The sequence below is a fragment of the Micromonospora sp. LOL_021 genome (assembly GCF_048060215.1).
GTDB lineage: Bacteria > Actinomycetota > Actinomycetes > Mycobacteriales > Micromonosporaceae > Micromonospora_E.
The window spans coordinates 56952-98688 of sequence record NZ_JBHMIN010000022.1 but is presented as its reverse complement, the minus strand read 5'-3'; the positions used below and the strand labels follow the sequence as shown (position 1 = coordinate 98688).

Below are 41737 nucleotides of genomic sequence, written 5' to 3'. Positions count from 1 at the left end.
CGACATCAGCGCCACTCCCCAGAATCAAGACAACAGACTGCCAGCAACGTGGTGGACACACCATCACCGACCGACATGGAGTGGTCGGCTGGCGTGTGCGATCAGTTATGGATGGGTGTAGCGGTCGGTGATCAGCCAGGCCGGGACCGGGCCGGAGTCGGCCTCGATGCGGCTCACCCGGCCCGGGAAGAAGCCGGTCAGCCCGGCAGGTCCTGCCCCGGCCCCGACGGTCAGCGACCCGGGCGCGGTCCAACTCGGCGGCGCGGGCACCGCCACCGGGTCACCGGCCACGCCGTCGATGTAGAGGGTGAGTGTCGCCGAGCCCGCGTCGTACACCCCGGCGAGATGCGTCCACTGGCCGGGTACCGCCGCTGCCGGGCTCGCCGCTACGGCCAGGTCGGGCAGGTCGGCGTCGTCCGCCCCACGCAGCCGGAACACCCACCGCCCGTCGCTGGCCCGGTATCCGAGCTGGAACGCGTCCGTCTCGTCGCCGCCCTGGGCGAGCACCACCGCATCACTGCCGGGCAGTGGATCTGCCGGGTCACCGTCGAGACGGGCCCAGAGCAACACCCCAAAGGAATGATCGGTACGCAGCACCGGGCGCGGGACCGGATCGTACGGGCTGGTGGTCGAGGCGTACCCGCTCGTCCCGTCGAACCAGGCCGCGTGGCCGGTCGGGGCACCGGAGTCGTGGACGAACCCCGAGGTCGCCGGCACGGTGTCCCAGCCGGCGAGGTACAGGTTGCGGCCCCAGGAGCCGAGGTCGAACTCGTCACCGCACCAGCAGTCAGCCGAGTAGTTGAATCCCCACAGCCCGACTTGTCTCGGCGTCAGCACACCGAACAGCTCAGGAAGCGTGTCACCGGGATCGGCAAAGCGACCATGCAGGTCCTCCAGGTCCGCCACCCGGCTCCACAGCAAGACGTCCGTCACGCCGCCGGCCCACCACTGCGCCGGTGCGCCGTCGCTGAAGCCTCGGCCCACCGTGAACGGGCCAGCCGCCTGCCACGGGGTAGCCGCGAACGCGGCCTCAGCGGCCAGAGCTCCGTTGACGTACAACTGAAGCAGTTCCTCGTCGACGTCGAACACGCCGGTCAGGTGCGTCCAGTGGTCGACGTCGGAAGCGGCGATCGGCGCGGGACGGTACGCGGAGATCAGCGGACTTGACGCTGCCGTACCTGTCGGCACGGTGAACGCCCAGTGCGGAGCCGGCGGGTCGCCGAGTTGGCGGATGCCCAGCTGGAAGCCACCGGCACCGGTCCCGTCGGCACCGACGGCGGTGCGATCGCCAGACAGGTCAGCTGGCCGGACCCAGGCGGCGGCGCTGAACGAACCCGAGGTGTCGAGCGCGGACACGGCTGCGGTGGCCGCGCCTGGGACGCCGACCGGGTCTTCGGCGACTGCGTCGAAAGCCGGCGTGCTCGCCTCGATCAGGTAGGTGTCCGGTGCCCAGGTGACGTCGCCGCTCGGGACCAGGTCGGGACCGCCTGAGCGGGCACGGAAGCGCTCGTTGTTGGTGTCGATCAGCGGCCAGTGCCCGATCGGCGACGATCGCGAGGTGACCAGGAACTGGTACGTCGTCGTCGGGCTGGGCCGGCCATACTCGTTGCGGGCGTAGACGTGCAGGGCGTTGGGTCCCTCGCCCGGTGGGGTGAGGGTCAACGTCACGCTCGCCCCGGGGGCGACGGTCACCGTGGTGCCTGCCGGGCTGCTCCAGCCGTACACGTAGGCGACCACGTCGGGCGATGACGTGCTGAAGGTGAACTCACCCGCGACGTCCCGGCCGCCGTGCGACACGCCGTCGTCGGGGTAGTCGACCGAGGTCACGGTCGGCGCCGGCACCGGATCTCCGGGTGGATCGGCGACCGCCGGCCCGGGTGTGCTCAGCGTCAGTGCGGCGGCTGTGGCGGTGGCGGCCAGGATCTGTGGCCAGCGATGTCGTGGGCGGCTCGGACGGATCGGCGACGTCTGGGCAGCATCCACTAGGGACCCCCGTGGCTATGCGTCATGTACGTCCGACCGTAGAGATCCATGGCCGTATCTGTAAAGGGGGCATCACGATCCGCTACCACAAACCTCCCTCACCGGACATCGAGCAACACAGGGTTATCAGTCGGGTACGACTGGCCAGGCGTACAACTCTGATGAAAACCCGTCGACGTTGAGCCGAGCCACCCGTCCACCGATCGACGGAGTTCATAAGTCCACTAGTGACGGCAGGATGGGTCGGGTCGAGCATCCCAGGAGGTGGTAGCCATGTCCCCGTCCGTGTTGAACTCGTCCGTACCGCGCCGACGACTTGGCCGGGAGCTGCGTCAACTGCGCGAGCGGCTGACCCAGCTGCCGCAGACGTCGGTCGCCAGCGAGCTGGAGTGGTCGGCGACGAAGCTGTGGCGGATGGAGCGCGGCGAGGTCCCGGTCCGCTCCGGCGACGTCGTGCTGCTCTGCGAGTTGTACGGCGTCGACGAGGAGACCACCGAGATCCTTGCCGCGTTGGCGACCAAGACCCGGGAGAAGGGCTGGTGGCACGACTACGCCAGCCTGCCGTCCTGGTTCGAGCTGTACGTGGGCCTGGAAGAGGCCGCCAGCCGGATCCGCGAGTACCAGAGTCAGCTGGTGCCGGGCTTCTTACAGACCCGGGAGTACGCCACCGCGATCTTCACCAAGGACGTCGATGGCGTGCCCCGTCACCAGATCGCCGACCGGGTCACGGTGCGGCTGGGCCGTGCCCGGCTGCTGACCCGGCTGGAGCCGCAGGCTCCGGAGTTCGACATCGTCGTCGACGAGGCGGTGCTGCGCCGCGTGGTCGGGTCGCGCCAGATCATGGCGGCACAGCTGCGCAGGCTCGCCGACGCCGGCCGGCTGCCGAACGTCTCCGTCCGGGTCCTGCCGTTTGCGTCCGACCTGCACGCCGGGGTACTGACCGGCGGCTCGTTCACCATCCTGGACTTTCCCGAGCAGTACGAACCCACCACCGTCTACCAGGAGTCGATCACCGGCGCGCTCTTCCTCGACAAGCAGGCCGAGAGCGACCGGTACGCTTGGGTCTACCACGACATCCGGTCGGCCGCGCTGAGCGAGGCCGAGTCGCGGGCGCTGCTGCTGGACACGGCGAAGGAGTACGAGCCATGACCGACCTGACCGGCGTCACCTGGCGCAAGAGCAGCCGATCCAACAGCCAGGGTGCCTGCGTCGAGGTCGCCGACGGGCTGGCCGGCGTGATCGGCGTACGCGATTCCAAGGACCCCACCGGCCCGGTCCTGACCATCTCCCCCGCCAACTGGTCAGCCTTTGTCGCCGCTACCAAGACCGGCACCATCACCGCCTGACCGCACACCGCCAGCGCGCCGGCGGGGTCCAAACCGCACCTCGGTGAACCTCGGTGGACTCATCGCTGACCAGAATCGTCCCGCCGGGTAGCGACCAGTTGCCGGAGTCGGCGCGTCGGTGCAGGAGCACCCGACCGCGACCGTCGGTGACGATCGCGCACCACCCGGAACGATCCTGTTCGCCCTCGGCGCGACCGGGTCACGGTAATAGTCACGGCGGCAGGTCACGACACCTCCCGATACGGGTACGGAGTGCAGGTCTGAGCCAAGTCGGGCGACTGCTCCCCACGGAAGTCGGCCAACACCTGCGCCAGATCGGTCACCAACCTGACCACCTTTCCCACGATGCTTCAGCGGCGCCACCCCATCCGCCACAGGTCGGATATCAGATGGCGCAAAAATGGCAGCTGCCCATCGATCTGCATTCCACCATTTTCCCGTATCAATGCAGAGAATCTTGTCATCGAGATAAACGTCATTGCGATCGAAATTGCACCCCCGAAGACACAACCCGCCACCAAGAGGCCAATGACCTCAGACGCGACTACCAGCTCCAATATTACAATCAGGAATAGACCAGCCAGGAAGCACATCAAAAAGCCCCTGATCGACCAAATCATCATCCTATACATAGTCGTGCTACGATATTCGATACCATGGAAATCTGACATCGAATTGTCACCACAATTTCCAGCACTTGATGATCCAGGTTCTAGCCACACCACCCTCACCGAAGGACACGCCGTCCGACACCTATCGCAAACACTCACTCAAGGCCTGGGCCGCCACCTGTTAAAGGCAAAGAGGTCGCGCACGACCATGCCGAACAGTTTTGGCCCACGTTCAAATATGTCCATGTCCGCAAAGTACGATGTTTCTTCAACTCGACGGTACACCGGACGGATAGAAAACATCCCCAGAAAGATTCCGAGACCGACCGTCAAGATCAGTGCGAAGAAAACTGACATCAGCACCTCCACCGGCCCTCCCAGTAACAACGCCAGAATCACGGCAAAGATGACCAAGAATGCAAGCAGAAAGAGCCGCATGATGATCAACGCACGCCAGTAGGCCCAAGCTCCGCGCACACGCCAAGCAGGATCATCCGAGGAACTCACCGCTCAACCCACCTCCCAACTCGAGTGGACGGCTCGGACGGGACGGCAGCACACATGGACAGCATCCACTTGGGACCCGCGTGGCTATTGGGCATGTCCGTCCGACACTAGAGATCCACCCCATACCTGTAAAGGCGGTATCACCAGCCGCTACCACAATCCGGTCACCAGCCGGCAAGCTGGACCAGCCCGCTGACTCAGCGTCGCCTGCCCTCACCCCCTTCTATCCGAGGTACGGACAATCGCGCTGCTCAGCGTGGTGGCACAGCCGCAGCCGTACCGTGTCGTGGATGGGAATGTCGGCGAACTCGGCAGGATCGACGAACCGCACCTCGGTGGACTCGTCGCTGACCAGAATCGTCCCACCAACGATCCGACCGAGGTAGGTGACGGTTAACTCCTGACGCACCTCGCCGTCCGCGTACGCGATCACGTGAGCCGGGTCGGTGTAGACGCCGAGCAGCGCGGTGACCTCGATGTCGAGGCCGGTCTCCTCCTTCACTTCTCGGACGACGCACTGTTGCAGTGTCTCGCCGACCTCCATCGTGCCGCCGGGCAGCGACCAGTTGCCGGAGTCGGCGCGTCGGTGCATCAGCACCCGACCGCGGTCGTCGGTGACGATCGCCGAACCGCCCGGGACGATCCTGTTCGCCCTCGGCGCGGCCGGGTCGCGGTAGTAGTCACGCCGGCGAGTCACGACGCCTTCAGGGGTCGCCGCTCCATCCGCCGCGGGAGTACGGGAATCTTCTCGCCGGCCCCTGCCCCAGGCCAGCCATGAGCAGTAAATCGCCAACGTGCCGCCGCAGATGACTACCCCAAGCCCAGCGAGGAAGAAGAGGAGCGCCACAGTGCCGTCTGCGAACCTCGCGGCTTGCAGCAGGACAATTCCTATCCCCGTAAGGAGGTACATCAATCCGAGATCTCGGCGCTGAAAGCCAGCCGGCGCTGACAAGCGTCCGATAAGGAGGATGACGAAGCCCGCCCCGATGAAGCTGGTCCCCAGGAGCAGTGTGGCTACCACTAACAGGCTCGACATGACCGCGCCTCTATCCCAGATTTCACCAGTACCGTACGTCCAACGCGTCCTTGAGCATCGACGCATCGAGGTCGAGCATCGGCATCCTCCAGTCAAAATGCGCCAGGTAGCGCAGCGGCAACGTCACGATCAGCCCGAACACGATGACGATTGGCAACACGAACCAGACCTGCGGCCAGATGAAGAAGCAGGGCAACGCTACGGCCGCCAGGCGCAGAAACCAGACGCTCAGCCGGTAGACCGCCAGTCGCCGGTAGCCGGACGGCGGACCGCCACGCGGCTCCTGCTCCATCACCCGGATCCCGCTTCCCGCGCGCTGGCTCCCACGGGACCGAGTCTGTCAGGTGGCGTCCAGGGTGGCGGTGATGTCGCGCACCAGGTCCACAGTGTCCTCGATGCCGCAGGAGAGCCGGACGAAGCCCGGTGACGTGTCGTCACCCCACTGGGCCCGCCGGTCGGCGGCCGTGTGCAGACCACCGAACGACGTCGCCGCCGACACCAGCTTCGACGCGGTCAGGAACCGGCCGACCCGGTCGGCGTCGCCCAGGTCGAACGACACGATCCCCGGGATACGGCGCATCTGGGCCGTAGCGACCGCGTACGACGGATCGGTCGGCAGGCCGGGCCAGCGTACGCCGGTGACGTCACGGCGCCCGACCAGCGCGGCGGCGACCGCTTCCGCGTTGGCTGACTGGCGGGCCAGCCGCAGGTCCAGTGTGGCCAGTGACCGGTGGGCGAGCCAGCAGTCGAACGGCCCCGGCACCGACCCGGTCAGCTTGCGCCACCGCTTCGCATCGGCCAGCGCCGCCGCCGAACGGGTGGCCAGGTAGCCGAGCAGCAGATCCGAGTGACCGGTCAGCGCCTTGGTGCCGGAGGCGACCACGATGTCCGCGCCCAGGTCCAACGGCCGCTGCCCGAGCGGGGTCGGCGCGGTGTTGTCGACCGCGACCAGCGCGCCGGCGTCGTGCGCCGCCGCCGCGAGCGCGGCGACGTCGCAGACGTCCAGCCCCGGGTTGGCCGGGGTCTCCAGCAGCACCAGCCGCACCCCGGCGAAGTCCGGGTACGGCCCGGCGGTCGGCATCAGCCGCACGGTGACACCGATCGGCTCCAGCACCGTGGCGGCCAGCGCCCGCACCGTGAAGTAGCCGTCGGCGGGCAGCAGCACCGTGTCGCCGGGCCGCAGCGTGGTCAGCAGCAGCGCGGTGATCGCCGCCTGACCGCTGGCGAAGACGAGGGTGTCGCCGCCTTCCAGGTCGCCGATGGCCGATTCGAGCGCCCGCCGGGTCGGGTTGTCCTCCCGGGCGTAGCCGTCGCGGTCCGGCGCTGGCCCGGAAACCGGGTCCAGGTGGTACGGGGCGGCGAACACCGGGCCGGGCAGGAACGGCTGGCCGGGGGTCGGCTCGGGCAGCCCGGCGGCGACACACCGGGTGCCGTCGCCGTACCCCGGGTCGCGGGAAGTGGCGGTCATGCCGTTCATCCTGGCCAAGGTCGCCGGCCGGCGGCAGAGCCTATTCCGGTTTCGTGGCCCGCGTCATCAGCAGCGTCAACGCGGTACGCGGATCCAGGCCCTCGTGGCAGATCCGTTCCACCTGCTCGGTGATCGGCATCTCCACCCCGTGCGCGCGGGCCAGGTCCCGGATCGACAGGCAGCTCTTCACCCCTTCTGCGGTCTGCCGGGTGGCGGTCTGCGCCTGCTCCAGGGTCTCCCCCCGACCCAGGTGCTCACCGAACGTCCGGTTGCGCGACAGCGGCGACGAGCAGGTGGCGACCAGGTCACCGAGGCCGGCCAGGCCGGCGAAGGTCAGCGGGTCGGCACCGAGCGCCACGCCCAGCCGGGCCGTCTCGGCCAGCCCCCGGGTGATCAGGGTGGCTTTGGTGTTGTCGCCGAGGCGCATCGCGGTGGCGATGCCGTACGCGAGGGCGATGACGTTCTTCACGGCCCCGCCCAGCTCGCAGCCGATCACGTCGTCGTTGGTGTACGGCCGCAGGTAGCCGGTGAGCATCGCCTGCTGCACGGCGGCGGTGCGCGCGGTGTCGGTGCCGGCGACGACGCTGGCGGCCGGCTGCTCGGCGGCGATCTCGGCGGCCAGATTGGGGCCGGAGACGACCACCACCCGGTCCGGGCCGACCCCGGTGGTCTCGACGATCACCTCGCTCATCCGTTTGGTGGTGCCGAGTTCGATCCCTTTCATCAGGCTGACCAGGGTCGCGTCGGGGCCGATGTGCGCGGCCCAGTCACCCAGGTTGCCGCGCAGCGTCTGCGACGGTACGGCGAGCACGACCAACCCCGCGCCCTTGATCGCCTCGGCGGCGTCGCTGGTGGCGGTGACCCGGTCGGGCAGCCGCACCGCCGGCAGGTAGTCGGGGTTGGTGCCGTACTCGCGGATCGCGGCGGCGACCTGCTCGCGCCGGGCCCAGAGGACCACGTCGGCCCCGGCGTCGGCGAGCACCTTGGCGTACGCGGTGCCCCACGAGCCGGCACCCAGGACGACGGCCCGGCCGGTCCCGGTCACTGTCCCGGCTCCGGGGTGCCGGTGGTCCGGTTGTTGCGGCGGGCGCTCGGGGTGTACAGCGGCGGCGCTTCGCCGCCCCGAATCTCGGCGACCATGTCCCGCAGCCGCAGCATCATGGTCTCGGTGATCTCCTCCAGCACCGCCCGGGTCGGCTCGACCCCGGCCCATCTGCTCAGGTCGAAAGGTTCACCGGCGGTGACGGTCACCTTCCGGCCGGGCAGCAGGTTCAGTTTCCCGGTCCGCGGGTCGTACATCTGCTGCGGACCCCACATCGCCACCGGCACGACCGGGGCGCCGGTGGTCAACGCCAGCCGGGCCGCGCCGGTCTTGCCGCGCATCGGCCACAGGTCCGGCTCGCGGGTGGTGGTCCCCTCCGGGTAGATCACCAACGCGCCGCCTTCGTCGACGCCGACGATCGCCGCCTCCAGCGACTTGATCGCGTCGACGCTGCCCCGGTGCACCGGGATCTGCTTCACCTTGAGCAGCCAGCGCCCGATGACCGGGATGGTGAACAGGCTGGCCTTGCCGAGGAACCGGGGCCAGCGGCCGGCCTCGTAGAGGAAATGGCCGATGACCATCGGGTCGGCGTGCGACATGTGGTTGGCGACGACGATCACCCCACCGGTGCCGGGAATGTGCTGCATCCCGGACCAGCTTCGCTTCGTCCATACGAGCAGGGTCGGTTTGACCACCATCACGATGAAGCGTCGCCAGAAGCCCAGTTTCCGCCGCGCCACCCGATCCTCCTCGTCACCGCACCCTGGCCACCACCGGGCACCACACCCCGACCGCCGTCTTGCCGACCGCCGCTGCGAATCATGCCCTGTCCGACCCGGCCAGAGCCAATGCGAGCCCAGCCGGCAGGATGGAGCGGTGCGGAACGCGACCTGGTCGGTGGTGCTGCCGGTCAAGCGCCTCTCGGTGGCGAAGAGCCGGCTGCGGGGTGCGCTCGACGGCGTACCGCATGAGGAGCTGGCCCTGGCCCTGGCCCGGGACACCGTCGCCGCCGCACTGGCCTGCCCGCTGGTCGCCGAGGTGGTGGTGGTCACCTCGGATCCGTCGGCCGACGCCGCGTTGGGCGCGCTCGGGGCCCGTACCGTCGCCGACCCGGAGGGCGGCGCACCGGACCTCGGCGGCCCGGAGGTCGACGCGCCAGAGCTGAGCGGGCTGAACGCGGCGGTGGCGCACGGGGCCGCGACGGTCGGCGGTGGCCGGCCGGTCGCCGTGCTGACCGCGGACCTGCCGGCGTTGCGGCCGGCTGAGCTGGCCGCCGCCCTCGACGCCGGCACCGCCAGCGCCTTCGACACCGCAGGCACCAAAGCCCGCCGCTGGTTCGTGCCGGACGCCGCCGGCACCGGCACGGTGCTGCTGGCGGCCGCCGTCGGCACCGCGCTGCGGCCGGGTTTCGGCGCCGGATCGGCGGTACGGCATCAACGGTCGGGTGCCGCCCGGTGCGGCGGGGACTGGCCGACGCTGCGCCGCGACGTGGACACCGCCGCAGATCTCGCCGACGCGGCCCGGCTCGGCCTGGGTCGGTACACCGCCGCGCTGTACCCCAGCGGGTACCGTGCTGACATGCGGCAGAGGTCGGTGAGCTGAGATGCAGGGCACGGTGGCGACCTTCGATCCGGCGACCCGCAGCGGCACGGTGCTGCTCGACGACGGGGCGGAGCTGGCGTTCCCGGCGGCCGCGTTCGATGCTTCCGGGTTGCGGCTGCTGCGGCTGGGTCAGCGGGTACGCATCGAGCGTGACGAGTCCGGGCACGTTAACCGCGTCACGTTGCCCACATTCGGCTAGTTGGAGCCGGGCGAATTCATGCCAAGTTCACCGTGATCAGGTCATGATTACCGGGTGACGCCCGCCCCCTCCAGGCGCGCCGCCGCCCGTCCGCGCCGCGCAGCCGACCAGCCCACCGCTGACCAGCCGGCCGGCGCCGGCCAGTCTGCCGCCGACCAGCCGGCTGCCGCCGACGGCGCGACCGCGACGCCCCGGCCGGCCCGCCGTCAGTCGTCGAACGGCGCCGCACGTCAGTCGTCGACCGGCACCGCCCGCAAATCGGCAGGCGGCACCGCCCGGAAATCGACTTCCGGCAGCGCTCGGAGATCCACGGCCGGCAGCGCCCGCAAGTCAGCAGGCGGCACCGCCCGCCGACGGGCCAAGGCGGCACCGCAGGCTGCACCGGAGACCACCGAGCCGGCGCCGGAGGCGGTGGCCGAGTCCGCGACCGCGGCACCGGCCGCGCCGCTGCCGGTGCAGGCCCCCGACCCGGCCAACCCGGTGTCCGACACCGCCGAACCGGCCGACCCGGACGAGCCGGCCACCCTGGCCCGCCAGCCGCTGCCCGACGACCGGTTCCTCAACCGGGAGCTGTCCTGGCTCGACTTCAACGCCCGGGTGATCGAGCTGGCCGAGGACCCGCAGACACCGCTGCTGGAACGGGCCAAGTTCCTGGCCATCTTCGCCAGCAACCTCGACGAGTTCTTCATGGTCCGCATCGCCGGGCTGAAGCGCCGGCTGCAGGCCGGGCTGCCGGTACGCGGCGGTGACCGGCTGCCGTTGCGTACCCAGTTGGAGCTGATCGCGGCGAAGACCGCCGGCCTGGTCGCCCGGCACGCCCGCTGCTTCACCGAGGAGGTCCGGCCCCGGCTTGCCGCCGAGGGCATCCACCTGATCCGGTGGAGCGATCTGAGCACCGGTGAGCGGGAAGGGCTGCGCACCTACTTCCGGGAGCACATCTTCCCGGTGCTGACCCCGCTGGCCGTCGACCCGGCGCACCCGTTCCCGTACATCTCCAGCCGGTCGTTGAACCTGGCCGTCGCGGTCCGTGACCCCGACGGCGGTCCGGAGCTGTTCGCCCGGATCAAGGTGCCGAACAACGTGCCCCGGTTCGTGGTGGTCAGCCAGGAAGGGCTGGGTGCCCGGTTCCTGCCGGTCGAGGATCTGATCGCCGCCCAGCTCGGCCAGCTGTTCTCCGGGATGCAGGTGGTGGAGTGCCACCTGTTCCGGGTGACCCGCAACGCCGACTTCGAAGTCGACGAGGACCGCGACGAGGATCTGCTGCAGTCGCTGGAGCGGGAGCTCGCCCAGCGCCGGTTCGGCCCGCCGGTGCGGCTGGAGGTGGCCGCCTCCATCTCCGACCACATGCTCGACCTGCTGGTCCGCGAGCTGGACATGGACAGCCACGACGTGCTGCGGGTGCCGGGGCTGCTGGACCTGTCCGCGTTGTGGCAGGTCTACGAGAGCTCCGACCGGCCGGACCTGAAGGACCGCCCGTTCGTGCCGGCCACCCACCCGCGGCTGGTCGAGGGCGAGGTGCCGCGCAGCGTCTTCGCCACCCTGCGCGACGGCGACATTCTGGTGCACCACCCGTACCACTCGTTCTCCACCAGTGTGCAGCGGTTCATCGAGCAGGCGGCGGCCGACCCGCTCGTCCTGGCGATCAAGCAGACGTTGTACCGCACCAGCGGCGACTCGCCGATCGTCGACGCGCTGATTGAGGCGGCGGCCGCCGGCAAGCAGGTGGTGGTGCTGGTCGAGGTGAAGGCCCGGTTCGACGAGCAGGCCAACATCGGCTGGGCGCGGATGCTGGAACGGGCCGGCTGTCACGTCGTGTACGGCCTGGTCGGGCTGAAGACCCACTGCAAGACCGCCCTGGTGGTACGCCAGGAAGGCAACCAGATCCGCCGCTACTGTCACATCGGCACCGGCAACTACCACCCGAAGACGGCCAGGCTGTACGAGGACTTCGGCATGCTAACCGCCGACCCGGAGGTCGGCGCGGACCTGACCGACCTGTTCAACGTGTTGACCGGCTACAGCCGGCAGACCGCGTACCGGCGGCTGCTGGTCGCCCCGCACGGGGTGCGCAGCGGGCTGATCGAGCGGATCGGGCGGGAGGTCGCCCACGTCCGCGAGGGCCGGGGCGGGCTGGTCCAGATCAAGGTGAACTCGCTGGTCGACGAGGAGTTGGTGGACGCGCTGTACCGGGCGTCGCAGGCCGGCGTACAGGTGGATCTGCTGATCCGGGGGATGTGCACGCTGCGGCCCGGGGTGCCGGGGCTGTCGGACAACATCCGGGTCCGGTCGATCCTCGGCCGGTTCCTGGAGCATTCCCGGGTGTTCCGGTTCGGCAACGACGGCGACGTCGAGTTCTGGATCGGCTCCTCTGACCTGATGCACCGCAACCTGGACCGCCGGGTGGAGGCGCTGGTGCAGGTGACCGACCCGGTGGCCCGCGCCGAGCTGGACCAGCTGATGAGCGACGCGTTCAGCCCGGACTGCGAGTCGTTCGAGCTGCATCCGGACGGCGCCTGGAGCCGGCACCGGTCGACCGACGAGCGGCCGCTGGTGCATCTGCAGGAGCGGCTGCTCCGGCGGTTCATCGGCACCGGCAAATAGCTCCTGCTGTCACCGGCGGTCGGCCGGCCGGCGGCACCTCGTCGACAGCGGCGGCCCCTGGTCAACGGCGCTAGGCTGGCCCGATGGTGGAGGAGGAACGCAAGTACGAGGTCGAGCCGGGTTTCACCGTGCCGGACCTGTCCGGCTGTCTGCCGGACGGTGGCCGGCTGGTGCAGCAGCCGGCGGTGAAGCTGACCGCCACCTACTACGACACCCCGGATCTGCGGCTGGCCCGCGCCGGGGTGTCGCTGCGCCACCGGGTGGGCGACTCGAAGCCGTGGACGGTGAAGCTGCCCGCCGACGCGCCCGGCGTACGTCACGAGATCAGCCGGTCCGGTAAGCGCGGCAAGCCACCGACGGAGCTGGTGTGGCTGGTCACCGCGTACTCGCGGGGGGTGGAGCTGACGCCGGCCGCGACGGTGCGCACGGTACGCACGGTGCTGGAGTTGCGCGACGCCGATGACGCGCTGCTGGTGGAGCTGGCCGACGACGCGGTGTCGGTGTTGGACGGCAAGACGGTCCGGTCGCGGTTCCGCGAGGTGGAGATCGAGCTGAAGGCCGCCAAGCGGTCGCTGCTGGACCGGGTCGAGGCCGACCTGGTCGCGGCGGGGGCGGCCGCCGGCGGGTTCACCCCGAAGCACGTACGGGCGTTGGCCGCGGCCGCCGCCGGACCGGCGGACCTGCCGGCGGTCGAGGGCCTGCCGGCCGAGCCGACCGCCGCCGACGTGGTCACCCGGGCGGTCCGCGACGGCGTCGCCCGGATCCTGGCGCACGACCCGCTGGTACGGCTGCACGCCCCGGTCGGCGACGACGACACCGCCGTGCACCAGATGCGGGTGGGGTGCCGGCGGCTGCGCAGCGACCTGCGGACCTTCCGGGCGTTGGTGGACCGCGAGTGGGCGGGTGCGCTGCGCGACGAACTGAAGTGGGTCGCCGGGGTGCTCGGTGGTGCCCGCGACGCCGAGGTGCTGCGGGACCGGTTGCGGCGTACCGCCGGGGCGGACCCGTTGGCGCCGCTGCCGTCGGCTGCGGTCGAGCTGATCGACACGACGCTCGCCGACCGGCAGGCGGCGGCACTGGCCGAGGTGGACGCCGCGCTGCGCTCCGACCGGTACGTTGCCCTGGTGGAGATGCTGGTGCATGCGGCCCGGGAGCCGCGACTGACCGAGGCGGCGTCCGGCCCGGCTGCCGACGTGCTGCCCCGGCTGGTGGCAAAGCCGTGGCGCCGGCTGGCGTTCGGCGGCAGCGGTGTGGACGGTGCCGCCGATCTGACCCTGGACGCTTCCGACGAGCGCTGGCACGCGGTGCGGATCAACGGCAAGAAGGCCCGGTACGCGGTGGACGCGGTGGCACCGGTGATCGGCGGTGGCGCGGCGAAGCTGGCGAAGGCGTTGTCGAAGGTGCAGAACCTGCTCGGCGAGCACCAGGACGCGGCGGTGGCCGCCGAAACCTGGCAGGGGGTGCTGGCCGAGCATCCGGACGACCACGAGTTGGCGGTGACCGTCGGCCGGCTGGTCGAACGGGAGCGGGCCGCGATCCGCGCGGCGCGGGCCGAGTTCGCCGCCGCCTGGGAGCGGGCGTCGGCGGGGCAGCGGACGAAGTGGCTGCCGTGACCGAGGTCCGGGCCGCCGGCGGGGTGGTGTGGCGCACCGACGACACCGGGGCGGTGCAGGTGTGTCTGGTGCACCGGCCCCGGCACGACGACTGGTCGCTGCCGAAGGGCAAACTGGAGCCGGCGGAGCATCCGTTGGCGGCGGCGGTGCGGGAGGTCGGTGAGGAAACCGGGATCCGGGCGGTGCCGCAGGTGCGGCTGCCGTCGATCCGTTACACCATGCCGGACGGCAACCTGAAGGTGGTCGACTACTGGTCGATGCGGGCGGTGCAGGCGTCGGCCGGGCCGGTGCCGGTCGACGCCGCCGACGAGGTCGACGAGCTGTGCTGGCTGCCGTTGGCGCAGGCGCGGCAGCGGTTGACGTACCGGCACGACGTCGGGGTGCTGCACGGGTTCGCGCAGTTGCCGCCGGTGACCGCGACGCTCACCCTGGTCCGCCACGCGCACGCCGGCAGCCGGGACACCTGGCCGGGTCCGGACAGTGCCCGCCCGTTGGACACCGCCGGGCTGCGGCAGGCGCAGGCGTTGGCGGCGTTGCTGGTGCTGACCGGGCCGCGCCGGGTGCTGTCGGCGTCGCCCCGGCGGTGTGTGCAGACGGTCGCCCCGCTGGCGCAGGCGCTGGATCTGCCGGTCGAGGTGGAGTCGGTGTTCGACGAGCCGGCCGCCGGCCAGCAGCCGGACGAGAACGCGTTGGCGGCGGCGGGCCGGCTGACCGAGCTGGCGGCGGCCGGTACGCCGGCCGCGGTGTGCAGTCAGGGCAAGGTGATCCCGGCCGCGTTGACGGTGCTGACCCGGCGGGCGGCGGCGGATCACCGTACCGCGAAGGGCGGCGGCTGGTTGTTGTCGTTCGCCGGGGAGCGGCTGGTCGGCGCGGACCGGCTCTAGCGGCTCTGTCGCATGTACGAAGGCGCCCACCGCCGGTACGCGGTGGGCGCCTTCGCGCTGGTGGTGTCCGGCCGGTGTGGCCGGACGGCTCAGCGGGTGGTTTTACGGGCGGTGGACTTGCGCGCCGGGGCCTTCTTCGCCGGCGACTTCTTCGCCGCCGTCGACTTGGCCCCGGTCGACTTCGCCGCCGTCGACTTGGCCGCGGTGGACCGGGTCGCGGTGGTCTTCTTGGCCGCGGACTTCTTGGCCGGCGCGGCCGCCGCGGACCGGGTGGTCTTGGCGGCGGCGGTCTTCTTCGCCGTACCGCCGGCCGCCCGCTTCGCCGGCGCCTTGGTGGCGGTCGACTTGGCGGCCGTACCGGTGGACTTCGCCGCGCCACGGGCGGTGCTCTTGGCCGCCGTGGACTTGGCCGCGGTGGCCTTCGTCGCCGTGGACTTCGCCGCGGTCGACTTCGCCGCGGTGGCCTTCGGCGCCTTGCCGCTGGCCACCATGTCCTTGAAGCCCGCGCCGGGCCGGAAGACCGGCACCGAGGTCTTCTTGACCTTCACCGACTCGCCGGTACGCGGGTTGCGCGCTGTTCGGGCCGCGCGGACGCGCTTCTCGAACACCCCGAAGCCGGTGATACCCACCCGGTCGCCCTTGGTGACCGCCGACTGAACCTCGGCCAAGACGGCGTCGAGCGCCGTCGTCGCCGTCTTGCGGTCTCCCAGGCGAGCAGCGAGCGCATCGATGAGCTCTGCCTTGTTCACGAGTTCCCTCCCGTATGTGCAACTGGACTCAACGAGCCATTCTGCGCGCACGGTATGCCCTGTACCGGCAGGACACAAACATCTGCCGGAAAAAAGTCCTTGTGTCGTAACGGATTCGCCCCCAACCGGTGGCCGGAGCCGACCGGTTGGTATAGCCGGACGGTTGGTGGGCCACCGGATGGGGGCGGAATCGGCGTCGGGAACCCGTTGGGAAGGGGCCGGCTCGGCGGTTGTGCGCTATGCCACGACGGGCTTGAACGGCAACCGCCCGCGCTCGTACTCGGTGATGGCCGACTCGTGACGCAGGGTCAGTCCAATGTCATCCAATCCCTCCATCAGCCGCCACCGGCTGAAGTCGTCGATCGGGAACGACCAGCCGGAGGAACCGGCCCTGACCTCCCGGCTGGCCAGGTCGACGGTCACCTCTGCGGCCGGGTCGGCCTCGACCAGCGACCACAATTCCTCAATGGCGGGCATTTCCAACTCGACCGGCAGCAGCCCTTCCTTGAGCGCGTTGCCGCGGAAGATGTCGCCGAAGCGGGGGGACAGCACGGCCCGGAAGCCCCAGTCCCGTAGCGCCCACACCGCGTGTTCACGCGATGACCCGGTGCCGAACTCGGGGCCAGCGACGAGAATGGATGCTCCGGAATACGAAGGATTGTTCAGAACGAATCCCGGATCCTCGCGCCAGGCATTGAACAGACCGTCGGCGAAGCCGGTCCGGGTGACCCGCTTGAGGTACACCGCCGGGATGATCTGATCGGTATCTACATTAGATCGGCGCAGCGGGACGGCGGTCCCGGTGTGCACGGTGAACTTGTCCATGTCGTGATCCCGTCTCGTGGTGCGTGTCCAGCGGCGGTCAGTTGAGGTCCGCCGGCGCGGCCAGCCGGCCCACCACGGCGGTGGCGGCGGCCACCGGCGGCGACACCAGGTGGGTACGCCCGCCCCGGCCCTGCCGGCCCTCGAAGTTGCGGTTGGAGGTGGAGGCGGAGCGCTCCCCCGGCTTGAGCGTGTCCGGGTTCATGCCGAGGCACATCGAGCAGCCGGCGAACCGCCACTCGGCACCGGCGTCGGCGAAGACCTTGTCCAGCCCTTCGTTCTCGGCCGCCTCCCGTACCTTGGCCGACCCGGGCACCACGAGCATCCGTACCCCGTCGGCCACCTTGCGCCCACGTAGCACGTCGGCCGCGGCCCGCAGGTCCTCCAGCCGGCCGTTGGTGCAGGAACCGACGAAGACCACGTCGACCGGCACGTCGCGCAGCGCGGTGCCCGGCCGCAGGTCCATGTACTCCAACGCCCGGCGGGCGGCGACCCGCTCCGCGTCGGTGTCGAACTGCTCGGGGTCGGGCACGACGGCGCTCAGCGCGGCACCCTGCCCGGGGTTGGTGCCCCAGGTCACGAACGGCGTGATCTCGCTGGCGTCCAGGATCACCTCGGCGTCGAACGTCGCCCCCTCGTCGGTGGCCAGACTGGACCAGTACGCCACGGCGGCGTCCCAGTCGGCGCCCTGCGGCGCGTTCGGCCGGCCCTTGAGGTACGCGTACGTGGTCTCGTCCGGCGCCACCATGCCCGCCTTGGCACCCCACTCGATGGACATGTTCGCCACCGTCATCCGGCCCTCCATGGAGAGCCGGCGGATCGCCTCGCCCCGGTACTCGACCACGTAGCCGCGACCACCACCGGTGCCGACCTTCGTGATCAGCGCCAGCACCAGGTCCTTGGCGGTGACCCCCGGGCCGAGTTCGCCGGTGACGGTGACCGCCATCGTCTTCGGCCGGGACTGCGGCAGCGTCTGGGTGGCCAGGACGTGCTCGACCTCGCTGGTGCCGATACCGAAGGCGAGCGCCCCGAACGCGCCGTGGGTCGCGGTGTGCGAGTCGCCACAGACGATCGTCATGCCGGGCTGGGTCAGGCCCAGCTGCGGGCCGATGACGTGCACGATGCCCTGGTTGTCGTCGCCCAGGGCGTGCAGCTTGATGCCGAACTCGGCGCAGTTGCGGCGCAGCGTCTCGATCTGCGTACGCGACGTCGGGTCGCTGATGGTCAGCAGGTCGCCACGCCGGCTGCTGAACGCCGGGTCGGCGTACCCGGTCGGGGTGTTGTGATCCTCGGTGGCGAGGGTCAGGTCGGTACGGCGCACCGGCCGGCCGGCCATCCGCAGCCCGTCGAAGGCCTGCGGACTGGTGACCTCGTGCAGCAGGTGCAGGTCGATGTAGAGCAGGTCCGGCTCGCCCGCGGCGGATCGCACCACGTGCGCGTCCCAGGCCTTCTCGGCCAGGGTCCTGGGCGATGTCGGCTTCGAAGTGGCTCCCACCATCTGGACATCCTAAATTCTGGGAGGTATGTTTCGGCTTGTGGGACACAGTATGAGCGGTGTCGGCGTTCTCGACAAGGCGGTGGTGATCCTCGCGGCCTGCGTGGACGGCGCCAGCCTGGCCGAACTCGTCGACCGGACCAAGCTGCCCCGGGCCACCGCGCACCGGCTGGCGCAGGCCCTGGAGATCCACCGGATGCTGGTCCGGGACACCCAGGGGCGGTGGCGGCCCGGCCCCCGGCTGGGCGAGCTGGCCAACGCCGCGCCCGACGTGCTGCTGACCGCCGCCGAGCCGCTGCTGGCCGCGCTGCGCGACGCCACCGGCGAGAGCGCCCAACTCTACCTGCGCCGGGCCGACGAGCGGATCTGCGTCGCCGCCGCCGAGCGGGCCAGTGGCCTGCGCGACACCGTGCCGGTCGGCTCGGTGCTGCCGATGACCGCCGGGTCCGCCGCCCAGATCCTGCTGGCCTGGGAGCCGCCCGAGGCGGTCATGCCGCTGCTGCCCCGCTGCAAGTTCACCGGCCGTACGCTCGCCGAGGTGCGCCGGCGTGGCTGGGCACAGAGCGTCGCGGAGCGGGAGGCCGGGGTGGCCAGCGTCTCCGCGCCGATCCGGGACCGCACCGGTCGGGTGATCGCCTCGGTCAGCGTCTCCGGGCCGATCGAGCGGCTCGGCCGCCGGCCGGGTGAGCGGCACGCCATGGCCGTGGTCCGCGCCGGTCAACGACTCTCCGGGCTCTGAGCCGCTCCGGGGTTTCCGGATCCCCGGCAAGTTCGCGAATACCCGGCGCAGGCCGGGCCGTGTCCGGCATGATGGTCAGCGGCGACGGCAGGTGACCGGGCGGCAGGTGACCGGACAGGTGCCGACGAAAAAGGCGCCCTCGCGGAGGAGGGCGCCTTGAGCGCTGTAGCCCCGACCGGATTCGAACCGGCGCTACCGCCTTGAGAGGGCGGCGTCCTGGGCCGCTAGACGACGGGGCCAGAACTTTCCTGGTGCAAACTTCCACTTCGTGCTGCTGTGTCCTGTTGGACACGGTGCCGAACTCTAACAGAGACCAGCACCCCGACGCCATCTGGAGCCTTCCGGCGTCGGTGGCTGGGGTACCAGGACTCGAACCTAGACTAACTGAACCAGAATCAGTCGGGCTGCCAATTACCCCATACCCCATCGGTGCTCGCCGCACCGGGACAGAACTCTACCTGACCCCATGGTGCGCGCCAAATCGGGATACCGCAGCGGTTTGCCTCAGTCGGCCGCTACCACCGGGTTGGCCAGCTCACCGATGCCCTCGATCCGGACCGACACCGTGTCACCGGCGGTCAGCTCGCTCACCCCGGCCGGCGTCCCGGTCAGGATCACGTCACCGGGCAGCAGGGTCATCACGTGTGACACGTACGACACCAGGGTCGGCACGTCGAACACCATCTGCTTGGTCCGGCCCAGCTGCCGTACGTCCGTCTCGTCCGGCTTCGGACCCACCTCGCAGCGGACCTCCAGGTCGGTGACGTCCAGCCCGGTGACGATCCACGGGCCGATCGGGCAGAACGAGTCGAAGCCCTTCGCCCTGGTCCACTGGCCGTCCGACCGCTGCAGGTCCCGGGCGGTGACATCGTTGGCGCAGGTGTAGCCGAAGATCGCCCGTTCGGCGGCGGCCCGGTCGGCCCGCCGGGCACCGGGCGGTCCGATCACCACGGCGAGTTCCGCCTCGTGCTCCACCTGCCGGGACTGGGCGGGCAGCCGGATCGCGTCCCGTGGACCGATCACCGACGTCGACGGCTTGAGGAACAGCAACGGCTCGGCCGGCACCTCGGCACCGTGCTCGGCGGCGTGGTCGGCGTAGTTGCGCCCGACGCACACCACCTTGCTCGGCAGGATCGGCGACAGCAGCCGGACGTCGGCCAGCGCCCAGCGCTGCGACGTGAAGGTCAGCTTGCCGAACGGGTGGCCGTCGACCTCGGCGACGGTCAACGCCTCGGGGCCGGCTCCCGGCTCCCCCTCGACGACCCCGAACGACATTCCCTTGCCATGGGCGAAACGAGCGATACGCACCCGGTCAATGTATCGTCCCGCGCCTGCGCCGCCCCGACGGTCACGGCAAAGGGCGAGAACGGTCACGGCGAGGGGCGGGAATTTAGCACCGGTCACCGGATCAGGTGGCGGAACCGCGCTTTGCCGGCCGGACGGCCGGTGCCCGCCTACCGTTCGGGTCGGGGGCGGAAACGAGATGGTGATGTCATGGTGGCGGCATGCGCTACGGGCCGGCCTGTTCGGCGCCGTTCTGGTGGTTGGCGGGGGGATTCTGACACCGGGGGCGGCCCTGGCACGGGCCGAGGGGGCTGCTTCGGCCCCGGCACGGGCCGAGGGGGCTGCTTCGGCACGGGCCGAATGGCAGGAACTGGTCGCGGTGACGATCAACGAGATCGGGCAGAGCGCGGCGACCTACCGGGTCGAGGCGGTCAACCGTACGGTGTCCCCGGTCGACGTCACGCTGCGGATGGCCGTACCGACCACCACCTCGGTGGCCACGGTCGGCGCCGGCGGCCGGGTCGACGCCTCGGAGATCACCTGGCAGTTGAGCCTGCCGGCGAACAGTGGGCAAACGGTCACCGCGTCGTTCCGGCCGGGCGGTGCCGGCACCGCGCAGACCTTCCCGGTCTGCGCGTACCAGCGGGACACCGCACGGCCGTACGACTGCGCGAGCGCCCGGTGGACCCCGACGGCCGCCATCGAGGCCACGGACCCGGCCTGGTGGCAGCGCCCGTCGGTGCCGCTGATCGGCGGGCTGACGGCACTCGTCGTGGTGGCGATGATCGGGTACGGGTGGCGACGCCGCCTGCGGGAGCGCCGGGTCGACCGACGCCGGGTGGTCACCCCGGCCGGGCGGCGGGTGCGGTTGCCGGCGGCGTCGGCCCTGCCGAAGCGCCGCTGGCGCCCGGCGACGCCGCTGGTGTTCGGCCTGCTGCTGGCGATGCTGACCGGGCTGGCGGTGGCGGCGGTACGCGCGGTGAGCTACGGCACCGAGGTGCTGGACCGGGCCAACCAGCCAGCCAGCGGGTGGATCGGAGCGCCACCGGCCGGCGGGTTCGGGGTGCTGCTGACCGAGGCCGCCTTCGAGTTCACCGTCTTCCGGATGGCCTGCGCGCCGGCCGGCGGGCAGGACCGGCGGTGTGTCGCCACGGTCGGGTTGCGCAACCGCAGCGACACCGAACAGTTCTGGTACGGGCCGTTGCAGCGGGCGTACCTGCCGACCGGTGACTGGGTCGGGGTGGACGAGGCGGCGACCCGGCAGGAGAACGGCGGCCGGGACGTCTTCGCCGAGCCGGTGCCGCCCGGGAGTCGGATGCTGGTCCCGCTGGCCTTCACGGTCAGCGGCGAGCTGACCCCGGTCCGGTTGGAGCTGCGCAGCGGCGCGTTCTCCGCCGGGGTCGCCGTCCGGTGGACCTGACGGCCCGACCCGACCCGACCCGGGCAGCCCGGCAGCCCGGCCTGACGGGCAGGCGGGCTGAACCCGGCAGGCGGGATCAGGACAGCCCGAGCGGGTGCATGCCGACCAGCATCGCGAACCGGTGCCCGCCGGTGGTGGTGCCGTCGCGGGCGACACCGGCCTGCTCGAACCGCCGCATCAGGGCCTGCAGCTCGTGGCGGAACTCGGCGATCCGGTCCACGGGGATCTCGGCGACTCCCCGGCTGAGCATCATCCGGACCGGATCGGGCGCCTCGCTGCTGCCGGAGATGGTGCCGGCGTTCAGCCCGGCCTCGATCTCGTCCTTGATCTGGTCAAGCAGGGTGGCCACCACCTCGTGCACCGAGCTGGGTTCCTCGCCGGATCGGCGGTGGAAGGTCAGGTTGAGCTGGCCGGCACCGTACTGCTTCTCGATGATGCCGTTGACCACCCGGGTGTCCCGGATGTGCAGCAGCTGGTGCTGTTCCAGCTGGTTGATGTGGTAGTAGATCTTGGTGGGCGCGACGCCCACGATCTTCGCCAGCTCCTTGGCGGTCCAGGTCCGCTCGGGCTCGGACATCGCGAGCTCCAGCACCCGCATCCGGATGGGGTCGGCGAGCGCCTTGAGGGTGGCCACGTCCTCGATCACCCGGCTGGCCATCAGCTCAGTCACCGCAGACCTCCGTTCAACCAACGTTCCACGGTTGATTCTACCCCGACGATTGACTTCCGTCCGTCGCTCAGCATATTTTGAACGTCAGCAAGATCGTACCACCCCGATTTGCACCGACTCACCGCGCGGGCCGGCACCACCCCCACCTGCCCGCGTCACCCCACCTGCGCCACCACTTTCTTCGCCACCCCCACCCCCCTTTCGGAGGTCGACCGTGCCCACCAACCCCCTCTTCGCCGTCGTCGCCGCGATCGCCATCGCCGCCCCGGCCACCCAGGCCGCCGTCGAAGCCCCGCAGCCGGACGAGACAACCAGCCAGAGCATGGTCGTCTTCGAGCTGCCCACCGACGGCACCGGCCTGCGTGACGACGGCTCCAGCGTCAACTTCGCCTGCGCCTTCAGCTGACCCGCAGCTCTCCCCCGCACCGGACCCGGAGCGACCGCTCCGGGTCCGGTGACGTTGCACCCCACGGTCCACCGCTGCACGATCCACCACGGTCCATCACCCCGGTAGCCACTCGTCGAGACCCTCCGAAAGGCTCCCCCATGGCCCAGTCCGACCTCGTGCTCAGCCGCTACCTCGTGTTCAGCCCGACCACCTACCGGCACCCGTCCGGCCGACAACTGCGCGCCGTGTTCCACACCGGACGGGCCCGTACCCTCCTGCTCGACACCGGCACCGTGCGGACCCTCCTGGACGGACCCGGACCGGCCGGCCTGCCCGCCGACGAGCAGGCCCGGCTCGCCGGGCTCGGCCTGCTGGTGCCCGCCGACATCGACGAAACCGCCGCGACGATCGACGCCGGCGCGCAGGCTGCCGACGACACCCGGCACCGACAGTTCGTGCTGATGCCGACCGGCTACTGCAACATGGGCTGCGACTACTGCGGGCAGGAGCATCGTCGGGACACCCCGGCCACCCGGCCGACCCGGCACCGCGACGCCATCGCCGCCCGGGTCGAACACGCCATGGCCAGCGGCGAGCACGACACCGTGGTGGTGCGGTGGTTCGGCGGCGAACCCCTGATGGGGTACGCGGTACTCCGCTCGCTGTCCGCCCGGTTCGTGGCCGCTGCGGCCCGGCACCGGGTCGGCTACTCGGCGATGCTGGTCACCAACGGCGCCCTGCTCGACGCCCGCAAGCTGCGCACCCTGCATCTGGACTGCCGAATCGACCGGATGGAGATCACCATCGACGGGCCGGCGGAGGTGCACGACGCCGCCCGACCGTTGAACAGTGGGCAGAGCTCCTTCCACCGGATCACCGCCGCGCTGCGTACCGTGCTCACCGATCCGGAGCTGGTCGGGCTGCAGGTGACCGTACGGACCAACATCGGCCGGCACAACGCCGACCGGGCCGACGAGTTCGCCGCGGCGATGCGCGACGCCGGCCTCGCCGACCCCCGGATCCGGTTCTACCCGGCACCGGTCCACTCGTGGGGCAACGACGTCAGCGACGTACGGCTGCGCCAGCAGCAGGCCGCCGAGACCGAACTGCGCTGGTACGCCGCCTACCTCGCGGCCGGACTGCACTGCCGGCTGCTGCCCACCCACCCGGTACGGGTGGTGTGCACCGCCGTCTCCCGGCACAGCGAGGTGATCGCCCCGGACGGGCGGATCTACTCCTGCACCGAGCAGCCGCTGGTGCCCGGCTTCACCGAACAGCATCTGGACACCGTGGACCGGGCACCGGTCGACCAGTTGCGGCCGACCGGCCAGTTCGACGACTGGTACACCGGGCTGCGCGCCGGCGAGACCGGCTGCCAGAGCTGCCCGATCCTGCCGGTGTGCGGCGGCGCCTGCCCGAAACTGTGGCGGGAGGGCACGGCACCGTGCCCACCGATGAAGGAGAACCTGGCCGACCGGATCGACCTGTTCGTCCGCTCATCCGGCCTGCTTCCCGTCTGACCCGTCGTCGCCCGGCCGGTCCGCCGACGCGGCGTCGTCGCCGGACCGGTCAGCCGGCGGGAAGTCCCAGCGCAGCGCCAACTGCGCGGCCTGGAAGTACCGCTCCGCCCGGCCCTGGTCGGTCCGCTGGTTGACCACCCGGATCATCCCCTCCTCGGACAGCACCCGCAGGTGGTAGTGCATCAGGCTGAACGTGATGCCCAGCTGGTGGGCCAGTTGGCGGGCGGACAGGGCCCGGTCCGGCTCGGCGGTGAGCACCGCGAGCACCCGCAACCGGATCGGATCGGCGACGGCACGCAGCTGATTCACGCCGTCGAGCACCCGTACCGCCGGGGTCGGCGGACCGGTGCCGCCGGGCGGTCGCGCGGACCCGGGTTGCCGTGGCACACTGGACACAGCCCCCGACGTTCCCTGACGGTCGGGGGCTGCACCGTCTGCGAACCCGGCACCGTCCGTAAAACTGGCGCCGTCTGTGAACCGGGCACCGTCTGCCGGTCGCGGGCTCACCGCGCACCTCCCGGGAGACGACCCACCGGCAGCAGGTAGACCAGCACGTCGTCGATGCCGTCCAGGCCGAGCAGTTCGTGGGCGACGTCGTCGTAGAAGCCGCCGATCATGCCGAGCGCCAGCCCGCTCGCCGCCGCCACCATCGACAGCGCCTGCGCCAGGTGACCCGCCTCCGCCACCGCGAACCGCAGCGCCCGCATCCCGTAGCGTTCCCGCAGTTCGCCCAGCTGCACGTAGAGACCGAGCAGCGCCGGCACCTCGGCCAGCTCGATCCCGCCGACGTCGAGGGCGTCCGCCCCGAACCACATCGACGACGCCTCCAGCTCCGGCACCGACGGAGCCGGCCCGAGCCGCCACAACTGCCGGTCGAGGTCGTCGACGTGGTACGCGCCGGGGGCGACACCGGCGACGTCGCGCACGATCAGCCGCATCCGCGCCGTGTACGCCGCACCGGCGCTCGGGTACGGGCGGTGGGCGTAGTCGTACAGATCCCCGTTGGGCAGCGGCACCTGGCTGCGATGGGTCACCCCGTGCGCGCTCCACACCAGGGTGCCCAGCTGCTCGGCGGTGACCGGCCCGGTCAGCCGCCCCCGACCGGAGACCCGCCGGCGCAGCACATCAGCGAGCGCGGCACGCGGCGGGTCCCCGGCGGGCAGAGGAACCGGCCGGCCGCCGAACCGGAACGGGGTCCCGCTCCGTTCCGAGACGGCCTCGCGCGGCCTCTGCGTCTGCAACATTCCTGGTAGGAACTTGCTCGCCTCGTGGTAGCGACGGTCGGCGGCCGCCGCCCCGTCGGCGAAGAAGTCCATCGGCCCGCCCGGCGCCAGCGCGGTCCCGGCGACCAGCCAACACACCGACCGCTCCTCATCCGGCAGGATGCCCAACCGGTTGAACAGCATGTGCAGCTGGGAGCCCCACACCCAGCGCCACCGCTGGTCGGCCGGTCCGGCAGCGGCCGGCCCCTCCAACGCGTCGCGGGCGGCCCGGACGACCTGCGCCCAGTACCCGGCCGGCGACCGCTCCCCCGCCAGGCCGGCGGCGTCCGTACGCTGCGCACCGACCCGGGCCACGGTCCGGTCCCACCGGTGGCGCAGCGCGGCACCCTGGCTGGCCAGCACCCGGGCCGCCTGCCCCTGCACCGCCGCGGCCGGCAGCATCGCCACCTCGTTCTGCCACCGCCAACCGGCTGCGTGACCGCGCAGCCACCGGGCGGCACCCAACTCGTCCAGGCCCAACGCGGCGGCGGTCGCGGTGGCCAGCTCGGCGGCGACGGACAGCCGGGCCGGGCCGGGCGGGACCGCGCCGACGATCCGGGCGGCGATCTCGCTGGACCGGCAGAACACGTCCTCGGCGACCGGCAGCGCCTGCGGTCCGCCGTACCGGGCGGTCTCCGGCCGGTACGGGATCTCCCGGACGTCGCCGTGGTCGTGCCAGCCGGCGGCCGACCGGGCGGCGCTGCCACCCAGCCGCCGGTAGTAGCTCCCGCTGTCCATGGCGAACGCCTCGTACGGTGCCTGGCCGACGAGTTCGGCCAGCTCCGCCCGCAACCGGTCGCCGACGCCCGGCAACGGGTCCCGAACTCGGATCCGCAGATGCGGTCCGCCCTCCCAGTAGCGGATGTAGAACCAGTCGGCGATCGCGCCGTCGGCGCGCAGCCGGGCCAGCAGCGGCGCCACGGTCACCGCCAGGAAGGTGTCCAGGTCGGCCGGCGACCAGTAGGCGAAACAGTGCAGGCCCACCCAGGTGCGGGTGGTGGTGGCGGTGATGGTCGGGGCGGTCACGGCGACACCTCCGGGTTGCTCAGGTCGTAGGCGAAGTCACGCACCCGTGACCGGCCGATCAACAACAGGTAGATCAGGTCGTGCCCGGCGGGCAGACCGGCGGCCGCCTCGGCGGCGGCTTCCCGCACCGCGCGGACCGGCCGGCAGAACAGGCCGACCTCGGCGGCGGCGGTGCCGACGTGCTGGGCGGCGGCACCGGCCGCGTGCAGCAGCCGCCGGTACGCCGCCGGGCCGCCGACGCGGACCGCGGCCGGCAGGTCGGCGCTGACCAGCCAGGCCAGCGGCATGCCGGCCACGTCGACCTCGGTACGCGGATAGCTGTACGCCCGCTGCACCTGCCCGGTCGCGTCACCCGGCCGGGTCGGCTGCGGCGGAACAGCCCCGGGTCGGCCGGCGGTGGCCGGGTCCAGGTGGTACCAGCCGGCCGCCCGGCCGGCGACGTTGCCGACCGCGACGGTGTGCCGCAGCTGCGTACCGGCGGTCGCCGGTGACCCGGCCGGCGGCCGGTACGCGGCGGCGACCAGCCGCTCGAACGCCTCCGCCGGCAGCGGCCGGGGGTCCGCGCCGAAGCCGCGTGGACTCAGCCCGGAGCTGCGTACCGCCCGCAGCCGGTGCCGTGACCAGGTGGGCGTGGTCGACGGTCCGAGCGTGACGGTGAGCCACGGCCCGCCGACAGTGATGATGGTGGCAGTGGCCGTGGTGACGGCGTACCGCAGCCCGTGGCCGGCGGCGGCCTCGGCGAGCGCGCCGGCGACGTGACCGGCCTCCAGCGCGGCCAGCGCGCCGGCGAGCTGGCCGTAGCCGGCCGGCATCCGCGCCGGGTGCTCCCGCAGCACCAGCTCGACCGACCCGTCCGGCGCTCCGACGGACGACTCAGCGGACGCTGGACACAGCAGTTCGCGGACCGGGTCGACCAGCCAGTCGACGCCGTCGTGCCGCAGCAGCACGTCGACCAGGTGCGCCGCCCGGGGCGACGGGTACGCCCGGTGCTCGTTGAAGCCGTTCCACGGCTCGAACCGGCGCGGCGACAGCGCCGTACCGAGCGTCCGGACCAGCCGGGCACCGGCCGGCCCGACGACGGCCGCCAGCTCGGCGAACGACACGGCCGGACCGGCGGGCCGGCGACGGTACGGACGCGCCGGCGCGGGCCGGACGTCCTTGCCGGGGCCGTGCGCGTACACCTCGGCGAGCGTATTGGTGAGCTGACTGGCGGTGAGCTGACTGGACGACATGGCCGACCTCACGGGAACGGGTGCGGGTAGAGGGGCAGGTCGGAGTAGGTCAGCGGGGCCGGCAGCCGGCCCAGCTGGGCCGGGACCCGTAGCAGCCGGTCCAGACCCCGGGTGCGGTGGTGCACGTGGCCGAACGTCATCGGCAACGTGCCGGGGACGATCACCTTCGCCGAGTGCAGTCCCAGCCGGTCCCTGGTTGCCGGGTCGGTCTGGTCCACCACGATCACCTCCAGGCCGTGCCCCGCCCACCGCTCGACGGTCTCGCCGAGCAGCACCGCGAGGTCGGTCACCGGGGCCGGCCGGTCCGGCCACACGTCCCGCCAGTGCGCCGGCGCGTCGCCGGTGAGCAGGAACTCGTACCGCTGCCGGGCCTGCGGCAGGGTGTTCACCGCGACGTGTTCCTCCAGGCCGGTGACCAGCCGGGGGTCGTCGAACATCGCCTGCAGCCGGTCCGGGTCCAGATGGCCGGGTTTGTTGCGGGCCACCTCGGGCAGGCTGAACACGTCGACCACCGCCTCGGCCGCCGCCGACCGCAGCGCCGACCGGGGGTCCGGGTGGGCACCGGCGGCGAAGAACGCCTGCGGGGCGCCGCTGGTCGGGTCGCGGTGCAGCACCAGGGCCAGCACGGTCGGCACCCCGAGGTCGTTGGTGGCGTCGAAGAACAGCAGGTCGTAGCCGACCGTGTCGAGCCGGTCGACCAGGTGCGGCAGCACCGGGTCGTCGTCGGGGACGGCGACCGGCCGCAGCGGGGTCCGCGCGTACCAGGCCATCAGGAACGCGTCCCGTTCGGCGACCTCGTACATGCCGTACAGCGCGGCTTCGACGGCGCTGTTGCCCAGCCCGCAGCCGTTGGAGCTCTCGTAGAGGAACCGGGGGCCGTCGCTGCGGTGCAGTCCCCAGTAGGCGACGTGCTCCGGCACCAGCACCGGGCGGCGGCGGCCCAGCGACCAGCCGTGCACCCAGCGCACCCGGGTCTGCGGCGTGTACGGCACCATCCGGAACGCCGGGTGGTCGTAGTACGCCGGGTCGTGCAGGCCGAGCCGGGCCGGGTCGACCGCCCGGTCCGGGCCGAGGTCGGCGAAGGCCGCTTCGACGGCGGTACGCCGTCGGTGCGGCCGCATCCCGGTGGCCCGCTCCACCGCCTCGAACAGGGCGATCCGCTCCGACTCGGCGAAGCTGCGGGCCCGGCCGTAGCCGGCCTCGCGGACCGCCGTGTCGCTGGACAGTTCGCTGGTGCTCAACGCCATCGGCGAGCGCTCGGTACGGATCATGTGGGCGACCGGCCCGTGCCGCCAGTCGAACAGTTCGGCACGCAACGCGGCCCGGCTGGTCCGTGGATTGTCGCCGCGCAGCGAGTACGGGTCGCTGGTCGGGGCGGCGGTCAGCGGCACCTCGGCACCGTGTGGGGTGTCCAACGGCATCGGCCGGCAGATCCGGCAGCCCTGCCGGCGGGGCCGGACCCGGTGGCTGCTGACGGTGGCGTGGTCGGTGCGGATCGCCACCACCGTCGCGTCCAACCGGCCCGGGTCGGCCAGCGCGTCGCCGACCGTGCCGGCCACCATCGGCAGCAGGCTCGGCGGGATCACGCCGCCCTGCCGCAGCTGCGGGTCCCGGCTCGGCACGCCCGGCCCGAACACCCGCAGCCGGGCCTGCTCGGCGCAGGCCAGGCAGGTGCCGGCTCTCGGCCGCAGCACCGGGCCGACCAGCACCAGGCCGCCGTCGAGGCGGACCGGGACGACCGTCGTGGCGGTCTCCCAGGCCCGGCTGCTCAGCTGCGCGGCCAACGCCGGGGTCCAGCGGTCCAGCAGGACGACCGCGGTCCGGCCACCGGCGCTGTCTGGCACCGTCTCGGTGTCCAGCGCGGTAACCGCGTCCAGCGCCGTCTCGGCGTCCAGCACCGGGACGGCCGGGTGACCGGCGGCGGCCAGCGCCGCCGCGAGGTCGTCGGTCGGGGTCGCAACGGTACGGGTCGACATGGTTCAGGCTCCTCGGCTCGCGGTGGCGGAGTCGGCAGTGACGGTGTCGGCAGTGACGGCGGTCGCGATCCACCGGAAGCCCTGCGCCACGAAACCGGTGACGGCCAGCGCGTGGACGACCGAGTCGGCATCGGGGCCCGCGTCGGCGGGGCCGGCGGTGACCGGCACCACCGGTCGCCCGGTCAGGGTCGCGCCGTCGGCGGTGAGCGCCGCCCGCAGCGCCGCCTGCAACCGCTCCTCGTTGTCGATCACCCCGGCCGGCCAGTACCAGCTGTCGTCCGTCCACGGTGCCAGGTGCTGGTCGGCCGGCCGCCAGGTCGGTGCCGCGCCGGTCAGGCTCGCCGGCCCGGCCGGCACCTCGACGCCGGCTGCCCGGGCCTGGGCGACGCCGGTGGCGGCCAGCGCCGCCATCGCCACCGCGTCGGCGGCGGTGGCCTCCACCGCCCAGGCCAGCGGCCCGGCGTCGGTAACGATCTCGGCGTGTACCGCGCCGGCCGGCAACCGGCGGGCCACCACCCGCGCCGGTACGGCGAACCGCAGGGTGAGCGCCTTCCACCAGCGACGCGCCGCCGGTTCGCCGGCCCACTCGGCCTCCGGCACCGGGTCGGTGTCGAGCCGGCGGTGTACGGCGTGCACCAGCCGGCGCAGCGCCGCCCCGCTGGCGTGCCGGGCGTCGACGCCGATCGCGGCCGTCTCCGCCCAGCGGGCCGCTGAACCGGCACCCTCCCCGGCACCGGCGTCCCGCGCGTCGCCGTCGCCGCGCGGTGTGCCGAGACCGAGGACGGTCTCGGCGTACCGCAGGGTGGCGTCGACCCGGGCGGCGTCGGCGGTGGCCGCGACCCCCAGCGCCGGGCCGGCCAGGGCCAGCATCGCCGGCAGTTGCGGCAGGTCACCGGGGACCGCCGGCGGCAGTACGCCAAGCTCCGGGTCGCTCAACGCTTCGAGCCGCAGCCCGACCGCGTCGATGTCGGCCGGCCCGCCGGGCAGCGGCACGCGGGCGGCCGGCAGCCACGGGTGGTACGTGGCCCGGACCGGGTCGAGCCGGGCGACCAGAACCGACGGGTAGTACGGCCCGGGGGCGGCCGGTTCCCCGCCGGGCAGGGTGGCCGCCTCCTCGGCCGGGTCGGGCAGGCCGGCGACGGCGCAGACGATGCGGTGCGCCGCGGCGGCCCCGATCAGCGCGGCCAGCGCCGGTGCCACCGGCGAATCCGTCAGCGCCGGGCCGGTCTCGCGGGACAGTCGGGCCGCGACCGCCGCGCCGTGGGTCAGCGCCTGGTCCGGGGGGGCGACCGGGGTCACGTACCCGGTCTCTGGCAGGCAGCGGGCCGCGACCGCCGCCTCGCCGGCCCGTACCAGGGTGTCCTGGGTGGTCGCGTCGCCGACCGGGTCGACGGCCAGGCCGGCGCCGGTCAGCGTGCGGGCCGCAGACGTCGCCACCGCACCGGTGCCGGCGACGGTGACCGTGGTCGACCGCAGCCGCTGCCAGGCCGCCGCCGGATCGGCGGCCACCGACTCCAGCCAGCGGGCCAGGTCGGCCGGCGGCAGATCCGGTTCCTCCCGGTCGCCCCAGCCGGCCGGCACCTCGACCAGCATGTCGTGTTCCCGCAGTTGGTCGAGGAGCAGTCGGATGACCCGGTCCACCTCGGGCCGTCCGGCCGGCTGTGCCAGCCGCTGCGGGGTCAGCCCACCGGCCAGGTGCCGGGCGAGGACCTGCCACACCTTCCACACTCCGGCGCCGCCGCTGACGGTAAAGCTCGACGACCAGCCGCGTACGTGCACTCCGGTGGCGGTCGGGGTGGCGAACACCACCGGCCGCAGCCGCACGACGATCTCCGCCGCCGACGGCACAGCGGGACCGGCTTCGGCGGGACCGGCTTCGGCGGTCGAAGGCCGAGGGCTCATTGGACTGCCACCTCCTGCTCGGTCGCGGCCAGCCTGGTCAGGTAGCCGTTGATCCGTTCCTGCCAGGTGATCCCGGTGATCCGCTCCGCTGCCCGGCTCAGCAGGTAGGCGGCCAGATAGCGCTCCGTCGGCCGGACGTCCAGCAGGCCGAGCAGCAGGTAGAGCACGTTGGTGGCGAACCGGTAGGTGACGAACTCCCGCTCGTACGGGACCCGGTCGAAGTCGATCTGCCGCAGCATCTGGTGGTACTCGCTGTACTCGGTCCGGTCCGGATGCCAGCGCCGTACCGTCTCCGGGTCGCCGATCTGCTCGGCCCGGTCCAGGTAGCTGAACGCCGGCACCCGGGGCAGCTCACCCCGCTGGTACGCGGCCCCGGTCACCTCGGCGGCGGACACCGTCCACTGTTCCCACCCGCGTTCGGTTGGGTCCAGCCCCGACTCCGCCGGACCGGCACCCGACGCCGGCTCCGGCGCGCCCGTCGAGGCGGCCAGCCGGGCGACCAGGGCGGTCGCCGAGTCGGCGGAGCGCCGCCACTGGGCGTCGAACGCCGCCCGGACCCGGCCGTCCGGGTCGTTGAGCACCAGGAACTCCTCCAGGTGCGACAGGAACGACTGGTGGCCGTTGCCGAGCCCGAGCGGGTAGCGGCTGGCGTGCAGCGCCATCGCGGTCAGGCAGGTCCGTACCCGGGCGGCGGTGCTGTCGCCGGCGGCGGCCAACTGGTCGGCGGCGGCGTCGACCGCCGGCACCCCGAGGCGCAGCAGTTCGGATCGGCACTCGACGGCCTCGGCGGAGCCGAACAGGGTGGCCATCGCGCTGTCGTCCACCGGCTCGACGCGGACCGTGTTGTCCGGGTGGATCGGCCGGTACGGCGGCGGCACCAGTTCGATCCGGCCGGCCTGTTCGGCCTGTGCCAGCAGGTCGGCGACGCTGATCTGCTCGGTGCTGGGCCGCTCGGCGAGGTGCCCGCGCAGCCGGTGGGCGACCGCGGCGGCGACCACCGCCAGGTCCGCCGGGTCGCCCTGGTCCCGGCGGGCCAGCCGGATCCGCAGGTGCGGGCCGTGCAGCCAGTGTCGTTCCAGGTGTACGGCGACCCCCTGCTCGGCGGCCCACCGGGCGGCCGGCAGCACCGCCGAGCGCAGCAGCGGCAGTTTGGTCGGCGAATAGTAGTAGCTGACGATGTCGAGGGCGTCAGTCATGGCCGCCCCACCCCTTCCGATAGGTTTCGGCGACCAGCTCGACGACCCGCCCGTGCGGGCTGCCGGTCCCCGGCACCGGCAGCGCCTCCTCGATGCGCACCGGACCGTCGTGGCGGCCCAGCAGCCGGGGCAGGTTCCGCAGGTGCAGGGCGTTGTCCAGGTCGACGTACTGCGGTTTCGGCAGCGACAGGTAGCGCTGGTAGTCGTCCGGGCCGCCGCGTACGTCGACGCCGGCGGCGGCGACGAACACCTCGGCGGGCAGGCCGAGCCGGGCCCGCCAGCTGCTGACCGCGTCGAACGGCACGTCGCCGTCGGCGTCCAGGTCGGCGCGCAGCCGCCCGGCGGCGTCGGTCGGCAACGTCCAGGACCGCCGGCTGAGCACCAGGTCGTGGTAGCGCAGCCGGGTCCGGTGCCGGGCCCCGGCCAGCTCGCCGGTCGGGGCCAGCAGGCCGGGGCCGACCAGTCCGCTGCTGAGGTCGAAGTGCAGCGGTACGGTCCGGTCCGGCATCACGAACGGGACGAGGAACCCGAGGTAGAGCACGTCCAGGTCGGCTCCCGTGTCGTCGCGGACCAGCCGCACCTGGTCGGTGACCGGGTCGTGGCGCAGCCCGACCCGGTCGGCGAGCAGGTCGGCCCACCGGCCGTCCTCGCCCACCTCGTGGTCGACCAGCAACGGGTGCAGGTTGGCGTTGAATCCGGTGACCGGGCGGAACTGGGCCACCTGGGCGTGCCGCCCGGCGGCGGCCCGGATCTGCGCGGCCAGCTGCGTCTTCGCCTGCGGTGCCACCAGGTCCAGGAACCGGCTGGTGAACCGGCCCCAGCCGGCGTACACGTGGTTGAGCACCAGCAGGTCACCGCCGTCGTGGCGGGCCGGCTGGACGAAGAACGCGTACGAGGCGGGCCGGGCGGTGACCCAGGCGGGCAGCGCCGCAGACGCGTCCCGGACGATCTCCTCGGGGAGGGTGAACTCGGCCGCGTCGGCCGGCGCCGCCGCCCGGATCCGGGCCAGCAACCGGGCCCGGGTGTCGGCCAGTTCCCGCAGCGCCGGGGTGACCAGGTCGGCGAACTCGGGGTCGGGGTTGATCACCCCGGACGGCGCGACCAGGTTGTAGGCCCGCCACACCTGGCTCATCTCGGTGGAGAAGTCGGCGGCGCGCTCGCAGCGTCCACCGACGCCGTACCGGGCGACGAAGCGGTCCCGGACCAGCCGACGCAGCGGCAGGTACTGGTCGAACAGTTCGACCAGCCCGGCCAGCCGGGGCAGCCGGTCGGCGGCGGCCCGACCGTAGCGCCGGCCCAGCCGGACCGGTTCGCGCAGCGCCACGTCCTCGGCCAGCACCGGCGCGTCGTACCAGGGCAACCCCACCGCCTGGTACGCCGACCGCCAGATGTCACGCAGCCGGCCCAGGGCGGCGGCCCGGTCACCGGCCGCAACGGCTCCGAAGCCGCTGGTCTGCTCGTCGATCGCGGTGAGCAGGTCGGCCAGCTCGCCGCGGTGGCGCCGGTCCAGCCAGTCGGCGAGGTGCCGGACGGCCTGCGGGTCCTGCGGGTCGACGGGTTCGACGGCGAGCAGCAGCCCGGCGTCGAGCACCTGCCCGACGTAGCGGGTCGCGGCGGCGGTGGTCCGCGGCGGACCGCCGGGCAGCCGGCGGGCCAGTTCGGCGACCAGGTCGCCGGGGGTGATGCCGGCCGGCCCGGCGGCCCGGGTCCGGTCGAGCAGCAGCCGCAGCGGTCCGGTGCAGGCCAGCGACACCTCCTCCTCCAGCACCGAGATGACCCGGTCGACGCCCTGCACCGGGCGGTCCCGACGGAACGTCAACTGGTCGCCGGTGACGGTGATCGCGGCGGCCAGCCGGTGCGGCACCGTGTCCCGCAACCCGGGGTCGGCGATCACCGCGGCGAGCAGCCGGGCCAGCAGGGTCCGGTTGGCCTGGGCGACGGCCACCGGCTGCCCGCCGGCCGGGGCCGCGTCACCGGCGGCCAGTTCCGGTGGCGTGGTCCAGTTGCCCCAGGCGACGTAGGTGAACCAGGACAGCGGGCTGGTCTTCGCGGTGGCCCGCAGCGCGTAGCGCAGCGCGTTGGGTTCGGACTTGCGGGCCCGGCTGTCCGGGTTGGCCCCGCTGGCGGCCGCCCGGTCGATCCCGCGCAGCAGGTCCGCGCCGGTGAGGGTGACCGCGCGGCGCAGTGGTTCGGCGGCGCAGACCTCGGCGAGCGCGGCACGTTCCGCGCCGAGCGCGCCGGCGGCCAGCTCACCGAGCTCGGCGCGCACCTGCGCGGCCTGGCGCATGACGGCCAGCCAGGCCGGCAGGTCGGGCACCCGGTCGAGCAGGCCGCCGAGTTCGGCGACCCGGTCCGGCCGGGGCAGCCGTCCGTTGTGCACGTCGCGGCGCAGCGGCAGCACCGCCTTGCGGTGAAAGTCGGCCGGGTGTCCGTCCGCGCTGGCGTAGAGCGCGTCGGCGAGCCGGGGGGCCAGCTCAGTGATCCGCGACCGCAGTTCGACCAGCCGGCGCAGCGCGGCACGGAACTCGCGGGCACCGTCCGGGGTCGGCGGGTACGGCAGCGCGGCCAGCCGGACCAGCGCGTACGGCGCCAGGGTGGGTTCGGTCGCCGGCCGCCGGTCGGCGGTGGCCGGGACGACGGCGGCCTCGCTCATCCGTACCGCACCCCCTCGTCACGCCGGAACGCGGCGCGGGCGAGCAGAGCGAACAGCGCCGTCCAGCCCAGCAGTAGGAAAGCGATCCAGCTCGGCCCGACCAGGTGGTCGGCCCGGTCGATCAGCGCCAGCACGAAGTACTGGTACTGGTAGGTGGGCACGTACGGCACCACGGCGTGCAGCGCCGACGGCAGGAAGTCGATCGGCACGAACAGCCCACCGAAGAACGCCAGCAGCATGAACAGCAGGTTGGCCAGCATCATCGCCGGCTGCGGGGCGAACCGGTAGCCGATGGCCATGCCGAGCAGGCCGAACGGGACGGCGCCGAGCACCACCGCGCCGAGCCAGACCGGCCAGGCGACCAGCGGCAGCCGCAGGTCGGTGGTGAACGCGGCGACGACCAGCAGCGGAATCCAGCTGACCACGTTGAAGCCGAGAACGTAGACCAGCCGGCCGGCGAACCGGGTCAGCGGGGACAGCGGCAGCAGCCGCAGCCGCTGCTCCCACGGGTTCTCCCGGTCGGCGGCGACGCCGGCGGCGAGCGAGGCGACCGTGACGTTGAGCGTGGTGTAGAGCAGGAACGGGGTGATCGCGTACTCGCTGCCCAGCCCGAGGTCGGCGAAGCGGTTGGCGTTGACCAGCCCGAACAGCAGGAAGAAGACCAGCGGGAAGCCCAGCGCGGGGGCCCAGTAGGCGGGCATCCGCAGCGTGTCGAGGGCGTGCGCGCGGGCGTGCAGCAGGACGTAGCGCATGTCAGGCCACCTTCTCGGCAACGCGGATCCCGGGCCGGGTGACGGCACCCGGGTCGGTGGACCGGCTGATCGTGCGGATCGCTTCCTCCAGGCCGACCCGCTCGACCCGGATTCCGGTGAACGGCACCTCGGCGCGGACCAGTGCCCGGACGGTGGCGTCCGGGTCGGCGGTGTAGATGTGGGTCCGGTTGCCGACGGTGGTCACCCGGTCGGCGGGGCCGGAGACGGCGATCGGCGGCAGCGCGCCGGTCACCTCGATGTCGACCAGGTGCAACCCGACCTCGGCGACCACCTCGGCCACCGCACCGGTGCGGGCGATCTGCCCGCCGGTGACCACCACGACCTGTTCGGCGAGGTGTTCGGCCTCGGCCATGTCGTGGGTGGTGAGCAGCACCGCGCTGCCGGCGGCGGCGACGGCGGCGATCGCCGTCCACAGTCCGTCGCGGCTGTCGGCGTCCAGACCGGTGGTCGGCTCGTCGAGGAAGAGCAGTTCGGGGCGACCGACCAGGGCGGTGGCCAGGGCGACCCGGCGGCGCTGGCCGCCGGAGAGGCTGCCGCACCGCTTGGTCAGGAACGGGCCGAGGCCGAGCTGCTCGACCAGGTCGGCGCGGGACACCGGGTCCGGGTAGTGGGCGGCGACCAGGGCGAGGGTCTCGGCGACGGTGAGCCGCCAGGGCAGGGCGGTGCGCTGCGGGGTGAGGCCGAGGCGGCCCTTGATCCGTACGTCGGCGGGATCCCCGCCGAGCACCTCGACCCGACCCGAGCCGGGGCGGCGCAGACCAGCGAGAATTTCGATCATGGTGGACTTGCCGGCACCGTTGGGGCCGAGCACGGCGGTGACCCCGGCGGGCACCACGAGGGAGACCGCGTCGAGCGCGACCACCTTGCCGTACGTCTTGGTGACGCTGTCGAGACGGGCGAAGACTTCCACGAGCACTCCTTGGGCATGTGACGGGCGGAGGGGGCGCACCGCGCCCCCTCCGCTCGATCGAACTGACGTGATTCGCCCGGCCTCGGCTACCGGCAATCCCTGACACTGCCGGTGGTGCCCTCGGTCGGGGCGGTGGTTGGCGTCAGACCGTCGGCTCCAGGGAGTCGGCGCAGGAGGCGCAGCACGAGCTGGCGCCGCAGCAGGAGCTGGAGCTGCAGCTCGACGAGCCGGAGGAGGCACCGGTCTCGGGCAGCGCGGCCGAGTCGCGGATGGAGCTGACCGACAGCTCGTCCAGCTCGAGGTCTTCGACGTCGATGATTTCGTCGGACATGTGATGCACCTTTCGGGAGAGGTTCGCCTCGCGGTCGGCGAGGACGTCGGTGACCGGCGCCGACGGGGGCGCCGGTGGATCAGGTGACGTAGCAGCAGGAGCAGGAGGCCCGACCGCCGTCGCCGGCCGAGGACGCTCCGGTCTCGGGCAGTGCCACCGAGTCCCGCATCGCGGTGACGGTGAGTGGCCCGAGGTCCAGCCCGTCCACGTCGATGTCCAGGTCGTAGTCCTGGGTGGCATCCCAGGACGTCGACAGTTCCGCCAACATCGCGCACCTCCTTGTCGGCCCGGGAGCCGTTCGCTGGGCCGCTCCTTGACTTCCACCTGACGTTCTAGCTTGTTGCTGCGCTTGAGATTAATTGAACGTCTAGGTCCGGTCAACCATTGGAGTTGACTGAATTAGGGCAGCGGTCAGCAGGCGTCCACGATTGGCACAGAAAGCTGATGGTGAGTCGGAAATGTCAGCTCAGCTGATCCGACTGACCAAACCCATCGAATCGGGCGATACACCGCGACAGGCGGCCCCGCAGTACCGCAGCCCGCTCGGCGAAATCCCGCTGCATCGTCGCGTACTCGGCCCGACCCGCCGCGGTCTCGATCCGCACCGGCGGATAGCCCAGTTCCCGCAGGTCGTACGGACTGGCCCGCATGTCCAGGTCCCGGATGTCACGGGCCAACTCGAAGCAGTCCACCACCAGCTCGCCAGGGACCAGCGGACTCAACCGAAAGGACCACTTGTACAAATCCATGTTGGCATGCAGGCAGCCCGGTTGTTCGAAGTCGGCCTGGTTGGAGCGCTGCGGGGAGAGCAGGTTCAGCGACCGCGCCGCCGGGGTGAAGAATCGGTACGCGTCGAAATGGCTGCACCGGATCCGCTGGCCGTCGACGAACTCGGCGACGCCGGCCGGACTCATCCGCAGCGGCCACCGGTGGTGGCGGACCTCGTCAGCGGGCTGCCGGTAGACCATCGCCCACTCGTGCAGGCCGAAGCAGCCCAGGTGCGCCGGCCGGGCCGCGGTGCGGGCCAGCAGGTCCCGTACCCAGGTCACGAACTCGCCGCGCCGGGCCAGCAGCCCGGCGGTGTCCACGGTGACCGCCACCCCGTCGCCGCTCGGGACCGTCCGGTAGTCCCGGCCCCACTGCGTCGGCTCGGTGTCGGCGAGCCGCACCCCCGCCCCCGGATGCCAGCGACGCAACTGCGCCGGCCGGTACGCGTAGTAGGTGAACAGGAAGTCCGCGACCGGATGCGGCTCACCCCTGCGGCGGCGCTCCAGGTGACCGCCCACCAGCCGGTCGACGCGCTCGGCGTGCGCGTCGCGGCGCCGAGTCCAGGTGGCCCGGTCGAGCAGGGTGTCGCTCACCACCCGACCAGGGTAGGCCGGCCCGGGTAGGCCGGCCCGCCAGGTCCGGCCCGGTCAGTCCTCGTCGGCCGGCTCGTCGTCGGCCCGCCCACCGGACCGCAGCACCGCGTCCGGCCGGCAGAGCACGCTCACCCGGTAGGACAGCCCCAGGTTGGACCAGATCTCGCCGCTCAGGGACAGGCAGATCCCGACGCCGGGTTCGCCGTCGGGGTGCTCGAAGAAGTCCACCGTCGGCGCGGCGAGCGCGCCGACCAGTCCTTGGGTCTGCCGGGCGGTGGCAGCCACCTGCACCAGCCCGCCGGTCACCTGGATCTCCACGTCGTCCAGGGCCTCGACGGCGTACCAGTGGGTGTCCGGCAGGAACAGCTGCACGTCCACGCTGCGGCGGGTGTAGTCGGGGCCGGCCAGACCGGTGTCGTCCGCCGGGCGGTCACCGAGCCACGCGGTGCCGGCATAGTCGGTACGCAGCCGCTGCGTCTCGGAGCGCCACTCGGTGACCAAGGTGTCGAGACGGGGTTGGGCGGCAAGGTGGACAGCTGCTTCGATCACCCCCGGGACCCTAGCACCGTGGCCGGGTCCCGGGGTCCCTCCGGTGCGCAGTCCAGTGCCTGGTCGACGACCAGGTCCAGCGGGGTGGCCACCCCCGTGTACCAGGCGGCGTCGAACGAGTCACCGCTCAACCCGCGCCGGGCGGCGGCCAGGGCGGCGTCCCGCCGCCGCTGCACGGCCACCGGCGCGACCAGACCGAACCGGTACCGCAGCGAATCGACTGCGGCGAGAATCCGTACCGCCAGGGCCGGATCGTCGTCGACGATCACCTCGGCCACCGTCTCCAACGAGGTGGACAGATCCGCCCGGTCCCCGAGCTCGAACCGCCGTTCCAGGGCCGCGACGAACAACCGCAGCGCGGCCGGCCGGTCCCCGCCGGCCAGCTCGCACTGCCCGAGATGGTGCAGCGCGACCGCCTCGCCGAACAGGTCCCCCAGCCCGGTGGCCAGGTCGAGCGCTTCCCGGGCCACGGCGGCCGCACCGGGCGGGTCCGGCCGGGCGAGCAGGATCTCGGCCAGGCAGGTCAACCCGAGCAGTACGCCGCGACTGTTGCCCGCCTCCCGCTCCAGCGCCAGGCACTGGTTGATGTGCCAGTCGGCGTCGGCGATGTCGCCGGCCCGCAGGCAGACCTTGGCGAGGTTGCCGAGCGCGATCGCCATGCCGGGCTTCGCCCCGAGCTCGCGCCACACCTCCAGGCCGTACCGGAAGTGTTCGCCGGCCTCGTCGTACCGGCCGGCGAGCATCGCCGCGACGCCGAGGATGTTGCGGGCCTGCGCCACTCCTTCGGCGTCGCCGGCCTGCTCGGTGAGGCGCAGGCACTCCCCGCCGAGTCGGGCGGCGGTGGCGGTGTCGTCCTGGGTGGCGGCCAGCACCGCCGCCGGATAGAGCAGTTGGCGGCGGTGCTCCACGGCCAGCCCGGCAGGGGCGCAGAGCAGCCGGTCGAGCCACTGGCGGCCGTCACGGATCTGGTTGCCGTTGCGCCAGTACCGCCACAACCCGAGGCACAGCCGGGTCGCGGTGGCCAGGTCGTCGGCGGCGAGCGCATGCTCCAGCGCGGCCCGCAGGTCCGGGTACTCCTGGTCGAGCTCGTCGGCCCAGCGGCTCTGCTCCGGCCCGGCCATCCCGGCGGCCGCCCGGTCCGCCAGCCCGGCGCAGTACGCCAGGTGGTTGCGCAGCTGCCGGGCCCGCTGCCCGGCGGTGCACAGTTGCCGGGCCCGGGCCTGGATGGTGTTCAGCATCGCGTACCGGCGGGTGCCGGACCGCCCGGTCACCGCCACCACCAGGCTCTTGCGGACCAGCGCCTCCAACGCTTCGGCGACGGCGTCGACGGCCGAGGACGCAGCGCCGGCCACCGGCCCGGCACCGGCCACCGGCGCCAGCCCGGCGACGGTGGCCACGGCAGCTGCCGTCGGCTCGGCGGTGAAGACGGCGGCCGCGGTGAAGACGTCCCGGTGCTCCGGCTGCAGCAGGCCGAAACTCCAGTCGACGGTGCCGTGCAGGGTCCGCTGGCGGGCCGGCCGGTCGCGTGGCCCGGGGCCGAGCGGGTCCAGATGCGGGTTGAGCCGGTCCAGCAGCGCCGCCGGGCTCAACTGGTCGGTACGCGCGGCGGCCAGCTCGATCGCCAGCGGCAGGCCGTCCAGCCGCCGGCACAGCTCGGCGACCGCCGGCAGCGCGTCGGCGGTCAGCCTGAAGTCCGCGTCGGCCGCCCGGGCGAGCTGGTCGAACAGGGCGATCGCCGGATGCTGCGCCACCGCGCGCGCGGCGGCCGACGCCCCGCGCGGCAGGTCGTCGAGCCGGGGCAGCGGCAGCGGCGGCACCCGGTAGACCTGTTCGCCGTAGATCCCCAACGGCTCCCGGCTGGTGGCCAGCACCCGAATGCGCCCGGCGGCGGCCAGCAGCTGGCCCAACGGCGGACCGGCGGTCAACGCCTGCTCCAGATTGTCCAGCACCAGCAGCAACTCGCTGTCCGCGGTGTGGTCGACCACCGCGTCCAGCACCGCCTGCCCGGCGCGCACCGGCACGTCCAGTGCGGCGGCGACCGCGGTGAGCACCTCCGTCGCGGTGCGGCAGGCGGCCAGCGCCACGAAGCACACCCCGTCGTCGAAGCGGGCCGCGAGGCCGGCGGCCACCGACAGCGACAGCCGGGTCTTGCCGATCCCGCCGGCTCCGACGAGCGTGACCAGCCGGCTGGTCGCCAGCAGCGCGTCGATCCGGGCGACGTCGCGGTCCCGGCCGATCAGCGGGGTCAGCGGGGCCGGCAGCCGCACCCGCCGCCGTGGCCGGCCGAGCAGGTCCGGGCTCAACGTCCAGCCGCCGGTGCCGGAACCGACCAGGCCACGGCGGCTACGGACCCGGTCGAGTTCCCGGTCTGCGGCGGCCGGCAGCCCACCGGTCTGTCGGACGAACCAGTTAACCAGGGTTCGGCTGGGTTCGCCGCGCAGCGCGGTTCGTAACCAGATCCGGGTCGTCGCCGGCGACCACGGGGCCAGCTCGATCTGCTCCAGCTCCGGCAGGTGCACACCGGACGGACCGACACCGGGCAGCGGTCCGGGACCGGCCACCGAGACCGGCTCGCCGGCACCGGCGG

The 41737-nt window shown here is 72.5% G+C and carries 38 protein-coding genes and 2 tRNA genes (1 of these 40 running past the window's edge); 11 read left to right on the top strand and 29 right to left on the bottom strand.

Annotation, left to right across the window (positions count from 1 at the left end; genetic code table 11):
* Positions 1 to 105 precede the first annotated feature (105 nt).
* Entirely contained in the window at positions 106 to 1842 is a 1737-nt protein-coding gene (locus tag ACFHWT_RS16535) for a LamG-like jellyroll fold domain-containing protein (RefSeq protein WP_416595547.1), read from the bottom strand.
* A 414-nt stretch (positions 1843 to 2256) separates the two neighbouring features.
* On the opposite strand from ACFHWT_RS16535, the gene ACFHWT_RS16530 reads away from it, so the two are divergent.
* Positions 2257 to 3132 carry a helix-turn-helix domain-containing protein gene (locus tag ACFHWT_RS16530; protein ID WP_416595546.1) on the top strand — a complete coding sequence of 292 codons (876 nt, stop codon included), beginning with the start codon at positions 2257 to 2259 and terminating at the stop codon, positions 3130 to 3132.
* Positions 3129 to 3329: a DUF397 domain-containing protein gene (locus ACFHWT_RS16525; protein ID WP_416595545.1), complete on the top strand. Its 201-nt coding sequence runs from the start codon at positions 3129 to 3131 to the stop codon at positions 3327 to 3329. Before ACFHWT_RS16530 ends, ACFHWT_RS16525 begins: the two co-directional genes overlap by 4 nt.
* Here the strand turns inward: ACFHWT_RS16525 and ACFHWT_RS16520 are convergent.
* From ACFHWT_RS16520 to ACFHWT_RS16490, 7 genes are all read right to left on the bottom strand, one after another.
* Positions 3319 to 3459 (bottom strand): hypothetical protein, encoded by a 141-nt coding sequence (locus tag ACFHWT_RS16520; RefSeq protein ID WP_416595544.1) that lies wholly within the window; start codon positions 3457 to 3459, stop codon positions 3319 to 3321. The two genes, ACFHWT_RS16525 and ACFHWT_RS16520, sit on opposite strands and share 11 nt — an antisense overlap.
* Positions 3460 to 4099: 640 nt before the next feature.
* Positions 4100 to 4447 (bottom strand): hypothetical protein, encoded by a 348-nt coding sequence (locus tag ACFHWT_RS16515; RefSeq protein WP_416595542.1) that lies wholly within the window; start codon positions 4445 to 4447, stop codon positions 4100 to 4102.
* A gap of 223 nt (positions 4448 to 4670) precedes the next feature.
* Positions 4671 to 5144 (bottom strand): NUDIX domain-containing protein, encoded by a 474-nt coding sequence (locus tag ACFHWT_RS16510; RefSeq protein ID WP_416595541.1) that lies wholly within the window; start codon positions 5142 to 5144, stop codon positions 4671 to 4673.
* 361 nt (positions 5145 to 5505) lie between these two features.
* Entirely contained in the window at positions 5506 to 5775 is a 270-nt protein-coding gene (locus tag ACFHWT_RS16505) for a hypothetical protein (protein ID WP_416595540.1), read from the bottom strand.
* Positions 5776 to 5823: 48 nt separating this feature from the next.
* Positions 5824 to 6951, bottom strand: a complete 1128-nt coding sequence (locus ACFHWT_RS16500) for a cystathionine gamma-lyase (protein ID WP_416595539.1) — start codon at positions 6949 to 6951, stop codon at positions 5824 to 5826.
* A 40-nt stretch (positions 6952 to 6991) separates the two neighbouring features.
* On the bottom strand, positions 6992 to 7996 hold the full coding sequence (locus tag ACFHWT_RS16495) for an NAD(P)H-dependent glycerol-3-phosphate dehydrogenase (RefSeq protein ID WP_416595537.1): 1005 nt from the start codon (positions 7994 to 7996) through the stop codon (positions 6992 to 6994).
* Positions 7993 to 8733 carry a lysophospholipid acyltransferase family protein gene (locus ACFHWT_RS16490; RefSeq protein WP_416595536.1) on the bottom strand — a complete coding sequence of 247 codons (741 nt, stop codon included), beginning with the start codon at positions 8731 to 8733 and terminating at the stop codon, positions 7993 to 7995. The genes ACFHWT_RS16495 and ACFHWT_RS16490 overlap by 4 nt, the downstream gene beginning before the upstream one ends.
* A 136-nt stretch (positions 8734 to 8869) precedes the next feature.
* On the opposite strand from ACFHWT_RS16490, the gene cofC reads away from it, so the two are divergent.
* The 5 genes from cofC to ACFHWT_RS16465 all read left to right on the top strand — a co-directional run bounded on the left by cofC (position 8870) and on the right by ACFHWT_RS16465 (position 14892).
* Positions 8870 to 9595 (top strand): 2-phospho-L-lactate guanylyltransferase, encoded by a 726-nt coding sequence (gene cofC, locus ACFHWT_RS16485; protein WP_416595535.1) that lies wholly within the window; start codon positions 8870 to 8872, stop codon positions 9593 to 9595.
* A gap of 1 nt (position 9596) precedes the next feature.
* Positions 9597 to 9794 (top strand): cold-shock protein, encoded by a 198-nt coding sequence (locus ACFHWT_RS16480; protein WP_123600457.1) that lies wholly within the window; start codon positions 9597 to 9599, stop codon positions 9792 to 9794.
* A 54-nt stretch (positions 9795 to 9848) separates the two neighbouring features.
* Positions 9849 to 12395, top strand: a complete 2547-nt coding sequence (locus tag ACFHWT_RS16475; RefSeq protein ID WP_416595534.1) for an RNA degradosome polyphosphate kinase — start codon at positions 9849 to 9851, stop codon at positions 12393 to 12395.
* 83 nt (positions 12396 to 12478) lie between these two features.
* Positions 12479 to 14008, top strand: coding sequence for a CHAD domain-containing protein (locus ACFHWT_RS16470; protein WP_416595533.1), 1530 nt, complete (start codon positions 12479 to 12481; stop codon positions 14006 to 14008).
* Positions 13996 to 14892, top strand: coding sequence for an NUDIX domain-containing protein (locus ACFHWT_RS16465; RefSeq protein WP_416595532.1), 897 nt, complete (start codon positions 13996 to 13998; stop codon positions 14890 to 14892). The genes ACFHWT_RS16470 and ACFHWT_RS16465 overlap by 13 nt, the downstream gene beginning before the upstream one ends.
* Before the next feature lie 89 nt (positions 14893 to 14981).
* On the opposite strand, the gene ACFHWT_RS16460 is transcribed toward ACFHWT_RS16465, so the two are convergent.
* The 3 genes from ACFHWT_RS16460 to leuC form a co-directional block, all read right to left on the bottom strand.
* Positions 14982 to 15641, bottom strand: a complete 660-nt coding sequence (locus tag ACFHWT_RS16460; RefSeq protein WP_416595531.1) for an HU family DNA-binding protein — start codon at positions 15639 to 15641, stop codon at positions 14982 to 14984.
* Positions 15642 to 15878: 237 nt separating this feature from the next.
* Positions 15879 to 16466 carry a 3-isopropylmalate dehydratase small subunit gene (gene leuD, locus ACFHWT_RS16455; protein ID WP_416595530.1) on the bottom strand — a complete coding sequence of 196 codons (588 nt, stop codon included), beginning with the start codon at positions 16464 to 16466 and terminating at the stop codon, positions 15879 to 15881.
* 37 nt (positions 16467 to 16503) lie between these two features.
* Entirely contained in the window at positions 16504 to 17961 is a 1458-nt protein-coding gene (leuC, locus tag ACFHWT_RS16450) for a 3-isopropylmalate dehydratase large subunit (RefSeq protein WP_416595529.1), read from the bottom strand.
* 49 nt (positions 17962 to 18010) lie between these two features.
* Here leuC and ACFHWT_RS16445 point away from each other — a divergent pair, with 49 nt between their 5' ends.
* Positions 18011 to 18697 carry an IclR family transcriptional regulator gene (locus ACFHWT_RS16445; RefSeq protein ID WP_123600449.1) on the top strand — a complete coding sequence of 229 codons (687 nt, stop codon included), beginning with the start codon at positions 18011 to 18013 and terminating at the stop codon, positions 18695 to 18697.
* A 166-nt stretch (positions 18698 to 18863) separates the two neighbouring features.
* Here ACFHWT_RS16445 and ACFHWT_RS16440 read toward each other — a convergent pair.
* From ACFHWT_RS16440 to ACFHWT_RS16430, 3 genes are all read right to left on the bottom strand, one after another.
* Positions 18864 to 18936, bottom strand: a tRNA-Glu gene (locus tag ACFHWT_RS16440).
* A gap of 112 nt (positions 18937 to 19048) precedes the next feature.
* A tRNA-Gln gene (locus ACFHWT_RS16435) sits at positions 19049 to 19123 on the bottom strand.
* 78 nt (positions 19124 to 19201) lie between these two features.
* Entirely contained in the window at positions 19202 to 20005 is an 804-nt protein-coding gene (locus ACFHWT_RS16430) for a fumarylacetoacetate hydrolase family protein (protein ID WP_416595528.1), read from the bottom strand.
* 355 nt (positions 20006 to 20360) lie between these two features.
* On the opposite strand from ACFHWT_RS16430, the gene ACFHWT_RS16425 reads away from it, so the two are divergent.
* A complete protein-coding gene (locus ACFHWT_RS16425; protein WP_416595527.1) occupies positions 20361 to 21401 on the top strand; it encodes a hypothetical protein in 1041 nt (346 codons plus the stop codon).
* A 76-nt stretch (positions 21402 to 21477) separates the two neighbouring features.
* Here ACFHWT_RS16425 and ACFHWT_RS16420 read toward each other — a convergent pair whose 3' ends face one another.
* The gene (locus tag ACFHWT_RS16420; protein ID WP_416595526.1) at positions 21478 to 22071 is read right to left on the bottom strand and encodes a helix-turn-helix domain-containing protein; all 594 of its coding nucleotides are present in this window, start codon (positions 22069 to 22071) and stop codon (positions 21478 to 21480) included.
* A gap of 214 nt (positions 22072 to 22285) precedes the next feature.
* On the opposite strand from ACFHWT_RS16420, the gene ACFHWT_RS16415 reads away from it, so the two are divergent.
* Positions 22286 to 22477 (top strand): hypothetical protein, encoded by a 192-nt coding sequence (locus ACFHWT_RS16415; protein ID WP_416595525.1) that lies wholly within the window; start codon positions 22286 to 22288, stop codon positions 22475 to 22477.
* A 140-nt stretch (positions 22478 to 22617) separates the two neighbouring features.
* Positions 22618 to 23979, top strand: a complete 1362-nt coding sequence (locus ACFHWT_RS16410; protein ID WP_416595524.1) for a radical SAM protein — start codon at positions 22618 to 22620, stop codon at positions 23977 to 23979.
* On the opposite strand, the gene ACFHWT_RS16405 is transcribed toward ACFHWT_RS16410, so the two are convergent.
* From ACFHWT_RS16405 to ACFHWT_RS16340, 14 genes are all read right to left on the bottom strand, one after another.
* Complete coding sequence (locus ACFHWT_RS16405; protein ID WP_416595523.1) at positions 23956 to 24375, bottom strand: ArsR/SmtB family transcription factor; 420 nt, start codon at positions 24373 to 24375, stop codon at positions 23956 to 23958. The two genes, ACFHWT_RS16410 and ACFHWT_RS16405, sit on opposite strands and share 24 nt — an antisense overlap.
* Before the next feature lie 107 nt (positions 24376 to 24482).
* Positions 24483 to 26267, bottom strand: a complete 1785-nt coding sequence (locus ACFHWT_RS16400; protein ID WP_416595522.1) for a thiopeptide-type bacteriocin biosynthesis protein — start codon at positions 26265 to 26267, stop codon at positions 24483 to 24485.
* A complete protein-coding gene (locus ACFHWT_RS16395) occupies positions 26264 to 27499 on the bottom strand; it encodes a nitroreductase family protein (RefSeq protein WP_416595520.1) in 1236 nt (411 codons plus the stop codon). The genes ACFHWT_RS16400 and ACFHWT_RS16395 overlap by 4 nt, the downstream gene beginning before the upstream one ends.
* A gap of 8 nt (positions 27500 to 27507) precedes the next feature.
* Positions 27508 to 29475 (bottom strand): TOMM precursor leader peptide-binding protein, encoded by a 1968-nt coding sequence (locus ACFHWT_RS16390; protein WP_416595519.1) that lies wholly within the window; start codon positions 29473 to 29475, stop codon positions 27508 to 27510.
* Positions 29476 to 29478: 3 nt separating this feature from the next.
* Positions 29479 to 31377 carry a hypothetical protein gene (locus ACFHWT_RS16385; RefSeq protein WP_416595518.1) on the bottom strand — a complete coding sequence of 633 codons (1899 nt, stop codon included), beginning with the start codon at positions 31375 to 31377 and terminating at the stop codon, positions 29479 to 29481.
* Positions 31374 to 32573, bottom strand: coding sequence for a lantibiotic dehydratase C-terminal domain-containing protein (locus tag ACFHWT_RS16380; RefSeq protein WP_416595516.1), 1200 nt, complete (start codon positions 32571 to 32573; stop codon positions 31374 to 31376). Before ACFHWT_RS16380 ends, ACFHWT_RS16385 begins: the two co-directional genes overlap by 4 nt.
* Entirely contained in the window at positions 32566 to 35226 is a 2661-nt protein-coding gene (locus ACFHWT_RS16375) for a lantibiotic dehydratase (protein ID WP_416595514.1), read from the bottom strand. Before ACFHWT_RS16375 ends, ACFHWT_RS16380 begins: the two co-directional genes overlap by 8 nt.
* Complete coding sequence (locus ACFHWT_RS16370) at positions 35223 to 35978, bottom strand: ABC transporter permease (protein ID WP_416595513.1); 756 nt, start codon at positions 35976 to 35978, stop codon at positions 35223 to 35225. The genes ACFHWT_RS16375 and ACFHWT_RS16370 overlap by 4 nt, the downstream gene beginning before the upstream one ends.
* A gap of 1 nt (position 35979) precedes the next feature.
* On the bottom strand, positions 35980 to 36909 hold the full coding sequence (locus tag ACFHWT_RS16365; protein ID WP_416595512.1) for an ABC transporter ATP-binding protein: 930 nt from the start codon (positions 36907 to 36909) through the stop codon (positions 35980 to 35982).
* Positions 36910 to 37051: 142 nt separating this feature from the next.
* Positions 37052 to 37240, bottom strand: coding sequence for a thiazolylpeptide-type bacteriocin (locus ACFHWT_RS16360; protein WP_282229760.1), 189 nt, complete (start codon positions 37238 to 37240; stop codon positions 37052 to 37054).
* A gap of 79 nt (positions 37241 to 37319) precedes the next feature.
* Positions 37320 to 37508, bottom strand: a complete 189-nt coding sequence (locus ACFHWT_RS16355; RefSeq protein ID WP_278167721.1) for a thiazolylpeptide-type bacteriocin — start codon at positions 37506 to 37508, stop codon at positions 37320 to 37322.
* A 193-nt stretch (positions 37509 to 37701) separates the two neighbouring features.
* On the bottom strand, positions 37702 to 38604 hold the full coding sequence (locus tag ACFHWT_RS16350) for a 3-methyladenine DNA glycosylase (protein WP_416595510.1): 903 nt from the start codon (positions 38602 to 38604) through the stop codon (positions 37702 to 37704).
* Between the two features lie 51 nt (positions 38605 to 38655).
* On the bottom strand, positions 38656 to 39150 hold the full coding sequence (locus ACFHWT_RS16345) for a hypothetical protein (RefSeq protein WP_416595509.1): 495 nt from the start codon (positions 39148 to 39150) through the stop codon (positions 38656 to 38658).
* Positions 39147 to 41737: the 3' portion of a diguanylate cyclase gene (locus ACFHWT_RS16340; RefSeq protein ID WP_416595508.1), read on the bottom strand. 913 nt of this gene lie beyond the right edge of the window; the window shows 2591 of its 3504 coding nt (coding positions 914-3504); the start codon falls outside the window, past its right edge; the stop codon is at positions 39147 to 39149. The genes ACFHWT_RS16345 and ACFHWT_RS16340 overlap by 4 nt, the downstream gene beginning before the upstream one ends.

Bases quoted from the DNA above. Each gene is read 5' to 3' on its own strand.
- ACFHWT_RS16370 (WP_416595513.1), bottom strand. From the start codon at position 35,978: ATGCGCTACGTCCTGCTGCACGCCCGCGCGCACGCCCTCGACACGCTG.
- ACFHWT_RS16530 (WP_416595546.1), top strand. From the start codon at position 2,257: ATGTCCCCGTCCGTGTTGAACTCGTCCGTACCGCGCCGACGACTTGGC.
- ACFHWT_RS16355 (WP_278167721.1), bottom strand. From the start codon at position 37,508: ATGTTGGCGGAACTGTCGACGTCCTGGGATGCCACCCAGGACTACGAC.
- ACFHWT_RS16375 (WP_416595514.1), bottom strand. From the start codon at position 35,226: ATGAGCGAGGCCGCCGTCGTCCCGGCCACCGCCGACCGGCGGCCGGCG.
- ACFHWT_RS16500 (WP_416595539.1), bottom strand. From the start codon at position 6,951: ATGACCGCCACTTCCCGCGACCCGGGGTACGGCGACGGCACCCGGTGT.
- ACFHWT_RS16470 (WP_416595533.1), top strand. From the start codon at position 12,479: ATGGTGGAGGAGGAACGCAAGTACGAGGTCGAGCCGGGTTTCACCGTG.
- ACFHWT_RS16525 (WP_416595545.1), top strand. From the start codon at position 3,129: ATGACCGACCTGACCGGCGTCACCTGGCGCAAGAGCAGCCGATCCAAC.
- ACFHWT_RS16390 (WP_416595519.1), bottom strand. From the start codon at position 29,475: ATGTCGACCCGTACCGTTGCGACCCCGACCGACGACCTCGCGGCGGCG.
- leuD (WP_416595530.1), bottom strand. From the start codon at position 16,466: ATGGACAAGTTCACCGTGCACACCGGGACCGCCGTCCCGCTGCGCCGA.
- ACFHWT_RS16385 (WP_416595518.1), bottom strand. From the start codon at position 31,377: ATGAGCCCTCGGCCTTCGACCGCCGAAGCCGGTCCCGCCGAAGCCGGT.
- ACFHWT_RS16445 (WP_123600449.1), top strand. From the start codon at position 18,011: ATGAGCGGTGTCGGCGTTCTCGACAAGGCGGTGGTGATCCTCGCGGCC.
- ACFHWT_RS16395 (WP_416595520.1), bottom strand. From the start codon at position 27,499: ATGTCGTCCAGTCAGCTCACCGCCAGTCAGCTCACCAATACGCTCGCC.
- ACFHWT_RS16505 (WP_416595540.1), bottom strand. From the start codon at position 5,775: ATGGAGCAGGAGCCGCGTGGCGGTCCGCCGTCCGGCTACCGGCGACTG.
- ACFHWT_RS16360 (WP_282229760.1), bottom strand. From the start codon at position 37,240: ATGTCCGACGAAATCATCGACGTCGAAGACCTCGAGCTGGACGAGCTG.
- leuC (WP_416595529.1), bottom strand. From the start codon at position 17,961: ATGGTGGGAGCCACTTCGAAGCCGACATCGCCCAGGACCCTGGCCGAG.
- ACFHWT_RS16480 (WP_123600457.1), top strand. From the start codon at position 9,597: ATGCAGGGCACGGTGGCGACCTTCGATCCGGCGACCCGCAGCGGCACG.
- ACFHWT_RS16410 (WP_416595524.1), top strand. From the start codon at position 22,618: ATGGCCCAGTCCGACCTCGTGCTCAGCCGCTACCTCGTGTTCAGCCCG.
- ACFHWT_RS16380 (WP_416595516.1), bottom strand. From the start codon at position 32,573: ATGACTGACGCCCTCGACATCGTCAGCTACTACTATTCGCCGACCAAA.